The sequence below is a fragment of the Gammaproteobacteria bacterium genome, from assembly GCA_016712635.1.
Classification (GTDB): domain Bacteria; phylum Pseudomonadota; class Gammaproteobacteria; order SZUA-140; family SZUA-140; genus JADJWH01.
Genome location: JADJQS010000015.1, coordinates 286,222 through 343,892, shown reverse-complemented (window position 1 = coordinate 343,892; position 57,671 = coordinate 286,222). Strand labels below are relative to the sequence as shown.

Here is a 57,671-nt window from a genome sequence, read left to right as displayed (position 1 = left end):
TTTGAAAATCCGTCCCCGTTTGCGGCGGTTATACTTTCCCGGGGACAGATTGAGAAATCTGTCCCCTCTTACCGCGGTTCCGCCGGAGGCAGGTAGCGCGACCAGTCGTGGGCGGGATCGCCGGAGACAAAGAAGTCGGGGTTGAGCAGCGATTCCTTGGTGTTATAGCGCAGCGGGCGCATGGCGGTGTCGGTGACACGGCCGCCGGCCTCCTCGACGATGCAGTGCGCGGCCGCGGTGTCCCATTCGGAGGTCGGACCCAGGCGCGGGTACACGTCGGCGCGGCCTTCGGCCACCAGGCAGGACTTGAGCGAGCTGCCCATGCTGATCAGTTCGTGGCTGCCGATGTTCGCCAGGAAGCCGGCCAGCGTGCCGCCGGCGTGCGAGCGGCTGCCCGCGACGATGACATGGGCCAGGTCGAGCAGGCGCACGCGGATCGCGGCCGCCTGGTCCCCTGGCCGCTGGAGAAAGGCGCCGCCGCCGCGCGCTGCGTAGTAGCACAGGCCGGTGACCGGTACCAGGATCACGCCGAGCACCGGCTCATGGTTCTCGATCAGCGCGATGTTGACGGTGAACTCGCCGTTGCGCTTGACGAACTCGCGCGTGCCGTCGAGCGGATCCACCAGCCAGTAACGGCGCCATGCGGCGCGCTCGGCGAAGGGCAGCGCGGCCGATTCCTCCGACAGCACCGGCAGCTCCGGCGTCAGCGCGGAGAGTCCCGCGACGATGGCGTGGTGCGCGGCCATGTCCGCCTCCGTGAGCGGGGACTTGTCCTCCTTGTGCTCGACGCTGAACCCGCGGTTGTAGATCTCGACGATCTTCGCCCCCGCCGTCCGCGCGATCTCCACCACCGGCGCGATCAGCTTCCGCAGATCGGCGCTCGTCATCTTGTCCGTGTTCGTCATTGCCCGTTAACCCTTCGCTTCCTCAGTTAAAAGTTCCCGCGCCATGAACAGCGCGGCGATGCTGCGCGCCTCGGTGCAGTCCTCGCGGGCGATCAGCTCGTTGAGCCGGCTCAGTTGCCATGGCACCACCTCGATCTCCTCGGGCTCGTCGCCCGCGATGCGCTGCTCGTAGAGGTCCTGCGCCAGCACCAGGTGGGTGACGTGGCCGATATAGCCCGGCGCGATCGTCACCGAGGAGATATGCCGCAGCCGGCGCGCCCCCTGCCCGACCTCCTCCATCAGCTCGCGGTTGGCCGCCTCGAGCAGGTCCTCGCCCTCCTCGATCCGTCCCTTGGGCAGGGCCAGCTCGTAGCGGTGCATGCCGGCGGCGTACTCCCGGATCAGCAGCACGGTATCGTTATCGACCATCGGGATCACGAGCACAGCCCCGCCCGAGCCGCTCTGCAGCCGCTCGTAACTGACGCACACGCCGTTCGAAAACCTCAGGTCGAGCTGTTCGATGCGGAAGATCCGCGTGGTGGCGACGGTCTCGCTGCTTATGATCCGGGGTTTCTCGCGCATGGTAGACTGCCGATTATACCGCCGCAGGAGCAAAACCCCACGCGCGCGTGCATATAATCACCCATGGCCGCGAAACCTATGATCGACTGGGAAAAAGTCCGTACCGTGCTGCTCGACATGGACGGCACATTGCTGGATCTCTATTACGACAACCATTTCTGGCAGGAGCACCTGCCGCGACGCTACGCTGAAAAACACGGCCTCGATCTCGACTCGGCCAAGGCCCTGCTGCATGCGCGGTTCACATCGGCGCAGGGCACGCTGGACTGGTACTGCGTGGACTTCTGGAGCCGGGAGCTCGACCTGGACATCACCCTGCTCAAGCTCGAGGTCGCGCACCTGATCGCGGTCCATCCCCATGTCACGGACTTCATCGACGCCGTGCGCGCGAGCGGCCGGCGCGCCGTGCTGGTCACCAACGCCCATCACAAGAGCCTCGAGCTCAAGATGCAGCGCACCCGGCTCGGCGGCCACCTGGACGCGGTGATCAGCGCCCACACCATCGGCATCCCGAAGGAAAACCACGCATTCTGGGGGCATCTGCAGCGTATCGAGGCATTCGAGGCGGCGCATGCCCTGCTGATCGACGACAACCTGTCGGTGCTGAAATCTGCGCGCGCCTACGGCATCGCGCAGCTGCTCGCCGTGCGCACGCCCGATTCGCGCGGCGGGCCGAAGCTGACGGAGGACTTTCCCGCGCTGCGCAGCTTTCGCGACATCCTGCCTCCCCGGCATGCGGCGGCACGCGATCGCGTGTGAGGGGGAAAACGGCGCCCCGGCCCCTCAGCTCTTCGCCCTGCGGTCCCAGTTCTTGAAACGCTTGCGGCAGTATTTCAGCAGCGCGGCATAGCCGTCGAAGAACAGCTCGAAGCCTTCCTCGGCCGACGAATCGAATTCGCAGTAGTCGTTGGAGTATTCGCGGCAGACCTGCGGGCGGGTCTCGTAGATGCCGCAGCGCCCCCCCGGCTGCAGGTGCAGGCACTTGTTGTTGACCAGGAGGTACCAGCCGTCCTCGTCCTTGTAGACCTGCACGTTCTGATGCGATATCTGCCACAGCAAATGGTCGAAATCACTCTTGGAGCGCGGCGTGGGGACCTGCTGGGTCAGATACGTGCAGCACTTGGAGTTGGTGCAGAAGCCGCACTTGTTCTCGGGCGTGATCTTATGTGCCGGAACGATCGGGATTATCTTGGTCATGAGGCAGAACCCGGGCGGCGTCCAGGGTTACAGGGCCGTGGCGCCGCGCATAGCGTGTCCATATCGAAGGCGCATAGTGTACCAGTATTCCGTGGTGAAGGAGGCATACCGGCGGGCGACACGGGGTGGAGGACCCGGGAACGGATTCGGGTCGTCCACGGGAAGGTTATAATAGGCAATTATAAATGTAGGGTATAGGGACAGATTTGAAATCTGTCCCTATGCTCTTAGAAACCCAGGTTGAGGCGGAGGGTGTAGCTGCTGACCGCCGAGGTGAAGTCCGCCTGGGCGGTCAGGTTCATGAAAGGCAGGAAACCGACGCGCATGCCCAGATACCCGCGCGTCTCCGAGGTGTCGCGCGGATCGAGCGAGAGTCCGGCGTGCTCGGTGCCCTCATACCACACCTGCCCGATGCCGCCGTAGGGGGTGAACATGGCGAAACCCTTGCTGATGCCGAGATCGATGCCGTAGGTGGAAAGATCCAGGTCGTCCACCCCGCTCAGATTGCTGAAATGTCCCAGCACGGATACCGCCGGCACCGCGGTGGTCCCCTCGATGAGGGATTTGCGCAGCTCGCCGCCGACGATGGTGACGTTGCTGTCCGGCACGCTGGTGTAGCTGGCGCCGATGTCGATGCCCAGCGGCAGGCCCTTGCGCACCATCAGGCGCGGCACCGGCAGCAGCGACGGGGCATCGGCATCGCTCAAGGCCTCGTTCCACACCGAATCGTCGATCTTGACCATGGTGACCGACGCACCCAGCTCGAACCCGGTCACGCCGAGGGTCTCGGCGGGCGAGAACGGCGCATAGGCCGCCGCCATGCCGAGCTCGTCCACCAGCGTGTTGAAGGTGCCCTGTGACATGGGCTGCAATACGAGATCATTGTCGGCGGCCACGGCGGCGCCGGTGCCGGACAGCAGCGTCACGGCGGCCAGCGCGATGCGGTGCATGGATTTGAGCATGGGCAGTTCTCCTCAGCGGCTGCGCGCCAGCATAGCGGGCGCCGGCTTCCGCATGTTGTGAAGCCGATCGGGCTTCCCGCCTTTATAATAGCGCCGGTCCGTGTCTACCTTAGCCTGCGCGCGCGCGCGACGCAAGGTCGGGTACAGGGTATACCGACATCGCCGCGCGCATCTCATGATGACACGGACGGCACGCCCCGCGGGTTCCCCCGCCGGCCGTCCCGAACGCCGTTTTGACAGACTGCCGGACTGAAACATGACTGAACGCGACTGGCTGCAGCTTGAATTGACCGCGAACGCCGCGACGGCGGAACAGCTCGCCGAGCACCTCACCGCCGCCGGCGCGCTCGCGGTGACGCTCGAAGACGAGGCCGACGATCCGGTGTTCGAACCCGCCCCGGGCGCCACCACGCTGTGGCCGCGGACCGCGGTGGTGGGATTATTCGCGCCGGAGACCGACATCCCCGCGGTGCTGCGCGCGCTGCAGCAGTCGCTTGCGCTGCCTGAAGCGCCTGCCTGCCGCGTGAGGCGCCTGCAGGAGCGCGACTGGGTGCGGGTCTGGCTGGATCGGTTCCATCCGATGCGCTTCGGCGGCCGCCTGTGGATCTGTCCTACCAGCCAGTCCCCGGCCGATCCCGCGGCGGATGCGGTCATCGTCACGCTCGATCCCGGTCTCGCCTTCGGGACCGGGACCCACGAGACCACCGCGCTGTGCCTGGAATGGCTCGACCGGCACCTTCGCCCCGGCTGGGAGATGATCGATTACGGCTGCGGATCCGGCATCCTCGCGGTGGCGGCGGCCAGGCTCGGCGCCGGACATGTCTGGGCCGTCGACATCGATCCCCAGGCGCTGTACGCGACGGGGGAGAACGCTGGCAAGAACGAAGTCGCCGATCGCGTGAGCGGGGTTGAGCCGGCGCGCCTGCCTGACCGTCCCGTCGACTGCATCGTGGCGAACATCCTGGCCGGACCCCTGATCACACTCGCGCCGCGCTTCGCCGCGCTGCTGCGAACGGGAGGCCGCCTCGTGCTGTCCGGCATCCTGCACAGCCAGGCGGCGGAGGTCGGCGCCGCCTACGAGGGAGCCTTCGCCATGGAACCGGTGGAACGGCGCGGCGACTGGACGCGCCTCGCCGGGACACGGCGCTGAGCCATGCCGGAGGGGGACGGTGTAAATAAATCTGTCCCCGCGACGCGCGCCGCCGCAGCGTGGTCACGGCGCCATCGGATTTCACCCACCCTTCCCGTATAATGCAGCCTCAGCTCGAGGCCGTACGCGGAAAACCGACCGATGCTCGCAACCTGCCCCCATTGCCATAACGCCGTCGATGTCGGCGACGGCAGCGCCGTCATGCTGTGCGAATACTGCGGGCGCGAATTCCACCCCGCGGCAACGCCGGTGATCGCCGCCATGCCCGAGTCGGCCCTGCCTGAACCCGCTCCGGCTGAATACGCCCCGCCCGAATCCGCGCCGCGGCCGCAGTACCGCCTGCAGATCAGCCCCGAGGAGCGTGCCACCCTCGGACCGCGCGCACATGTCGCCACGGCCGCGGCATCCGCAACACACAGTCCCTTCGCGACCCTGACATGGTCCGTGGGCATCCTCGTGCTCGTCGGCGCGCTCCTCGTCCAGTACGCCTATTTCATGCGCGAGGATCTCGCCCGCCACAGCGCGCTGCGCCCGTGGCTGGAGACGCTATGTACCTACGCGCAGTGCGAAATCCCGCTGCTGCGCGACCCCGCACGCGTGCGCATCGCGGGGCGCGACATCCGCCGGCATCCGGAGACGGAAGGGGCGCTCAGGGTGATGCTGACTCTGGAAAACGAGGCGGCCCACGTGCAGGCCTACCCGATCATCCAGCTCAGCTTTTTCGACGTCCGCGACCGGCTCCTGGCACGGCGCCGTTTCACGCCGCAGGAATACCTGTCAGTCACCGTCAACCCGGCCCTGGGCATGCCGGTACGTCAGCCGGTGCAGACGATGATCGATATCGTGGATCCCGGTCCGGACGCGGTCAACTTCGAATTCCTGTTGCGCTGATTATTTTTTCACGCGCGTCTTTATCCGCGCCTGCCGAGCAAGTATCATGGTCGGTCTCGTTTTACCGGCTGCCGCGCGCATACCGCAGTTCTGCGGTGTTTCTCAAGAAAATGAATTAGTTAACTTATGCAAATCGGTCCGTACAGGCTGAACAACAACCTGATCCTCGCGCCCATGGCCGGGGTGACCGACCGGCCCTTCCGCCAGTTATGCAAGCGCCTCGGCGCCGGCATGGCCGTCTCCGAGATGGTGTCGTGCAATTCCCTGCTGTGGGGCAGCGCGAAGACGCTCCGCCGCGCCGACCATGCCGGCGAGGTCGATCCCCGTTCCGTGCAGATCGCCGGCGCCGACCCGCAGATGATGGCGGACGCGGCGCGCTACAATGTCGACAACGGCGCCCAGATCATCGACGTCAACATGGGCTGCCCGGCGAAAAAGGTCTGCAACGTGATGGCGGGCTCCGCCCTGCTGCGCGACGAAACCCTGGTCGGCCGCATCCTCGACGCCGTGGTCGGCGCGGTCGACGTGCCGGTCACGCTGAAGATCCGCACCGGCTGGGACAGCCAGCACCGCAACGGCGTCGCCGTCGCACGCATCGCCGAGTCAGCCGGCATCCGCGCGCTCGCGGTGCACGGCCGTACGCGCGCCTGCGGCTACAGCGGCGAGGCCGAGTACGACACCATCGCCGCGATCAAGGCCGCGATCAGCATCCCGGTCATCGCCAACGGCGACATCCGCACGCCGCAGCAGGCGCGCCATGTGCTCGAATACACGCACGCCGACGCCGTCATGATCGGTCGCGCCGCCCAGGGCCGGCCGTGGATCTTCCGCACCATCGAGCATTACCTGCGCACCGGCGAGCATCTGCCGGAGCCGCCGGTGCAGTGGATCCGCGACGTCATGCTCGAACACCTCGAACAGCTCTACGCCTTCTACGGCGAGCACGTCGGCACGCGCGTCGCGCGCAAGCACATCGGCTGGTACAGTAAGGGCCAGGTCGGCGGCGCGGTGTTCCGCCAGAGCGTGAACCTGGAGGAATCCGCCGCGGAGCAGCTCGCGCTCACGCGCGAATTCTTCGACGGTCTGGCCGCGACCGCCGGACTCGCGGCATGAACACGGCGCCGCAAAAGACAGGCGCCGCCGGCGCCATCGACGAGCGTCGCAAGCAGCCGCTCGCCAGCGCCGTCGAAACCGCATTGACGCGCTACCTGAAGGATCTCGACGGCGACATGCCGGCCAATCTGTATGAAATGGTGCTGTGCGAGGTGGAACAGCCCCTGCTGCGCAGCGTCATGCAGTTCACGCGCGGCAACCAGAGCCTGGCCGCGCAGATCCTCGGCCTCAACCGCAGCACGCTGCGCAAGAAGCTCGCCAAATACGGTCTCGGCCGGTGAGCGGCGGCCTGCGAAGCGTCAAGCGCGCGCTGATCAGCGTCTCCGACAAGGACGGACTGGTGGATTTCGCGCGCGGCCTGCGCGAAATCGGTGTCGAGATCCTCTCGACCGGCGGCACGGCGCGCCTGCTCGCGGACAACGGCATCCCGGTTGTGGAAGTCTCGCAATACACCGGCTTCCCCGAGATGATGGACGGGCGCCTGAAGACGCTGCACCCGAAGATCCACGGCGGCCTGCTCGGACGGCGCGGCACCGACGATGCGGCGATGATGCAGCACGGCATCAAACCGATCGACCTGCTGGTGCTTAACCTGTATCCGTTCGGGAAGGTCGCCGCCGACCGTCACGCGAAATTCGACGACATCATCGAGAACATCGACATCGGCGGCCCGGCAATGCTGCGCGCAGCGGCGAAGAACTTCGCCCACGTTGCGGTCGCCACCGACCCGACGCAGTATGCCGGCGTGCTCGCCGAACTCAACGCCAACGACGGCAGTCTATCGGCGAAGACCCGCTATTCCCTGGCCGTCGCCGCCTTCAATCGCGTCGCCCAGTACGACGCGCGTATCAGCGACGTACTGTCGTCCATCGGCGAACCGAGCGACGAAGGCGCGCAGCGTCGCGCGCAGTTCCCGGCTCAGGCCAACGGCAACTTCGTCAAGATCATGGATCTGCGCTACGGCGAAAACCCGCACCAGCAGGCCGCATTCTACCGCGACCTGTACCCGGCGCCGGGTTCGCTGGCAACTTTCGCCCAGCTGCAGGGCAAGGAGCTGAGCTACAACAACATCGCCGACGCGGACGCGGCGTGGGAGTGCGTGCGCCAGTTCGATGCACCGGCCTGCGTCATCGTCAAGCACGCCAATCCCTGCGGCGTCGCCGTCGGCAGAGCGCCGGGCGATTCCTACGAAGCGGCCTACGCCACCGATCCGGTCAGTGCCTTCGGCGGCATCATCGCGTTCAATACGAAGCTGGACGCAGCGACTGCGAAGGCCGTCCTCGACCGCCAGTTCGTCGAGGTGTTGATCGCGCCGGACTATGAGGAAGGCGCGCTCGATTACGCGAAGAAGAAAGCCAACGTGCGCGTGCTGCGCATACCCGCGGCACCGGCATCGACAGGTTTCATCGATACCAAGCGCGTCGGCTCCGGCCTGCTGATGCAGACCGCCGATGACCGTGTGGTGACCCGCGGCGAGCTGAAGGTGGTGACGAAGCTGGCACCGACCGAAGCGCAGTTCGCCGACCTGCTGTTCGCGTGGAAAGTGGCGAAGTTCGTCAAGTCGAACGCGATCGTCTACGCGAAGGACCAGCGCACCATCGGTGTCGGCGCCGGGCAGATGAGCCGCGTCTACAGCGCGCGCATCGCCGGGATCAAGGCCCACGACGCCGGGCTGGCAGTGGCAGGCTCAGTGATGGCGTCGGATGCCTTTTTTCCGTTCCGCGACGGCATTGACGCCGCAGCGGAAACCGGGATCATGGCAGTGATCCAGCCCGGTGGCTCGATGCGTGACAACGAGGTCATCGCCGCGGCCGACGAGCACGGCATCGCGATGGTGTTCACCGGCGTGCGGCACTTCCGCCATTAGGAGCAGGTGAGGTGTCAGGCGTGAGGGGTGAGGCGGAAAAGAATGAAAAGGCTTTACTCCTAACACCTATCACCTCACGCCTTACATCTCACTCCTAACGCTTAACACCTCACGCCTCACCGTACGACGCAGCAGCCCTCCCAGGCCCAGCAGCGCCAGCATCAGGAGATCAAGCCCGCCCACGCTGTTGCGGTCGGCGCCGGTATCCGAGGTAAAGGAATAGATCCCGGCGATACCGCTGCTCCGGTTGCCGGCGGTGTCGAGGGCAAGCACGCGCAGGACCGAGCCCGCGGCGATCGTGACCGGATCCGTGTAGCGCGCGGTCTGCGGGATGACGTTGCCCGACTCGTCGGTGATGGTGCCGTCGGATGGCGTGGAATCGTCCAGCGTATAGTACATGTCGGTGCATCCTGAACCCGTGCCGTCGTTGCAGGCCAGCGTCACCGCGATCGGTCCGGCGTAATTTCCGGCGGGGTGCGACACATCCACGCGCGGGCCGGACAGATCGACCTGATAGAGCACGGTCTGCACCGTCTCCTCGTTGCCGGCATCGTCCCGGGAGAAATATTTCAGCGTGACGGTGCCGGCAAGGTGCAGCAGCGGGTCGACTTCGTCCGGTTCGATATCCGCCGGCGGGAACAGGCCGGCGAGCGAGATCGCCCCTGCATAGGCGGTCGAGGCGGCGGTCGGCGCGGTGCCGTCGAGGGTGTAATAGGTGGTGCAGCCGAGCGCGAGGTGGTCATCGCTGCAGGCCAGCTCGACGTCCTCCACGTCGGCGCTGCCGTACAATCCGCCCGGCAGTGAATTGGCGGTGACCGGCGCGGCGGTGTCGACGGCGTACACCGCGGTGTTCATCCCCTCGCGGTTTCCATCCGCGTCCACGGAGAAATACTTGAGCGTGGTATCGACGCCGATCGCCACGTCCACCGGCGCCGTATAGCTGACCGGCGTGGCAGGATCGCTGCCGTCGGTGGTGTAGTAGATCCCTGCGCACCCCGCGCCCGAACGGTCGGTGCAGGTGAGCGTGACCTGGGAGAGCGCCTGGTAGCCGCCGCCCTCCGGATCAACCGCCGTCTGCGGCGCGGCGATCCCGAAGGCCGCGATGCCGGTGAGGTTGGTCGCGCCGATGCGGGTGAAGTCACCGCCGGCGTACAGGGTGTCTCCGTCCGCGGCCGTCATCAGGAAATCGATCGAGGTGATCGCGCTGTCGAGGCCCGGATCCCAGGCGATGGCGTCGGCACCGTCGATGTCGGCGCGGAATCCGGCGATGCGGCTCCGCGCGGCAGTCCCGTTGACCGCGGCGAATACGCCGCCGGCGTACAGGCGCGCACCGTCGCCGGACAGCGCGAGCGCATGCACCGCGCCGTCGACATCCGGATTCCAGTCCGTGGCCATGTCCGCATCGATCGTGGTATCGAGCGCAGCGAGGTTGCCGCGCGCCGCGCCGCCGATCTGGCTGAAGCTGCCGCCCGCGTACAGCGTGTCGTCCGCAAGCACCAGGTCGAATACCGCGCCGCCCGTCAGCGCGGGATCCCACTCCGTTGCCTTGCCGTTCACGGTCTGCAGCGCGGCGAGGCCCTGCCGCGGCTGGCCCCCGGCCGTGGTGAAATCGCCGCCGGCGTACAGCGTGGCGCCGTCGGCGGACAGGGCCAGCGCGCGCACCGTGCCGTCGGCGCCGGGATCCCATGGCAGCACGGCGCCGGTGGCGGCGTTCACGCTCGCGAGATGGTTGCGCGCGACGCCGCCGACCGCGGTGAAATCGCCGCCGAGGTACAGCGTACGCCCGTCGGGCGAGAGCGCCAGGGCGCGAACGCTGCCGTTCGCGTCGCCTTCCCCGTTCGCGCTCCAGGTCGATACAACCCCGCCGTCCGCGGCGTTCAGCGCCGCGAGCCGGCCGCGCGCGACCGCGCCGATCTGGGTAAAGTCGCCGCCGATGTACACGCTGCTGCCGTTCGCGGAGATCACCAGCGCGCGCACGACGTCATCCATCTGCGGCGCCCAGGTGGCGACCGACTGATTCTGCGCCAGAGTGATCTTGGCGATGCGCGGAAACGACGAACCCTCGACGGTGGTGAATGTCCCGCCGAGGTAGAGAAAACCGCTGCGGATCGCGCCGGTCAGGGCCGCGGCGTTGACCTCGACGAAGGCGGTATCGGGTGAGTCGGAGGCGCGGCCCGCCAGCGGCACGGACAAGGCCGCGAACAGCAGGGCGGCCGCCGCGCGGCGGCCCTGCCGGTGTTCAGCGCGCAACACCGGACGGCCTCCTGCATCCGGCCCGCAGCAGCAGGGAGGCCGCGAGCGCCAGCATTGCGTACAGGTCGAACGCCCCGACCTCGCCGCGTGTCCTGGCATATTCCTCACGCTTGGCACCCTCGGTGTTACCGGCCGCATCGACCGAAAAGAACTTCAGCACCACCGTATCGTCGATGGTGATCGGGCCGGTATAAAGCGTGGAGGCGGTGGTCGGCGGACTCCCGTCGAGTGTGTAGTACGTGGCCGCGCAGCCGCTGCCCGCGTCGGAGCAGCTCAGCGTCACCCGGATGAAATTGGCATCGAAGACGCGCGTCACGGGGCTGGCGGTGGTCAGCGGCGGGCCGAGCTCGACGCTGTAGGTCTCGGTCACCACCGCGCCGGCATTGCCCGCATTATCGATCGAAAAGAATTTCACCACCAGGTCGGCATCCAGGGGGATCTCGTCGGCATACACCTCCGACGCGGTGGTCGGCTCCGAGCCGTCCGTTGTGTAATAGGTCGTGGCGCAGCCGGAGCCGCCGCCGTCGTCGCAGACGAGTGCGATGGGTGCCGCCGTCACGCTGTTGTACAGGCCGCCGGACGGCAGCGCCGTCGTCACGGGCGGCGCCTGCTCAGGCGGCAGGGCCGCGAGCGCGGCCAAGCCCTGGCGCGCACCGCCGTCAATCGTGGTGAACGCGCCGCCCGCGTACAGGGTGTGATCGCCTGCCGTCGCGCCGCTGACCGCAGCAAACGTATGCACTGTCGCGTCGGCCGCGACGATCCAGTCCGCGTCCACTGTCGCGTCCGCGACGCTGAGCGCGGCGAGCCGATTGCGCGCCACGCCTGCGGCCGTCGTGAATTCGCCGCCCATGTAGAGCAGCGTGCGGTCGAAGGAGCGGGACAATGCGCGCACACCGCCGTCGAGCCGGGGATTCCAGGCCAGCGCAGCGTCCGCCGCGGGATCCAGCGCCACCACCCCGACCTGCGGCGCCCCGCCGACCGAGGTGAAATCGCCGCCCGCGTACAGCACATCGCTGTCTGCGATGTATGCCAGCGTACGCACGGCGCCGTCGTCGATCTGCGGCGACCAGTCGAGGATCTCCTGCACGCTCATATCGAATGCCGCGATGCGATCGCGCGCGATGCCGTCGATCTCCCCGAAGTCTCCCGCGACATACAGCCTGAATCCGTTGACCGCCAGGGCATATACGCCCGTGCCGGCCGCGGGCGACGGGTTCCACGCCGTCGCGATCCCGTTGGAGATCGACACCTCACCCAGCCAGTCGCGCGCGAGCCCGCCCACGGCGGTGAATGTCCCGCCCGCGTACATCGTGCCCCCGCCGTTCGCCAGCGCAAGGGCGTACACCGCGCCGTCGGCACCGGGATTCCAGACCGTGGCGGCACCGGTGGCGGCATTCAGTCCCGCCAGCCGGTTACGGGGCTGTCCCGCAATCGCACTGAACTCACCCCCGACGTAAAGCACGCTTCCATTCGCCCCGAACTGCAGGGCGCGCACCGCGCCGTCCGCGTCCGGATCCCACGCGGTCGCCGTGCCGGTGGCGAGGTCGAGCGCCGCAATATTGCGCCGGGTCACCCCGTTCACGGAAGAGAAGTCGCCGCCGGCATACAGGACACCGCCGTTGAGGGCGAGCGCCTCGACCGTTCCGCCCGCGCCCGGGTCCCAGGCGGAATCGGTGATCGCGCTGGTGACGGCGGTATCGAGCGCCGCCAGCCGGTTGCGTGCGAGCCCCCCCATCGCGGTGAAGTCGCCGCCGGCATACAGCCTCGTCCCGGAGAGCGCCAGCGCGCGCACCGCGCCGTTCGCAGCCGGGTCCCAGACCGCGGCGGTTCCGCCCGTCGTATCGAGCGCCGCGATGCGGTTGCGCGCCGCGCCGCCGATCTGCGTGAAGTCCCCGCCCGCGTACAGCGTCGTACCGGAGAGCGTCAGCGCGCGCACCGCAGCGTTCGCATCCGGGTCCCAGGCCGTGGCGGTTCCGCCCGTCGTATCGAGCGCCGCGATGCGGTTGCGCGCCGCGCCGCCGATCTGCGTGAAGTCCCCGCCCGCGTACAGCGTCGTGCCGGAGAGCGTCAGCGCGCGCACCGCAGCGTTCGCATCCGGGTCCCAGGCCGTGGCGGCTCCGCTCGTCGTGTCGAGCGCCGCGATGCGGCCACGCGCCGCGCCACCGATCTGGGTGAATTCGCCGCCCGCATACACGGCGGCGCCGTCGATCAGCAGCGCCAGCACCGCAGCATCGGCGCCGGGATCCCACGTGCTCACGTTACCTGCCGCCGCATCAAGCGCCGCGATGCGGTCGCGGCCGGCGCCGTCAACCTGGGTGAATTCGCCTCCGACATACAGCACCCCGCCCGCGAGCGCGAGCGCACGCACCGCGCCATCGGCCACAGGCGCCCACGCCGTCACCGTCCTGGCCGCATCGATGTGCGCGAGATTGGCGCGCGCCTGCCCGCCCGCTGCGCTGAACTCGCCGCCGATGAACCAGCCCCCGCTGCCGTCGGCCGCCACCGCGTGCACCGGGCCGTTGACGCGCGGAAAGGTGAAATCGGCAGCGCCCGTGCCGGCCGGGTCGATTCCCGCACCGGCGCCGGTGACCGGACCGACATAAGAGAAATCGCCCCCCAGATACAGAGTGGCAAGGGATGCGTCCGCGGTGCTCACATAGATCGGGCCATTGGCGACCCAGGCCTCATCGCGGACATCGACGGCGGCCGCCGGAAGTCCATACAACAGGACGGTGAACGCGCACAGGAGATATCTGACCATCTCCGCTCCATGGGTACCGGCGCGGCGCAGGACGGGATTATGATAGAGCGGTTCCGGCATGCGACATCATTGCCGTAGGGTGAGCGTGGAATCCGGAAAGACGCCTCCATGATACGCCGATTTCACTGCTGCCTCAACGAATTAAGGGGCTATAAGGGTTGCGGTAAATGTGCGGCGGGGACAGATTTACAATCTGTCCTCATCTGATGAGGACGGATTGATAAATCCGTCCCCGGGATGACCCGCCCGCGCCGGATACGGTATCCTTTACGCCCTGTCATCCGCGTAAACGACCAACAGACCGGTACATCCGATGAATATCCTGATCATAGGCGGCGGCGGCCGGGAACATGCGCTGGCCTGGAAGGCCGTGCAATCGCCGCTCGCCGACACCGTCTTCGTCGCCCCCGGGAATGCCGGCACCGCGCTGGAACCCGATGTCGAGAACATTGACATCGACGTTGTCGACATCCCCCGCCTGGTGGAATTCGCGCGCGCGAACGAGGTCGGGCTTACCATCGTCGGGCCGGAGCAGCCGCTGGTCGCCGGCATCGTCGACGCCTTCCGCGCCGCCGGGCTGCGCTGCTTCGGCCCGAGCCAGGCGGCGGCGCAACTGGAAGGCTCCAAGGCCTTCAGCAAGGATTTCCTCGCCCGCCACCGCATCCCCACCGCGGCCTACGGCGTATTCAGCGAGGTAAAGGCGGCGACCGACTACATCCGCCGCGCCGGCGTGCCGATCGTGATCAAGGCCGACGGGCTGGCCGCCGGCAAGGGCGTGATCATCGCCGCCACCGTGCCGGAGGCGATCGCCGCCGTGACCGGCATGCTCGAAGGCAATGCCTTCGGCGACGCCGGGCACCGCGTGGTGGTGGAGGAATTCCTGCGCGGCGAGGAGGCGAGCTTCATCGTCATGTGCGACGGCGGCCACGTGCTGCCGATGGCCACGTCGCAGGACCACAAGGCGCGCGACAACGGCGACACCGGCCCGAACACCGGCGGCATGGGCGCCTATTCGCCGGCGCCGGTGGTCACGTCCGCGATCCACGACCGCGTGATGAACGAGGTGATCCTGCCGACGGTGCACGGCATGGCGCAGGATGGCATCGTCTACACCGGCTTCCTCTACGCCGGCCTGATGATCGCCGCCGACGGCACGCCCAGGGTGCTCGAATTCAACTGCCGCTTCGGCGACCCGGAGACGCAGCCGATCATGCTGCGCCTGAAGTCCGACCTGGTTGCGCTGTGCCTCGCCGCGGTGGAAGGACGGCTCGACTCCGAGCCCGTCGAATGGGACCCGCGGCCCGCGCTCGGCGTGGTCCTTGCCGCCGGCGGCTATCCCGATGCCTGCGCAAAGGGCGAGGTGATCCGCGGCCTGCCGGCGCGGGAATCCGCCGACGCCAAGGTGTTTCACGCCGGCACCCGCCGCCAGGGCGACGACATCGTCACCAGCGGCGGCCGCGTGCTGTGCGCCTGCGCACTGGGCGAGACCGTCGCCGCGGCGCAGGCCCGCGCCTACGCGCTCGTGCGCCAGATCGACTGGCGCGACGTCTATTACCGTACCGACATCGGCTACCGCGCCATTGCGCGCGAGTCCGGCGCGCACCGCTGAATCCGCACAGAAGGAGAACACCACCATGAGCAAGACCTTTGTCGCCGTACTGATGGGTTCCGACAGCGATCTGCCCGTGATGCAGAATACGCTGGACACCCTGAAAAAACTGCAGGTCCCCTTCGAGGTGCGCGTCACCTCCGCCCACCGCACGCCCAAGGAGACGCACGAGTACGTCGCCGACGCCGACCGCCGCGGCTGTGCGGTCTTCATCGCCGCCGCCGGGCTCGCCGCGCACCTGGCCGGCGCGGTCTCGGCCATCACGGTCAAGCCGGTGATCGGCGTTCCGCTCGATGCCGGCCCGCTGAAAGGCATGGACTCGCTGCTCTCCACGGTGCAGATGCCGGGCGGCATCCCGGTCGCCTGCGTCGCGATCGGCTCGGCCGGCGCGAAGAACGCCGCCTACCTCGCCGCGCAGATGATCGCGCTGTCCGACGCCGCGCTCGCCGCACGACTGAAACAGGAACGCGCCGACAACGCCAGGTCGATAATCGCGAAGAACGCCGCCCTGCAGGAACAGCTGCAGGCGAAATGATCCCCGGGCTGGAACCGACGCGATGAGCGGCAATTGGCAACTGCGCATGGCCGCGCGCAGCGTGCGGGCGGGCGGCGTCATCGCCTATCCCACCGAAGCAGTGTACGGCCTCGGCTGCGACCCGCTGGACGGCGATGCGGTGTCCCGCCTGCTCGACATCAAGCAGCGGCCACTTGCGCAGGGGCTCATCCTGATCGGTGCGAAGTTTTCACAGCTCGCGCCCTACATCGGTCCTGTGTCCAAATCTGTCATCCGGCACGTGCGCGACTCGTGGCCCGGCCCTGTCACCTGGCTGCTGCCGGCCGCGCCCGGCGTCCCCTACTGGTTGAGCGGCGCGCACAAGACCATCGCCATACGTGTCACCGCGCATCCGGTTGCCGCCGCGCTGTGCCGCGCCGCCGGCTATGCGCTGGTCTCCACCAGCGCCAACCGCCATCGCCGGCCGGCGGCCCGCACCGCGCTGCAGGTCGAACGCCACTTCGGCGCCGAACTCGATTACGTGCTGACCGGCAAGGTAGGGCCCCGAAAACGCCCGAGCGAGATCCGCGACGCGCTGACCGGCCATGTCGTCCGGCCGGGCTGAGCATTCGCCCGGGGACAGATTTCAAATCTGTCCCCTCCGCGATCTGCGCTAGAATCCTGACATTCTGTTCACGAACCCGACGGTATCCCATGAGCCAGCCCGACATCGCCGCCGTAAAAACTTACCTGCTCGGCCTGCAGGCGCGCATCTGCTCCGAACTCGAGACCGAAGACGGGTCCGCGCGCTTCGTCGAGGACGCGTGGGAACGACCGGAGGGCGGCGGCGGGCGCAGCCGGGTGCTGGCGAACGGGGCGGTGTTCGAGCAGGCGGGCGTGAACTTCTCGCACGTCATGGGCGCGGGCATGCCGGCCTCCGCCACGGCGCACCGGCCGGAGCTTGCCGGGCGCCGCTTCGAGGCGCTCGGCGTGTCGCTGGTGATCCATCCGAGGAATCCCTACGCGCCGACCTCTCACGCCAACGTGCGCTTCTTCATCGCCGAGAAAGGAGGCGCGGCGCCGATCTGGTGGTTCGGCGGCGGCTTCGACCTGACTCCTTATTATGGATACGAGGAGGACGCGGTGCACTGGCACCGCATCTCGCGCGCCGCCTGTGTTTCCTTCGGCGAGGACGTCTATCCGCGCTACAAGAAATGGTGCGACGAGTATTTCTTCCTGAAGCACCGCAATGAGCCGCGCGGCATCGGCGGGCTGTTTTTCGACGATCTGAACGAATGGGGTTTCGCGCGCTGCTTCGGCTACATGCAGAGCGTCGGTGACCACTACCTGGCGGCCTACCGCCCGATCGTCGCGCGCCGCAAGCAGACGACACCCTACGGCGAGCGCGAGCGCGACTTCCAGCTCTACCGGCGCGGGCGCTACGTGGAGTTCAACCTGATCTACGATCGCGGTACGCTGTTCGGCCTGCAGTCGGGCGGCCGCACCGAGTCGATCCTGATGTCGCTGCCACCGCTGGTGAAGTGGCGTTACAACTGGCATCCCGAGCCGGGTACCGAGGAGGCGCGGCTGTACAGCGATTTCCTGCGGCCGCGCGACTGGCTCACCGAATTTAAATAACACGTGCGGCTGGAAACCCGCCAGGAGCCGGGCAGGCCTCCGACATTCCCGCGGAAGCGGGAAACCAGCCTCCTGAGCTAAACCCTGGATCCGGAGTCTCCGCTGCGCCACGCACGGGATGACCAGGCTTTGTTGCGGCTTATTCCTCCCCCGGCCGGCAGTAGCCGGCGCAGGGCAGGCTGATCCACTGCGGCTCGCCGTCGAGGCGCAGCGCGGTCAGCGCGCCGCCCCAGACGCAGCCTGAGTCGAGCGCGCAGACGCCGGGGGCGTGATAGCGGCCGAGGGTCGACCAGTGGCCAAACACGAGATTGAGATCCGCGCTGGCGCGACCGGGGATATCGAACCACGGTTTCAGGCCGTCATCGCGTCCGAACGGCGAACCCTTCTCCTTCAGGTGGATGCGCCCTTGCACATCGCAGAAGCGCAGGCGCGTGTAGCAGTTGAGGATGAAGCGCAGGCGGTCGGTGCCGCGCAGGTCCTCCGACCACCGATCCGGCTTGCCGCCGTACATGTCGCGCAGGAACGCGACGTAATCATCGGAAGACAGCACGGCCTCGACCTCGGCGGCGCGGGCCGCGGCCTGCGCGAGGTCCCACTGCGGCGGCAGACCGGCGTGGATCATGGTATAGCCGAGCGCGGCATCCTGATGCAGCAGCGGAAGGCGCCGGAGCCAGTCGATCAGTTCGGCGCGGTCCGGCGCGGCGAGGATGTCACCGAAGGTATCACCCGGACCCGGCTCGCGCGTGCCGGTCGCAATCGCCAGCAGGTGCAGGTCATGGTTGCCGAGCACGGTGACCGCGCGATCGCCCAGGCTCTTGACGAAGCGCAGCACCTCGAGCGAATCGGGCCCGCGATTAACCAGATCACCGACGAACCACAGCCGGTCGGTGTCAGGATTGAATTCAAGCAGCGACAGCAGCGTCATCAGTTCGCGCTGACAGCCCTGCACATCGCCGATGGCATAGACAGCCATGGAGCCTCCCTGGGGACAGATTTATTTTTCGCTGTTCATCGGGGACAGATTTATTTTTTGGAATAAATTAATCTGTCCCCGTCGTCAATTATACGACGCGATTCGCGGTACTGATTTAGTTTGGTGCTGACAGCGTGAGGCCAACCTCAATAAATAAATCTGTCCCCGACGTCAGTTATCTGGCGCGACGCGCAGGGAGAAGGTGACCGGGCCGTCGTTGACCAGCGCGACCTGCATGTCGGCGCCGAATTCGCCGGTCGCGACGCGCAGCGGATGGGTGCGCGCGCGCCCGAGGGCGTAGTCGAACAGGCGCCGGGCCTCCGCCGGTTCCGCCGCCGGGGTGAAGCTCGGGCGCAGGCCGGAGCGGGTGTCCGCCGCGAGCGTGAACTGCGACACCAGCAGCGCCTCGCCTCCCGTGTCGAGCACGCTGCGGTTCATGCGCCCTTCGTCGTCGGCAAACACGCGGTAGTTCAGCGCGCGCTCGATCAGGCGGTCCGCCTGCGCCTCGGTGTCGCCGCGCTCCACCGCGAGGAACACCAGCAGGCCGCGGCCGATTTCACCGACGGTGCGAGCGTCCACCTGCACCCGCGCCGAGGCGACGCGCTGCAGCAGCGCGATCATGCCAGGCGCCTGGACAGGTCGACGGTCGCGCGCACCAGCGCGTCGACGATACCGGGTTCGAGCGCGGAGTGGCCGGCGTCGGGGATCACGCGCAGCTCGGCGCGCGGCCAGGCCTGGTGCAGGTCCCATGCATTCTTCAGCGGGCACACCGCGTCGTAGCGCCCGTGCACGATGACACCGGGGATGTCCGCCAGCCGGTGCGCATCGCGCAGGATCTGGTCCGGCTCGAGATAGGACGCGTTCATGAAATAGTGGCATTCGATGCGGGCGAGGCTGAGCGCGGTGTAGGGCTCGGAAAAGTGGTCGACCACCTCCTTGCGCGGCAGCAGGTTCGAGGTCTTGCCCTCCCAGCGCGACCACGCCTTGGCGGCGGCCATGCGCGCGATCTCGTCCTCGCCGGTCAGGCGGCGGTAATAGGCGGGGACGAGGTCGCCGCGCTCGTCCTCCGGGATCGGGCGCAGGTATTCCTCCCAGTAATCCGGGAACAGCCAGCTCGCGCCCTCCTGGTAGAACCAGCGGATCTCCTCCGGCCGGCACAGGAAGATGCCGCGCAGGATCAGGCCGGTCACGCGCTCCGGATGCGTCTCCGCATAGACCAGCCCTAGGGTCGAACCCCACGAGCCGCCGAACACCGCCCAGCGCTCGATGCCGAGGTGCGCGCGGATGCGCTCGATGTCGGCCACCAGGTCCTGGGTCGTGTTGTCGCGCAGTTCGGCGTGCGGCGTCGAGCGGCCGCATCCGCGCTGGTCGAACAGCACGATGCGCCAGACCTCCGGGTCGAAGAAGCGGCGGTGCCACGGCTCGCAGCCGGCGCCAGGGCCGCCGTGCACGAACAGCACGGGAAGCCCGTCCGGATTGCCGCACTCCTCCACGTACAGCGTGTGCAGCGTATCCACCGCCAGACTGTGCGTGACGTACGGTTTGATTGCCGGATACTGCCCGATCATCCCCTCTCCTCGCCGACGCCGGCAACGCCTACGCCAGCGCGGCGCCGAGCCAGTGCCCGATGGCGTAGGTCGCCACACCGGCCCCGCCTCCGATCAGTGCCATGCGCAATCCGCCCCACCACGCGCTTTTGCCGGTGAACAGGCTCAGCGCGGCACCTACCGTGAAGAGCGCGGCCAGGCTGATTGCGACCATCCAGGCGACCGGGCGGCCATCGATCCCTAACAGAAACGGCGCCAATGGTAGCAGCGCCCCGGCGCCGAAGGAAACAAAAGAGGAGGCCGCGGCGCCGAGCGGCGAGCCGAGCGAGCCGGGATCGAGACCGAGTTCCTCGCGCGCGAGCGCATCGAGCGCCGCCGCCGGATTCTCAAGCAGGCCGGTGGCGAACGCGCGCGCCTGCGTCAGGTCGAGGCCGCGTGCGTGGTATATGAGCGCGAGCTCCTCCGCCTCCTCCTGCGGATATTCGGCGAGCTCGTCGCGCTCGAGGCCGATCTGGTATTCGTACAGTTCGCGCTGCGAGCGCACCGAGACGTATTCGCCGGCCGCCATCGAAGCCGCGCCGGCGAGCAGGCCGGCGATGCCGGTCAGCAGGACGATGCCGCTGTCCTGCGCGGCGCCGACCACCCCCATAAGCAGGCAGGTGTTGGAGACGAGGCCATCGTTGACGCCGAACACGGCGGCGCGCAGGTTGCCGCCGCGGCCGAGGCTGGAATGGCGGTAGCCGACCTCCTCCACCGAGGTCGGCATGGCATGTCCGGGGCTGGGCGCCGGGTGCGTGTAGACCGACAGGCCGCGAATCTTCATCGCGGCCAGAGCGGGCCGGATCGCGCGCGGGCCGATGCGCCGGATCAGCCAGGCGATGATGCGCACCCGCCCGGTCGGTCGCGGTCGTTGCGGCACAGCCTCGCCGGCGGCGCGCATCTTGTCTTCCCACAGGCCCGCCTGGGTCTCGGCGGCGTGGGCGAGGGCATTGAACAGGGTGATCTTGGCGGGATCGTCCTCGACCTCCGCCATGACGCGGTAAAGTGAGGCCGAGCGCATCTCCTCTACCCAGCTTTCACTGTTGGACATCGCAACCGCTCCTCAATACCGATTCTGGCGGCCACACGGAGCCGCGGCCGGGCCGGCTAGCGCGCGCCCTGCTTCGCTTCCATGATGGTGTTCATCAGCTTGAGCCCGCCGAAGGCGTCCTTGGCGTAGTGCACCTTGTCCGGCGCGGTGTAGGCCGCGCGGCAATCACCCTCGACATAGCGGCGCGTCAATGCGGCGCCGCCCAGCAGTACCGGGATGTCCACGCCCTGGCGCTTCATCTCCTCGAGGTTTTCCTTCATGATCACCGTCGACTTCACCAGCAGGCCGGACATGCCGACGGCATCGGCGCGGTGTTCAAACGCGGCCTCGAGGATGTTCGTCAGCGGCTGCTTGATGCCGAGGTTGATCACCCGGTAGCCGTTGTTGGTCAGGATGATGTCGACCAGGTTCTTGCCGATGTCGTGCACGTCGCCCTTCACCGTCGCGAGCACCAGCGTGCCCTTCTGCTGGCCGTCGATGCGTTCCATCAGCGGTTCGAGGAACGCCACCGCGGCCTTCATTGTCTCGGCCGACTGCAGCACGAAGGGCAGCTGCATCTGGCCGGAGCCGAACAGCTCGCCGACCACCCGCATGCCGTCGAGCAGCAGTTCGTTGATGATGTCGAGCGGCCGGTATTTCTTCAGGGCCTCGCGCAGGTCGTCCTCCAGCCCCTTCTTGTCGCCGTCGATGATGCGCTGCTTGAGCGCCTCTTCGACCGTCTCGGCCTTCACCTTCACCGTCGCCGCCAACTTGGCGTCCTTGAACAGATCGACGAAGTAGAGCAGCGGGTCGCGGCCGTCGCGCCGTACGTTGAAGATCAGGTCCTCGGCCGCCTGGCGGTGGGCCTCGTCGATCTTGTGCAGCGGCACGATCTTGGACACGTGGATGATCGCCGCAGTCATGCCGCGCCGCTGGGCGTGATGGAGGAATACCGAGTTCAGCACGTGGCGCGCCGCGGCGTTCAGCCCGAACGAGATGTTGGACAGGCCGAGCAGGATCTGGCACTCGGGGAACTCGCGCGCGATGCGCTCGATGGCGTCGAGGGTGTTCTTGCCGTGGTCGCGGTCCTCTTCCACACCCGTGCAGATGGTGAAGGTGAGCGGATCGAACAGCAGGTCGGATGCCGGCAGGCCATGGCGCCCGACCGCAAACTCGTACAGCCGGGCGGCGATGGCGAGCTTGTGATCGACCTCCTTGGCCATACCACCCTCGTCGATGGTGAGGGCGACCACGCCGGTGCCGAATTTCTTCGCGTAACCGAGCACCTTCTCCGCCTTTTCCTCGCCGTCCTCGAAGTTGATCGAGTTGATGATGCTCTTGCCGCCGATCAGCTTCAGCGCGGTCTCCAGCACCGGCGTCTCGGTCGAATCGATCACCAGCGGCACGGTGATCTGGCCGCGGTAGCGCGTGACCACCTGGATCATGTCGGAGGCCTCGGGGCGGCCGACGTAGGCCACGCACACATCGAGCGCATGCGAGCCTTCCTTGACCTGTTCGCGCCCGATGCCGACCAGGGCGTCCCAGTCCTCCGCGCCGAGCAGGTCGCGGAATTTCTTCGAGCCGTTGGCATTGGAGCGCTCGCCGACCGCGAACACCGCGTTCTCCTGCCGCAGCGGCACGCTGGTGTACAGCGAGCTGACCGCCGGCGTCAGCACGATCTGGCGCTTGCGCGGCGCCGGATCGGCGCGCCCGGAGAGCATCGCACGCAGGCGCGCGATGTGCGCCGGGGTGGTGCCGCAGCAGCCGCCGATCAGGTTGACGCCGTCCTCCTCGACGAAGCGCTGCTGCCAGCCGGCCAGCTCCTCGGGCGACAGCGGATATTCCGTCTTGCCCTCCACCAGCATGGGCAGGCCGGCATTGGGCATGATCGAGATCAGACCGGGCCAGTTCTCGCCGAGGTACTGCACGTGCTCGGCCATCTCGGTCGGGCCGGTGGCGCAGTTCAGGCCGATCGCATCCACGTCCATCGCCGCCAGCGCGGTCACCGCGCAGCCGATGTCGGAACCGACCAGCATGGTGCCGGTGGTCTCGATGGTCACCTGGGCGAAGATCGGGGTGTCCGCGCGACTCATGCCCTTCTCCGCGCGCGCGCGCTTGATGGCGTTGATGCCGGCCTTCATCGTCAGCAGGTCCTGGTGCGTCTCGAGCAGGAAGGCGTCGACGCCGCCGTCGAGCAGGCCGCGCGCCTGTTCGTAATAGGAATCCTCCAGCGTGTCGTAGCCGATGTGGCCCAGGCTGGGCAGCTTGGTGCCGGGCCCCATCGAGCCGAGCACGTAGCGCGGCCATTCCGGGGTGGTGAATTCGTCCGCCACCTCGCGCGCCAGTTCCGCCGCCAGGCGGTTCAGCTCATAGGTCTGCGCGACCAGGTCGAATTCGGCGAACACCACCTTGTTGGCGCCGAAGGTGTTGGTCTCGACGCAGTCCGCGCCCGCCTCATAGTAGACGCGGTGCAGCTTGCGCACGAAATCGGGCCGCGTCCGGCACAGGATCTCCGAACAGTTCTCCAGCCCGAGGAAATCCTTGTCGACGTCCCACTCCTCCGCCTGGATCAGGGTCCCGGTACCGCCGTCGCACAGCAGCACGCGTTGGCGCAAACGCTCGATGAATTTTTCTCTCATGACAAATCCGATTACCTTGATTTAGACTGGCCGTCTGATGCAGACAACGCCCCGCGGGCGTCCGGCCGCCGCCGGGGAGCGCGGGCACGCGTAATGCCCGCGCTATTCTAACATTGTCATGAACCGATACGGCCGATGCGGGCCCTCCTGATCAAATTTTTCCTGCGTCTGAGCGCGGCCATGCCCTTGCGAGCCGTCCATGTATTGGGGGCTGCGGGTGGCTGGGCGCTCGCCCGCCTCCCCAGCGAGGCGCGGCGCGTCTCCCGCATCAACATCGCGCGCTGCCTGCCGCAACTGGACGCGGCGGGCCGGGAGCACCTGGTGCGACGCAGCCTGATCGAGACCGGCAGGACGGCGGCGGAGACCGGGCCGCTGTGGCGCTGGGACCGGAGGCGCATCGACAGCCTGGTCCGCGGCGTCGAGGGCGAGGCCGTGCTCGATGCGGCACTGGGCGCGGGGCGCGGCGCGATCCTCGCCATGCCGCACCTGGGCGCGTGGGAACTGACCGCGCTCTACAGCTCCCTGCACCACCGCATGACCAGCCTCTACCGGCCACCGCGCCTGCACGGTCTCGACACCCTAATGACGGCCGCGCGCGAACGCTTCGGCGCCGCACTCGTGCCGGCCGATACCGCCGGGGTGCGCGCCCTGCTCAAGGCGCTGCGGCGGGGCGAACTCCTCGGCATCCTCCCCGACCAGGAGCCGGGTTTCGGCAGTGGCGTGTTCAGCCCGTTTTTCGGCCGTCCCGCCTATACGATGACGCTGCTGGCGCGCCTCGCGCAGCAGACCGGCGCACCGGTGTTCATCGCCTACGCCGAGCGCATCGCGGCCGGCGCCGGCTTCCACCTGCATTTCCTGCCGCTCACACCGGTGTCCGGGGCCTCGGTCGAGGAGATCACCGCGGCCGTCAATGCCGGCATCGAGGCCTGCGTCCGCGCCCTCCCGCAGCAGTACCAGTGGAGCTACAAGCGCTTCAAGACGCGGCCCCCGGGTGAGACGCGCTTCTATACGCGGCGCGCCTCATAGCTTCTGGGCGACGATCATCGCCTCGTCGCGCAGGCCCTGGTCGAGCGCGCCGACACGGCCCTCCTCGCGGTACACCAGCACCCTGAGCGGGGAGAACAGCGCGAGCAATTCATTGTCCGCGAGGCGGTACTCCGGATTCCCGGGGCCGGCCTCCGTCACGCGCGTGCGTGTGAACGTCTGATAAAACAGCAGGCCGCCCCGACGCAGCGCGGCGATGAGATCCGGAGCCAGTCCGCGGTCGAGGTAATGGGCGACCACGAGCACGTCGCAGGAGGCGGGGGCCGGCGGCTGCTCAGTCATGTCGCGCGCCTCCCCGGTGAGCGGAAGCCCGCGCGCCCGCGCGTAGTCGTTGATCTGCCGGATCGCAACCGCGGAGATGTCCCAGGCCCGCGTGACCAGCCCGCGCTCCGCCAGCAGGACGGCGTTGCCGGCACGGCCGCAGGCGATCTCGAGCGCGTCGCCCGCACGCGGCAGCAGGTGCGCGTTCTCCGCCAGCACGCGGGTCGGTGCGCCGGGGAACCCGGTCTTCTGGCTGTAGATGGCATCCCATTTGTCACGGCTTTCGCTCATCTCTTCCCTCCGTATAGTCCTCGTATGGCCCCGCGGGCAGGCGAATCATTTGCGCCAGAAGCCCGGCATGAACAGCACCAGCAGGGTGAACATCTCGAGCCGGCCCAGCAGCATCGCGACGCACAGCACCCACTTCGAGGCCGGGTTCAGATCGGCGAATCCCGACCCCACGCCGCCAAGGCCGACACCCATGTTGTTGATGCAGGCGGCGACCGCGGAAAATGCGGTCACCAGGTCGAGGCCGGTGGCCGCCAGCAGCAGGGTCATGGTACAGAAGCAGACCACATACAGGGAAAAGAATCCCCAGATCGAATCGATCACCTCTCCCGACAGGGCCTTGTTTCCGATCTTGACCAGGTAATGCGCGCTGGGATGGACCAGGCGCTTGATCTCCCTCGTGCCCTGGCGCATCAGCAGCAGGACGCGGATCACCTTGAGCCCGCCGCCGGCGGAACCCGCGCAGCCGCCGATGAAGCTGCTCATCAGCAGCAGTACCGGCAGGAAGGGCGGCCATTGCTGGTATTCAGCCGTGGTGAAACCGGCGGTCGTCGCGATGGCGACGGCCTGGAACAAGCCGCGCTGCAGCGCCTCGCCGGGCGTGTCGAAGATGCCGCTCGCGTAAAGATACACGCCGCTGACCGCCGCCAGGCACCCGAGCACGGTGAGGTAGGTCCTGAACTCCGGATCCCTGAGGTAGGGCGCGACGCTGGCGCCGCGCCAGGCGAGGAAATGCAGGGCGAAATTCGCGCCCGATATGGCCATGAAGAACGTGGCCACGATCTCGACCATCGGGTTGTCAAAGTGCCCGAGGCTGGCGTCATGGGTGGAAAAACCGCCGATCGAAACCGTGGAAAAACTGTGCCCGACCGCGTCGAACAGCGTCATCCCCGCGATCCAGTAGGCGCTCGCGCAGAGCAGCGTCAGCCCGAGGTACAGGTACCACAAGGCCTTCGCGGTCTCGGTGATGCGCGGGGTGAGCCGGTTGTCCTTCATCGGGCCGGGCGTCTCGGCGCGGAACAACTGCATGCCGCCGATGCCGAGCATGGGCAGGATCGCCACCGCCAGCACGATGATCCCCATGCCACCGAGCCACTGCAGCTGCTGGCGGTAGTACAGCACGGAGCGCGGCAGCGCGTCGAGGTCGTTCATTACGGTCGCCCCCGTGGTGGTCAGCCCGGAAAACGATTCGAACACCGCGTCCGTGTATGCAAGCCCCGGCGTGAACACGAAGGGGAGCGCCCCGAACAGCGCTAGCATCACCCACGACAGAACCACCACCAGAAAGCCGTCGCGCAGGCGCAGCTCGACGCTCATGGTGCGTACCGGCAGCCACAGCGCCAGGCCGCAGACCAGGGCGACGGCGAACGACAGCGCGAAGCCCGGCAGGGCGCCGTCGGCGTCGTGCCATGCGAACAGCAGCGGCGGCAGCATGGCCAGGCTGAACAGAGTCAGCAGCAGACCGACTATGCGCTGGATGATGCGGAGCTGCATCGGAGGGTCGTCGGCGCGCGCGCGCGGCGCTTGCAGGGAGAAACGGGCGAAGGGGTCATGCGGGCCTGTCTAGAAGAACGTGACGCCGACCTGGAACAGCCGCTCCACCTCGGCGACCCGCTTCTTGTCGACCAGGAACAGGATGACATGGTCGTCCGCCTCGATCACCGAGTCGTGGTGCGCCATCAGCACCTCCTCCCCGCGCACGATGGCCCCGATGGTCGTGCCCGGCGGCAGCTTGATGTCCCCCACGGCGCGGCCGACCACGTTGGAGGATTTGGTATCGCCGTGGGCCACCGCCTCGATCGCCTCGGCGGCGCCGCGCCGCAGCGAATGCACCACCACCACGTCGCCGCGGCGCACGTGGGCGAGCAGGCCGCCGATGGTGGCGAGGTGGGGCGATATGGCAATGTCGATGGTGCCGCTCTCGACCAGGTCGACATAGGCCGAGCGGTTGATCAGGGAGATCACCTTGCGCGCGCCGAGCCGCTTGGCGAGCATGGCGGACAGGATGTTCGCCTCGTCGTCGTTGGTGACGGCGCAGAACACGTCGGTGTTCTCGATGTTCTCCTCGATCAGCAGATCCTCGTCGGCGGCGTCGCCCTGCAGCACCAGGGTGCGCTCGAGTTCGTTGGACACCTCCTGCACGCGCACCGTGTCATTTTCGATCAGCTTGACCTGGTAGCGATTCTCCAGCGCGCGGGCCAGGCCCTTGCCGATGTTGCCGCCGCCGACCAGGGTCACGCGCCGGATCGGCTTGTCGAGCTTGCGCAGCTCGCCCATCACCGCGCGGATGTCCTCCGTCGCCGCGATGAAGAACACCTCATCGTCGACCTCGATCACCGTGTCGCCCTGGGGGATGATCGGCGCACCGCGGCGGAAGATCGCGGCGACGCGGGTCTTGATGCCGGGCATGTGTTCGCGCAGCTCACGCAGCTCGTGGCCGACCAGGGGCCCGCCGTAATAGGCCTTGACCGCCACCAGGCGCACGCGTCCGCCGGCGAAATCGAGCACCTGCAGGGCACCCGGATACTCGATCAGTCGCTGCACCTGGTCAATGACCACCTGCTCGGGGCTGATCAGCATGTCGATCGGCAGCGCCTCCTGGGTAAACAGCTGCGAGTAGGCGAGATAGTCGCGCGCGCGCACGCGCGCGATCTTGGTCGGGGTATGGAACAGGGTGTAGGCGACCTGGCAGGCCACCATGTTGGTCTCGTCGCTGCTGGTGACGGCGATGATCATGTCGGCATCCTCCGCCCCGGCGCGGCGCAGCACCTCGGGATGGGAGGCCTGCCCGAGGACGGTACGCAGGTCGAGCCGGTCCTGCAGGTCCTGCAGGCGCTTTGCGTCGTGGTCGACCACCGTGATGTCGTTGGCCTCGCGCGCCAGGTTCTCCGCCACCGAGCCGCCGACCTGCCCGGCCCCCAAGATGATTATTTTCATGTGTCGATCGCTTCCCGTACCTGGAATCGTGGATGAGTCACGCCGGTGCCATTCTAATCCTGCTTCGCCTTGATACCGAGCATGCGCAGCTTGCGGTACAGATGCGTGCGCTCTATCCCGGCGCGCTGCGCCACCTCGGCCATGTTGCCGCCGACGACGCCGAGCTGGTATTCGAAATAGGCCCGCTCGAATTCAAGGCGCGCGGTGCGCAGCTCGGAATCGAAGGCGACCGGAATCTCAGCGGTATGGCGCGAACGCACGCCCAGCGCCGTCTCCACGTCGTCCAGGGTGATCTCGTCGCCGGCGGCCAGGATCAGCAGGCGCTGCACCAGATTCTTCAGCTCGCGTACGTTGCCCGGCCAGTGATGGCCGCTGAGGCGCTTGCGCGCCGGGTCGGAGAAACGCAGCCGCGGGAGGTTGTCCTGCCTGACGAAGACGTCGACGTAGTAATCGATCAGCTGCGGCACGTCCTCGCCGTGCTCGCGCAGCGGCGGTATGCGCAGCGGTACCACATTGAGCTGGTAATAGAGGTCCTCCCGGAAGCTACCCGCCTTGATGTCCGCCTCGAGGTCGCGATGGGTCGCGGCCACCACGCGTACGTCGAAAGGCACCGGATCCTTGCCGCCGACGCGCACGAAATGCTTGTCCTCCAGCGCGCCGATCAGCTTGGCCTGCACCGGGAGGCTCATCTCCCCGATCTCGCCCAGCAGCAGGGTGCCGCCGTTAGCCTTTTCGAAAAATCCGTAGCGGATGCCGGCGCCCTGTTCCGCGCCGAACAGTTCGACCGCCGCGTTGTCGCCCGCGATGGCGGCGATGCCCGCCTCGACGAACGGTCCCGCGCTGCGCGCGCTGCAGTGATGCAGGTAGCGCGCGAACAGTTCCTTGCCGCTGCCCGGTTCGCCGCTGATCAGCACCCAGGCATTGTGCCGCGCGACGCGCTGCACCTGTGCGCGGAGGTCCTTCATCACCGCGCTGCCGCCGATCGGCTCGAGCAGCGCCTGTGCCTGTTCACGCAGGCCGACGTTTTCACGCTGCAGCCGGTCGGCCTCCAGCGCACGCTGCACCACCAGCAGCAGCTTCGACAGGGAGAGCGGTTTCTCGACGAAATCGTAGGCACCGAGCTTGGTCGCCTCGACCGCGGTTTCCACCGTTCCGTGGCCGGAGATCATGATCACCGGTGCGTCCACGCCGCCCTGTTGCGACCACTCGCGCAGCAGGCTCAGGCCGTCGGTATCCGGCAACCACACGTCCATCAGAATGAGGTCGGGGCGTCGCTGGCGCCGCGCCTGCCGCGCCTGCGCAGCGTCCTCGGCCACGCTGACCTCGTAACCTTCGTCCTCCAGGATCTCCCGCACCAGCTCGCGGATGTCCCGTTCGTCATCGATCACCAGTATATGGGCGTTCATGATTCAACCTGCCTTGCCTCAGCCTTGTGTTTCCGTTCACCGGGTGCGGTCCGCGCCGTCGCGCTGCCGCCCTGCCTTTCCGCCGCGCCATCCTCCGCAGCCGAGGTTGTCTCAGTCGGGAAGCGAACCACGATGAGCGCACCGCCCTCGCGGGCATTCTCTGCCCACACCATGCCGCCGTGTTCCTCAACGATCTTCTTCACCACCGCGAGCCCGAGGCCGCTGCCCTTGTGCTTGGTGGTGAAATACGGCTCGAAGTAGCGGCCCACCATCTCCGCGGGAAGCCCCGGACCGTTGTCCTGCACGCGCAGCTCGACGCTCTCCGCCCCCGCCTCCAGAACGACTGCGGTGCGCAGGGTGACATGGCATTCACGACCCGCCTCCGCCGCCTCGATCGAGTTCTTGATCAGGTTGTGCAGCAGCTGGCGCATCCGGCCCGAGTCGAGGCGCAATTCCGGCAGCGCGGGATCGAGTTCCGTCTCGAAGCGCGCGCCGCTGTCGCCGCGGTACAGGTCCAGCACCTCGCCGATGATGGTGTTGAGATCGAGCGGCCGCAGCTTGAGCTGGGGTGTGCGCGCATAATCGGAGAAGGCCTTGACCATCTCCTGCATCACCTCAACCTGCTGCACGATGGTGTGTGTGGAGCGATCGAGCACCTCGGCATCCTGCGGGCTCATCTCCTTCAGGTATTTCCGGCGCAGGCGTTCCGCCGACAGGCGGATCGGTGTGAGCGGGTTCCTGATCTCGTGCGCGAGCCGGCGCGCCACCTCCCCCCACGCGGCATCGCGCTGGGCCTGCACCAGCGCGGTCACATCCTCGACCACCAGCACGTTACCGGTCCAGCGGTGCCCCTGGCCGGGCAGCGACGCACCGCCGCACATCAGCACCTGCCGCCCGGACGGTCCGTACACGATGACCTCCCTGCGCCAGTCAGAATCGCCCGCAGCGAGATGCGGCCGGATCGCATCGATGAACGGCCGCAGGTGCTCGTGGTCCCGCGCCAGCGCGACCAGCGGGCTGGAGATGTAGTCCTTGGGCTCGACGCCGAGGATATGGCCGGCGGCGGCATTGGCAGTGCGTATGATGCGCTGCTTGTCCAGCGTCAGTACACCGGAAGACAGGCGTCCCAGCACCGCGCGCAGGTAGGCGCGTTCGCTCTCGGCCTGTTGCTGGCTCTGGCGCGCCTCGTCGCGCGCCTGCGCCAGTCGGCGTGTCATGTCGTTGAACGACTTTACCAGAAAACCGAGCTCGTCACTCGAATGCTGCGGCAGCTGACGGTCGTAGTCGCCGGCGGCCACGGCGCGCGTGCCGATGGCGAGCACGCGCACCGGCGCCACCAGCCGGCGCGCCGAGAAGAACGCCGCCCACACCGCCGAGAGCAGGCTGAGCAGCAGCACCAGCGACAGTGTCAGCATGAAGCTGTACTTGAGCGGTTTGCGCAGATAGGCGAGCTGCTTGTAGCGCGATGAGGCATCCTCAACGCTGGCGGTGAGCTCGTTTACGCGGCCGGAAACGGGATACATTGCCTGCAGCAGGCGTGTCTCCAGCACCGGCCGCATACCGGGAAGTTCGATCAGGATGCGCACGTAAAGCTCGTCGTCTCCGACCGGGTCCAGGCTGATATAGGTATCGCCGCGCCGGGCCTGGCGCAGCACCGCGTCAGGGGGAAGATTCGGCATGATCGCGAGCGGGTTGAGGCTGCTGAAACCGATGATGCTGCCGGCCGCCGTCATCACGGTCAGCTCGTAGACGTCGTTCTGCACCCGCAGGTCGTTCAGCACGAGCGGCAACTGCTCGTCCGGCACCAGAGTCAGGTCCGTGCCGATCTGCTTGGTACGGCGCAGATATTCTCGCTTGCGCTCGTCGAGGGAGAGGCGGCTGAGCTCGAGGGCGTCGTCGAAGGCCTCCTCGATCTGCACGTCGAACCAGCTGTCGATCCCGCGCTCGATGAAACCGAGCGAGAAGTAATAGACCAGGGATACCGGCACCAGGGCGAGGATCACAAACATCACCACCAGCCGGACAGTAAGACGGGAACCGGCCGCCCCCTTGCGGTACTGGCGCACCAGCCGCGCCAGGTTGGTGCCGATGAGGATGACCAGGGCCACCAGCCCCAGGATGTTGATCAGCAGGAGGCTGAAGTAGAGCCGGCCGAATTCCTCGGAATTCTGCGTCGCGGCACTCATCATGTAAAGCGAGACCAGCAGCAGGGCGAACAGCGCCAGGATCGGCACTGTGCCCCCGCTCAGCTGACGCAGCCTCAGAGCGGCCATGTGTACCACTCGCTGTTCAATTGCCAGTCCTTCGACACCAGCGCGAGCAGACGCAGCGGCACCGGCAGCTGGTCGACGTCGAGCTCCGCCATCAGGCGCCCGCTGTAGGTCCCGCCCTCCTCGAGCAGGTATCCGTCGATGACGGGCAGGTCGACGACGGTGCCGAGCACGGTCCGTGCGGCGTCGAACGACGGGAATATGTACTGCGAACCGCTGTTGAGATTGCGCAGCATGTACTGCTGGCTGAGCGCATGAAAACTGAGCTGATAACGCTGCTCCAGGCTGGCAACCTTCCGGCTCCACAGATAACTGCGTTCTTGCAGTATCTCTATCCTCATCACCACTGTGAGAGATACGCCTTTCTCCAGGGCCTCGAGTGCCGGCTGGCTGAAATGGTAGTCGATGTTCGCGTGGAGATAATAGACGTCATCCCTGAGCTCGGTGTGCGCCTCGCGCACGACCACTCCGGGCGCGGCGTCCACGTCCGCAGTTGTCGCGTCATCCGCCGCCGCCACACCGGCGCACAGCGACAGCAGCGCGGCCACGACCCAGTGACGATGCACGCTCATGGCGCCGCGGCAGCTTCAGGCATGGGGGAGCTTGTCCAGACACGCATAATAGAAACCATCCATACCATCCTCGCCGGGGAGGATCTGCCTCCCGGCGGACAAAGCCCTCCCCCATTGCGCTTCCAGCCGTCGCACGGCCGCGTCAGGATGCCGCGCCAGAAATCGGGCAATCTGTCCGTCATTTTCCTCGGGAATGATAGAACAAGTCGAATACAAGAGCATACCGCCCGGCTTGAGCACGGACCACGCGGCCTCGAGCAGGCGCTCCTGCTGCGCGACCAGCGGCGTGATGTCCGCTTCCCGGCGCAGGCGTTTGATGTCCGGGTGGCGTCGTATCACCCCGGTTCCCGAGCAGGGGGCGTCGAGCAGGATGCGATCGAACGGGATTCCGTCCCACCAGTCCTCCGGCGTACCGGCATCGGCGCACATCAGGGTCGCGGCCAGGCCGAGGCGGTCGAGATTCTCCTGCACCCGCTGCAACCTCACTGCGTCCAGGTCCAGGGCGAGCAGCGACTCGAGCCCGGGCTGCAACTCGAGGATATGCGCCGTCTTGCCTCCCGGCGCCGCACAGACGTCCAGCACGCGCTCACCGGGCCGGGCCGCGAGCAGCACGGCGGCCAGTTGGGCCGCGGCGTCCTGCACCGACACTCGACCGGCGGCGAAACCGGGCAGGCAGTCCACATCAAAAGCGTGCTCGAGCACCAGCGCCTCCGCACCATGCGGATGAGGGGAGGCGGCGATGCCGGCGGCGGCGAGCTCGCGCAGGTACTCATCCCGTCCACAGCGGCGTCGGTTTACGCGCAGATGCATGGGTGGGCGCTCGTTGCCGGCCAGCGCGATGCGCCTCCAGTCGTCCGGCCACGCCATCTGCAAGAGGTCAAGCATCCAGCGCGGATGCGCCAGCGCCGCCGCCTCGTCACGGTCCGCCCGCTCCAGAACCTCCGCACGCTCGCGCTGAAAACGGCGCAGCACGGCATTGATCACCGAACGCGCCCACGGCTTGCCCAGGGCGGCGGCGAGGTTCACCGCCTCGTCCACCGCCGCATGAGGAGGAATCCGTGTGTATAGTAACTGATAGAGGGCGGCGAGTATGGTGCAGTGGACATCGGTATCGCGTTCCTTCAGCGGCTTGCGCATGAGAACAGCGGCAACGGCCTCAAGCCGCGGCCACCAGCGCAGCACCCCGTAACACAGATCCTGAACCAGTGCGCGCTCGCGCGGGTCCTCCACCTTGCGGACCACGGGGGGCAGACTGGCGCTCAGCGAGCGGCCGGCGCCGAACACCTCCACCAGCACTGTGACTGCCGCGCGGCGTGCGTCCATGCCTCACATGCGCCCTCTGGTTATGACGGCGACCCGCCACGCGGCATACATTCAATCCGCCGGCGTCGCATTGCCACCAAGAATGACGCCGTCCGATAGGGCATGGGCATTGATGAAATCCCCCGTGGAGACTGGACGGCCGCCCGCGAGCTGCACCTCGAGCAACCGCAGTACTCCGCACCCGGTCGCCACGTCAATGCCGTCACGGCCGGCATGCAGCAGGGTGCCCGCCGCCGCCACGGCACCGGCGGAGGCGAGCACCTGCGTCCGCCAGACACGCAGCCGCCCATATGGCGGCAACGTTGTCGAGGTCACCGGCCAGGGATTGAAGGCACGCACCCGGCGCTCCAGCTCTTCGGCCGGCCGCGACCAGTCCAGCTCCGCCTCCGCCTTGTCGATCTTTGCGGCATAGCTGGCCTGGCTGCTGTCCTGGGGTATGCCTGATACAGTGCCGTCCTCGATGCGGCCGATCACCTCGAGAACGGCATGTGCTCCGAGCACGGCCAGTTTGTCATGCAGGCTTCCCGCAGTCTCTGCGGGCGCGATCGGACACACGGCGCGATGCAGCATCGCTCCGGTATCGAGACCGCGATCCATCTGGATGATGGTAATGCCAGTCTCTACATCCCCCGCCAGCAGGGCGCGCTGGATCGGCGCAGCCCCGCGCCAGCGCGGCAGCAGCGAGGCATGGATGTTGATGCAGCCGAAGCGCGGAATCTCCAGCACTGCCGCCGGCAGGATCAGACCGTATGCCACAACGACCATGAGATCGGGCGCGAGCGCACGGAGGATCCGCTGAATCTCCGGATCCTTCAAGCTCTCGGGTTGATGGACGGGCAGGCCGCGCTGGCTGGCCAGTTGCTTGACCGGACCGGGTTGCAGCTTGCGGCCGCGCCCGGCGGGACGATCCGGCTGCGTCAATACAGAGTGGACCGCATACCCTGCGTCCAGCAGGGCCGCCAGCGGTATAGCGGCGAACTCCGGCGTGCCGGCGAAGACTATGTGCAAGCCGTGCTTCATGGGATCCGAGACAATGTCAGCGAGCGCCGCGCTTACAGGGTGCGGCGGCGGTATTTTTCCAGCTTTTTCTTGATCCGCTGCCGTTTCATCTCGGTCAGGTAATCCACGAACAGCTTCCCTTCGAGATGGTCCATTTCATGCTGGATGCAGACGGCGAGCAATCCGTCCGCCTCCATTTCATACGACGCGCCGTCCCGCCCGACGGCCTGCACCCGAATGGCGGCCGCCCGCTCCACGGTGTCGTAGATACCGGGGACGGACAGGCATCCCTCCTCCATGACCTCGCTCCCCTCGCGCGCCAGGATGACCGGATTGATCAGGCATACCGGCGCATCGCGCGTCTCACTGATATCAATCACGATCAAGCGCTTGCTAACGCTGACCTGGGGCGCCGCGAGCCCGATGCCGGGCGCGTCGTACATAGTCTCCAGCATATCGTCGACCATTTGACGCACTTCGTCGTCCACCTGTTCGACAGGTTCGGCCTTGATGCGCAGGCGCGGGTCTGGATAGTGCAAAATGTGAAGTATTGCCATGCTGTATTACCCGGAACCGCTGGGAAATCCATAGTTTTCCGGCATGCGGCATCTTAATATCCGCCCACCCACGCCGATAACTACGGTACTTGGTGTAATATGCCCGCTGCTTCCACAACCCTGTGATGATTTAACAAGGCAAGTCAGATGTCAAACAAACACCTGTTTTTGCGATTGATACTCCCGTTTGCGCTGGTCTTCAGCGCAAATCTGCCGGCCGATACCGTCAAGCTGGCGCCCGATCATCCGGATGAATACGTGGTCGCGAAAGGCGACACCTTGTGGGACATCTCCTCCCGTTTCCTGCAGGACCCCTGGCTCTGGCCGGAACTCTGGCAGATCAATCCGGCGATCGAGAATCCCCACCTGATTTATCCAGGGGACATCATACAGTTGGAATATATCGATGGGAAACCAGTACTTACCGTGCGACGCGGCGATGATCGAAGCGGGCTGCCGACGGTCAAGCTGACTCCCGGCGCCCGGTATTCCTCCCTGGAAACCGCCATACCCACGATCCCGATCGACGCCATAAAGCAGTTTCTGCTTCATCCGCGCATCGTCAGCGACGAGGAACTGGAGGCAAGTCCCTACATCGTCGCGACCTCGGAAGGTCATCTGATCAGCGGGACCGGCGACAAGGTCTATGCACGCGGCCTGGAGCAGGACACCGATATTCACTCCTATAATATTGTGCGGCGTGGCCAGGTATACCGCGATCCGGCAAACCCCAAGCAGATCCTGGGGTACGAGGCCATCGACGTCGCCGGCGCGGACCTCACCGCGACCGGTGACCCCAGCACGCTGCTGATCACCCGTGCCAATCGCGAGGTCCTGAAAGGGGATCGCCTGCTCGCCCCCCTGGATGAGGAACTGGACCAGTACTTCACTCCGCGCGCACCGCAGTCCGATGTGGACGGCCAGATCATATCGGTGCTCGACGGCGTCTCCCGAATCGGCCGCCTGCAGACCGTGGTCATCAACCGCGGCAGGGTGGATGGCCTGGAGAAAGGCCATGTGCTGGCGGTCTACCGGACCGGTGAGGTGGTGCGGGACACGGTCGGCGCCGCGAACGGCGGCGACCGTATGGTGAAACTGCCCAATGAACGCGCCGGTACGTTGATGATCGTACGGCTGTTCGATAATATCAGTTACGCGCTCGTCATGGAGGCGACGCGTGATCTGCGCATACTCGACACCGTAGACAACCCCTGACGGGCAACCGCCGGGACACAGGGATGGACTTCGGCGCCACGGCGCCGCCGACATGGATGAGATCGCCTACTGGCTCGCCTTGCTGCGCGCGCCGGGCATTGGCCCGGTGCGTTTTCGCGAGCTGCTCCAGCGTCTTGGCTCCCCCCGCGCGGTCTTTCAGTTACCGCCCCGCGAACTTGCCTCAACCGTGCAGTTGCCAACCGAGTCGGTACGATACTTTGAAAGGCCGGCGTGGTCCGATGTCGAAAATGATCTGCGCTGGATCGCCCAGCCAGGACACCATGCGCTGACCCTGCATGCGCCAGGGTATCCACCCTGGTTGAGGGAGGTCCATGATCCGCCGCCGGTACTGTTCATACAGGGTGATCCCGTCTGCCTGTCATTGCCGCAGGTCGCCGTGGTGGGCAGCCGAAATCCGACGCCGGCGGGTCTCGATCTGGCGCACGAGTTCGCCCTCGAGCTCGCCCGCCACGGCCTTGCGGTGACCAGCGGACTGGCGGCCGGCATTGACGCCGCCGCCCATCGCGGCGCGCTGGCGGCGGGTGGCATCACCATCGCCGTTGCCGGGACGGGCCTGGACCGGGTATACCCGGTCCGGCATGAGAAGCTGGCTGCGGAGATCCGTCGCACCGGCGCCCTCGTCTCGGAATTTCCTCTCGGCAGTCCGCCGCTGCCGGATTCATTTCCGCGCAGAAACCGTATCATCAGCGGTCTGAGCCGCGGGGTACTCGTCGTCGAGGCCGCCCTGCGGAGCGGCTCGCTCATCACTGCGCGGTACGCACTGGAACAGGGACGGGAGGTCTTCGCCATCCCGGGCTCCATCCACAATCCCTGCGCACGCGGGTGCCACGCGCTCATCCGCGCCGGGGCCAAGCTGGTCGAGAGTATTCATGATATTCTGGAGGAGCTGCACCCGGCCGCCATCGGATTCCAGCCTTCAATGCCGGATGATGCGCGGTGTGGCGCGGCGATAAATTCATCTTTGGATGAAACAATGGCCGCCGTTCTGCGTCAAATCGATTATGCCCCTACGACAGTCGATTGCCTGATCGAACGCACCCGTCTGCCGAGCGAGCGCCTGTGCCCCATATTGCTGGAGCTGGAAATGACCGGCCACATCAGCGCCGCGCCGGGCGGGATCTATGCGCGCCGGAACGAAAGGAAATGACGTGAAAGAAAACACTCTCGATGTCCTCATGTACCTGTTCGAGCATTGTCTCGACGAGGATCGTTCCGTCGAACAGGATGAATCCGCGCTGAAGGGGATGCTGCGCAGCGCGGGATTCGCACAGATGGAAATCAACAAGGCCTTCCTCTGGCTGGAGAATCTGGCACAGCGGCATGTCGCCCCGGATTCAGGCGGGATTGCATCGAGCGGATCCCAGCGCGTCTACTCGGCGCCCGAGCTGGCGAAGCTGGACCGCCACTGCCGCGGCTTCCTGCTCGCGCTCGAGCTGCACAAGGCCATCGATGCGGCCACGCGTGAAATCATCATCGAGCGCGCCATGGCGCTCGAGCTGGATGAGTTCACCCTTGAGCGCTTCAAATGGATCGTCATGATGGTGCTCGCGAATCAGCCGGAGAGCGACCAGGCGCATGCCTGGCTCGAAGCCGTCATCTTCGACAGAAACAGTGGCCACATGCACTGACGCCGGCGCCTTGCCTACGCAACAAAGCGACCGGTCGTCCTACCGCGCCGGTTCGCAGCCAATTCATCAATCCAATCAAGGAACAACCCGTCCTTGCCGATCCCGTCACGGCCGGTGATTTGAACCATTGCACCACTTGCGCAGTCTTATCGGATACGAACGGGCAAGCTGCCGGCACGCGTGCACGGAGGGTGCGGTGGACTTAAGATTTTCAACGCGATACCGAAACAGCTTTGACAGTCGGTGGATCGCACCTCTAATATAGGCGCGTTTTTCTCGCCGCACCGCTCGAACACGATGTTTCGCTTAAGAAACCCCGTGGATTGGCGGATCAACAGCCACTGATGAATCACAGGCAATCGGAGTATCGTACTCGTCGATGAGCAAGCATCTCGTCATCGTGGAATCGCCCGCCAAGGCGAAGACGCTGAAGAAATATCTGGGCAAGGACTTCAATGTCTTCGCCTCCTATGGTCATGTGCGCGACCTGCTTCCCAAGGAAGGCGCGGTCGATCCCGAGCATGACTTCTCGATGAAGTACCAGCTCATCGAGAAAAACCAGAAACACATCGACGTCATCCGCAAGAACCTGAAGGGCGTGGAAACCCTCTACCTCGCCACCGACCCGGACCGCGAAGGCGAGGCGATCTCATGGCACCTGTATGAGATCCTGCGGCAGGATGCGGCGCTGCGCGACATGGCGGTGCACCGCATCGTCTTTCACGAGATCACCAAGAACGCGGTGCAGGAGGCGATCCAGCATCCGCGCGATATTTCCATGAACCTCGTGAACGCGCAGCAGGCGCGCCGCGCGCTCGACTATCTGGTCGGCTTCAACCTTTCGCCACTGCTGTGGAAAAAGATCCGGCGCGGACTCTCCGCCGGACGCGTACAGAGCCCTGCCCTGCGCATGATCGTCGAGCGTGAGCAGGAAATAGAGGCCTTCGAGCCGCGCGAATACTGGACCCTCGAGGCCGAGTCTTCCAAAGGCAAGGAACGCTTCAGGTCCAGGCTCACACACTACCGGGACAAGAAACTCAATCAGTTCAGCATCACCGACGAGGCGGATGCAAGGGAGACCGAACGCGCGCTGCTGAAGGCGGCGAACGGCAAACTCACGGTCATCCAGGTCGAGAAGAAGCAGCGCAAACGCAACGCCGCGGCCCCGTTCATCACCTCGACTCTGCAGCAGGAGGCGGCGCGCAAGCTCGGCTTCACCGCGCAGCGCACGATGCGCACCGCGCAGCAGCTCTATGAAGGTATCGATACCGGACAGGGCGCCACGGGCCTGATCAGTTACATGCGCACCGACTCGGTCAATCTCGCCAATGAGGCAGTCGAGGAAATACGCCGACTCATCGCGGAGCGTTTCGGCAAGGACGCGCTGCCGGCCCAGCCCCAGGTCTACAAGACCAAGGCGAAGAATGCGCAGGAGGCCCACGAGGCGATCCGGCCGACATCCGTCTACACCGACCCGGACTCGATCAAGGAGCACCTGAGCGCTGACCAGTTCAAGCTGTACCGCCTCATCTGGCAGCGCACGGTGGCCTGCCAGATGGTCCACGCGACCATCAACACTGTCGGCGTGGATCTCGATGCCGGCAAGGGCAATGTGTTCCGTGCCACGGGATCAACCATCGTCGACCCGGGGTTCATGAGCGTTTATCAGGAGGACACTGATGACGGCAAGGACGGCGAGGAACAGAACCTGCTGCCCGAGCTTACCATGGGCGAGACGGTCACCCTTGACACCATCCATACCGATCAGCACTTCACCGAACCGCCGCCGCGCTATACCGAGGCGAGCCTGATCAAGGCGCTGGAGGAATACGGCATCGGGCGCCCGTCCACCTACGCGGCGATCATCGCGACACTGCAGCAGCGCGAATACGTGGTGCTCGACAAGAAGCGCTTCAAGCCGACCGACGTCGGCCGGATCGTCAACAAGTTCCTTACCGAGCACTTCTCACGCTACGTCGATTACGAGTTCACTGCCAAGCTCGAGGATGAACTCGACGCGGTGTCACGCGGCGAGGAGGAGTGGATTCCGCTGATGCGCTCCTTCTGGCAGCCGTTCAAGCACCTGGTCGACGACAAGGAGAAATCGGTGCAGCGCAAGGACGTGACCCAGGAGGCGCTTGACGAGCAATGCCCCAAGTGCGGCAAGCCCCTTTCGATCCGACTGGGCAAACGCGGGCGCTTCATCGGCTGCACCGGTTTTCCCGACTGCGATTACACGCGCAACCTCGGCGACAGCGACGAGGACAGCGGCTCCGAACTGGTGGAGGGGCGCGCGTGCCCGGCCTGCAGCGGCGCCCTGGTCGTGCGCACCGGCCCCTACGGCAAATTCATCGGCTGCAGCACCTATCCGAAGTGCAAATATATAGAACCGCTGGTCAAGCCCTCGGACACCCAGGTGATCTGCCCCAAGTGCCAGCAGGGTAACATGCTGCAGCGGCGCTCCCGGCGCGGCAAGACCTTCTATTCCTGCTCCCGCTATCCCGCCTGCGATTACGCCGTGTGGAACGAACCGGTGGCGAACCCCTGCCCGAACTGCCAATGGCCCATCCTGACCATCAAAACCACCAAGAAGGCCGGCGCCGAACTCGTCTGCCCGCAGAAGGACTGCGGCCACAGCGAGCCGTACGACGAGCAGCCGGAACAGCCGCCGCGCCGCGCCGCTCAGGGCTGAACCACATCGCGCGACCGCGACGGCTGCCCCGCCATCGCCCTGTCGACCGTGCGCCGGTCGAGCTGCGGCGCGAACATCTCGACAAATGCATACATGTAGCCGCGCAGATGGCTTCCGCGCCGAACCCCGAGTCGGGTGGTGCACGGCTCGAACAGGTGGCTCGCCTCGAGCATGCGCAGATTGGTGTCACGTTCCGGATCGAACGCCATCTGGGCCATCAGGCCGATACCGAGACCGATCTCGACATAGGTCTTGATCACATCGGAGTCGATGGCCGAAAACACCACATTGGGACGCAGCCCCGCCCGCTCGAACGCCTCGTTGATCTTTACCCGCCCGGCAAACGAGAAATCGTAGGTCACGATCGGATATTCGGCGATCTTCGCCAGCGTCAGCGGGTGATCGCGCAGGATAGGGAGGCCCGGCGGCGCGATCACGCAGTGGTGCCACTCATAACAGGACATCACCACCAGATCCTCGTACATGTCCATGCCCTCGGTCGCGATGGCGATATCGGCGACGCCGGAGGCGGCGAGCTGGGCAATCTGCGTGGGGTTGCCCTGGTGCAGGTGCAGGCGGACGTCGGGGTAGCGTTCGGTGAAGGTCTTGATGACCGGCGGCAAGGCGTAGCGCGCCTGGGTGTGGGTGGTCGCGATGGACAGACTGCCGGTCGCGTCGCTGGTGTATTCATAGCTGACCTGCTTGATATGCTCGAGGTCGCGCAGCACACGCTCCGCCATCGCCAGCACCGCCCGCCCCGGCTGGGTGATGCCCACCAGACGCTTGCCGTTGCGCTCGAATATCTGGACCTTCAGCTCCTCCTCCAACTGGCGGATCTGATTACTGATCCCGGGTTGCGCCGTGTGCAGGACATTGGCGGCTGCAGAGATATTCAGGCCACAGCGCGCCACTTCACGCAAATATCGTAACTGCTGAATGTTCATCGCCCGGATCCTATATACAAAATTCTTATATAAATATAATACATTATTATTTTTTGGAATATAGTTTGAATGCTATAGTTTTTTCCACCCTATTATCACTCCGGTTCCGCAACGGCACCATTGGCCGCCGTCGCGTTTCCAGGGTAACTGTCTGAGTTCACATGATAAAGCGCCGGAGCCCGGCGCTTCGCATCGGCCGACGAGAGGTGCAACAATGGATACACTGGCCTTTATCCTGGCCGGGTTCGGCGTCGGCACCCTGGTCGGCCTGACCGGGGTGGGAGGCGGTTCACTGATGACGCCTCTGCTTATATTCCTCTTCGGCATCGCACCGGTGACGGCCGTGGGGACGGACCTGCTGTTCGCCGCCATCACCAAGGCCACGGGAATCTGGCACCATCAACGCCGGGAGAATATCCGCTGGAACATCGCCGGACTGATGCTCGTGGGCAGCCTGCCTACCTCGGTAACCGTGGTGTATTATATGGACCGGTACAAGCTTGCTGGGGAGGAGCTTAACCTGGTGATCCATACCGGGCTCGGCGTCGCCCTGATCCTGACCGCGCTCTCGTTGCTGTTCAAATCCCGCGTACAGGGCCTGGGCCGCAGAATCAGGGTCTGGCTCCCCAACTGGCAGTCGTTGCGCCCCGCCGCGACGATCGGCGCAGGGGTGGTGCTGGGGATCCTGGTGCCAATATCTTCGATTGGCGCCGGCGCGCTGGGGGCGGCGATGCTGATCTTCCTGTATCCCAGCCTGCCGACGCGCCTCATCGTGGGGACGGACATCGCCCACGCGGTACCCCTGACGCTGGTAGCGGGCCTCGGGCATGTGCACATGGGTACCGTCGATTTCGCGATGCTGTCTATCCTGCTGGTCGGATCACTGCCGGGCATTTATCTCGGCAGCCACCTGACTTCGATAGTTCCCGAACGCGTGATACGGCCGCTGCTGGCCAGTACGCTGATCCTGATCGGGGTGAAATTCATGTTCGCCGCCTGATGAACAGGAACAGCTTGGATAACAGAACAACCAACGATACAGCGCAGGAGATGTACCTATGAACAAGGCGCAGACACTGGTCAATTTCGAGGAACTGGATCGTTTCGAGGAAAGCGTGCACGCCTTCCTGAGCGACGAGATCGACGCCGACCGCTTCCAGTCCATCCGCCTGCAGCAGGGCGTCTACGGCCAGCGCCAGGAAGGCGTCAACATGATCCGCGTCAAGATCCCGGGCGGACGCATGACCCCGGCGCAGCTGGACAAGATGGCGGACATCCTGGAAGGTTACGCGCAGCATGACGTCGCGCATATCACCACGCGGCAGGACATCCAGATCCATTACGTCCCGCTGGAAAAATCGCCGCGCGCACTGAAGGATCTGGCCCAGGCCGGCCTCACCACGCGCGAGGCCTGCAATAACACGGTACGCAACGTCACCTGCTGCCCGCTGGCGAGCGTGTGTCCGCGCGAACGCGTGGACATCGCGGAATACCAGGACGACGCGGTGCAATATTTCCTGCGCCATCCGCTGACGCAGCACCTGCCGCGCAAGTTCAAGATCAGCTTCTCCGGTTGCGAGGCCGACTGCGCCCAGGGCCTGCTGCACGACCTCGCCGTGGTCGCGGTCAAGCAGGACGGCCGCTTCGGCTTCAAGATCCTGGCGGGCGGCGGCCTCGGCCACAAACCGCGCCACGCCGTCACGGTGGAGGAGTTCGTCCCCGAGGCAGACCTGATCCCGTGCATGGAGGCGGTGATCTCCCTGCACAACCGCTATTCCGACCGCAAGAAGCGGGCGAAGTCCCGCATCAAGTTCCTGGTCGACCGCTTCGGCGCCGCGGGCTTCGTGGAAAAGTACCGCGAGGAACTGGCCCGCACCAAGACCGCGCTTGCCGGCAGATCGCACATCAAAGGCAACTGGCGCGACGGCGCTGCGGTCGACGGCTGCACCAATCCCGGCGCGCCGCGCAAGGTGCTGCCGCAGAAGCAGCCGGGGCTGAACATCTTCCCGATCAGCGTGCCGATCGGCGACCTCACCGGCCCGCAGATGCACGGTATCGCCGCGCTGATGCGCAAACTGGGGCTGTCCGACGTGCGCACCACCCAGGACCAGAACCTGATCCTGGCCGGCGTGCCCGACGGGCGCATCGCCGACGTCCGTGCGGGCATCGCCGCGCTCGGCCTCGGTGAACCGAAGACCGGCGACGACGTCGTCGCCTGCCCCGGCACCTCGACCTGCCGCCTCGGCATCACCGCCTCCAAGAAGATCGGCACCAAGATCTCGGGCGGCGATCACGACCTGCGCATCCGCGCCAGCGGCTGCCACAACGGCTGCGCGCAACCCGAGACCGGCGACATCGGCATCTACGGTGAAGGCCGGCGTCTGCACGGCAAGCTGGTGCCACATTACCAGATGTACCTGGGCGGCGACGGCCGCAACGGCGGTGGCCTCGCCCGCAAGGGACCCTCGGTCCCCGCCGCGCGCATCCAGCAGGCGATTGCGCTGATCCAGCAGACCTACGCCCGTGAGCGCGTCAACGGGGAATCCTTCTTCGCCTGGACGCACAGGCAGGCTGCGGATTATTTCGACCGCCTGCTCGCCGGCATCCTCGCCGTCGCGCCGGAGGAGCTCGCCGCCGTTCTGCAGGACCATGGCGATGAAGAGGCCTTCAAGGTAGTGCAGTTCGGCGGCGGCGAATGCGCCGGTGCGGCGCAGGAGACGGTCGCGGCGAACTTCGCCGAGGCGGCGAACGAGCGCAATTACCGCGGCGGCTTCCTGCAGAAGCGCAAATACGATGAATCGATCGAATGCGCGCAGGTCATAGGCCGCCTGGTCGGACATTCGCTGCTGTTCCTAGCGGGCCAGCCCGCCGCCAACGATCTGCCGGAGATCGGCCGCCAGTTGTCCGCGGCGCTGCCGGCCAGTCCGACGATGGGCCAGCGCCTGAGCGATTTCGCCGCGCGGCTGGAACAGCTCAAGGACGATTTCGATGACGCCGCCTACCAGACGCTCATGCAGGAACTGGATCAGTGGACCGCCGAGGCGGCCGTGCTTTGCCAGAACATCGATCGTCAGCTCGACCTGAGCGCCTCCATGCCGGCCATCGCCACGGCTGAAAAAAAAACGCTGAGAGCATCGATCTGACCGCCTACGGCTGCCCGCTGCATTACGTCAAGGCGCGCAACGAACTGCGGCGCGTCGCGGCGGGCGGGCCGGCGGGATTCCTGTTCGGCACCGAGGAACTCGCGCAGCAGGCGGCAGCCAGCCTGCGCAAGGACGGGCATGAGATCCTGCGCATCGAAACACAAGGCAACGCAGTGCGCGTGATCGTGCGCAAAGAGGGAATCACACCGGCTCACTGAGATCCCGGTCCGGAGGCAGGCAGCCGCATCCGCCCATGAACATCGACGCGTCGCTCGAACGGAAGCTCGCCGAGGCCGCGCATCTGCTGCGCGGGATCGCCGACGCAGGCGCACCGGCCACCTTCGCCAACAGCTTCGGCGCCGAGGACATGCTGCTGACCGACCTGATCTGCCGGCACGCGCCCGGCATCGAGATCTTCAGCCTCGACACCGGCCGCCTCCCGGCCGAGACCTACCGCCTGATGCAGCACACCATGCGGCATTACGGCATCTCCATCCGCATCTATTTCCCGGATTTCCGCGCGGTGGAGGAATATGTGCGCGCCCACGGCCCCGACGCGTTTTACGACAGCGTCGAGCTGCGCAAGCGCTGCTGCCACATCCGCAAGGTCGAACCGCTCCGGCGCGCCCTGCACGGCAAGCACGCCTGGATCACCGGGCTCAGGCGCGAACAGTCGCCTTCACGCAAGGATCTGCAGGTCGAGGAATGGGACGCCGAACACGGCCTGCGCAAGTTCAATCCGCTGCTCGACTGGTCGCAGGATGAGGTGTGGACCTGCATCCGCCACTTCGCCATTCCTTACAACGAGCTGCACGACAAACACTATCCGAGCATCGGCTGCGCGCCCTGCACGCGCGCGATCGCCGTCGGCGAGGACCTCCGCGCCGGGCGCTGGTGGTGGGAGGACCCGCAGGGCAAGGAGTACGGGATCCACGTCAGGGAGACCGTCGCCCCGAAATAAGGTCAGGCGCTGTCGACCGGGCGCGGTTTGCGGTCCTGATCCACGGCCACGTAGGTCAGCGTGGCCTCCGTTACCCTGATGGCCTCCTCGATCCCGCGGCTGCGCTCCGCGTAGACTTCGACATGCGCCGTCAGCGAGGTGCGTCCGACGCGCACCACCTCGGCATAACAGCTGATCAGGTCGCCGACGAAGACCGGTTTGTGGAACTGGAAGGAATTGACCGCCACCGTCACGACGCGGCCGCCGGCGCGGCGGTAGGCGGCGATGCTGCCGGCGATGTCGACCTGCGCCATGATCCAGCCGCCGAAGATGTCGCCCGCCGCGTTGGTATCGGTCGGCATGGCCAGCACCCGGGTCGTGGGCTGGCGTCCCGCGGGCAACCGGTCCACTGCGTCCTCCTGCGTCATATCAATGTCCTGCATACATCCGTTCGATTACCGCGCGGGCCTGCTCGGTGATGCGCTGGCGGCGCAGCTTGAGCGTCGGGGTCTGCATGCCGTTCTCCACCGTCCACGGATCGAGCGTAAGGCTGAAGCGCCGGATGCGGGCGTAGCCGGGAAATTGCCGCGTCAGACCCTCGATCCGGCGCCCCGCCTCATCCAGCACGACCGGCGCCTGCAGCGCGCGCGGGTCATCCGGCTCAACACCCAGCTGCTGCGCGAGCACCGGCCAGCGCTCGGGATTCAACACCACCAGAGCGGTCAGATACGGCCTGCCCTCGCCCACCACCAGAACCTGTTCGAACAGAGGATCGGAGGCGAGCGCCAGCTCCATATCCGCCGGAGATACCTTCTCGCCGTTGGACAACACGATGATGTCCTTGAGTCGGCCCGTGATATAGATGTAGCCGTTCTCGATCTCCGCCTTGTCGCCGGTGTGCAGCCAGCCCTCGGCGTCGATCGCAGCCGCGGTCGCCCCCGCATCGTTCAGGTAGCCCAGCATCACTCCGGGGCTCTTCACCAGCAGCTCGCCCTGCTCCGTGACCTTGAACTGCACATCGCGCAGCGGCCGTCCCACGCTCGCCGGATCGTTGTCTTCCAGCCGGTTGCCGCTCAGCACGGGACTGGCCTCCGTCATGCCGTAACCCTGGATCAGGGGCAGCCCCAGGCCGATGAAGGTGCGCGCCACCTCGGCAGGGATGGGCGCGCCGCCGCACACCGCGATGCGAATCCTCCCGCCGAGCCGTTCCAGGACCTTGCCCGCGACCAGGCGCTGCAGCAGCGGCCATAACAGGAGCGCGGGACGCCATCCTGCCCGCCCCTGCTGATACTGAAAACGCGCCCAGCCGGTATCGACCGCCTGGCGGAACAGCCAGCGCGCCAGGGCGGGACGTCCTTCCATCTGCACCTGGATGCGGCCGTAAACCCGCTCGTAGATCCGCGGCACGGAAATCAGCGCCGTGGGACGCACCGCGAGCAGATCATCACCGAGCTGCGCGACCGAGCGGGCGAAGGCCACGCTGGCGTTCGCCATCATGGGCAGGTAATAACCCACGGTACGCTCCAGCGTGTGCGACAGCGGCAGGAAGGAGAGGAAGTTGTCGCCGGAGTCCACAGGGTTGCTGCAATAACTGGCGTAGGCATTCCACAGGATGTTGCCGTGCGACAACATCACCCCCTTGGGACGGCCCGCGGTGCCGGAGGTGAACACGATCGCTGCGAGATGGTCGCCGCGCCCCTGATGGATCTCCTCCTCGCGGCCGCCCTCACCACCGGTGCCCAGCCACCTTCGGAGCGATGTCACGCGGGCATCGTTACCTGGTACGTCCGCGCGCACGACGATTCGCGCCAGATGATCCAGTCCGGCTACTGCCGGGCGCAGTGTTTCCCACTGGTCCGCGTCGTCGACCAGCAGCAGCCGGGCGCCGGTCTCCCGCAGGATATAGGCGACGCTGTCCGGCCTGTCGTTCACGAACAGCGGGACGACCACCAGACCGAGGCTGAGCGCCGCCTGGTCTGCGCACACCCATTCGACGCCGTTCGGCAGCATGACGGCAATACGCTCGCCGGGGACGAACCCCTCGCGGCGCAGGCCCGCCCGCCAGCGCCCCACTTCCGCCGCCACCTGTTCCCAGGAAAGCTCCCGCCACTGTCCGTCCGCCGGATCAAAATGGCGGTATGCAGGGGATTGGGGACTGCGGCGTACGCGCTCGTAAAACAGATCTGACAGCGTGCTTACCTGATCAGGCGGTATCAGCGCCGAATTATCCAGGGCCATGCGTTCTCCCGTAGCGGAGGGTCCGCCTGATTATAGCTCCGTCCAGCCGGGATCGGGCGTGAAGCGTTCGCCGTGGGTGCGTGCGAGGCTTTCCAGCCGCTCTTTCAGGTTGGAGACGCCGCGTTCCCGGATGTAATGAATCGGACCGCCGCGGAACGGCGCGAAACCGGTACCGAATATGATGCCGGCGTCGAGCGCGTCGTCGTCCTCCACAATGCCGGCGCGCCGGCAGGCCACCACCTCGTTGAGCAGGCTGAGGATCAGGCGGTCGGCCAGATCGGGGGGCGCGAAGACCGTCCGGTCCAGCTTGCCCCTGACGAGCTCTCCTTTCTCGTAGCTGTAGAAACCGCGCCCGCTCTTGCGGCCGAGCTGTCCCGCCTCGACCATGCGGCGCAGGCGTTCCGGCACCTTCATCCTGCTATGCTCGGACAGGATGTCGGCCACCGAGAGACAGATGTCGAGCCCCACCGCGTCGGCGAGTTCGATCGGACCCATCGGCATGCCGAACTCCAGCGCCGACCTGTCCACCAGCTCCGGTCGTATGCCCTCGCCCACCGCGTTGACTGCCTCGAGCAGGTACGGCATCAGCGCGCGGTTCACCAGGAATCCCGGGCTGCTCATGACAGGCAGGGGCAGCCGGTCGATCCGGTGCACGAAGCCGCCGGCCTGCGCGAGGACGCCGGCATCGGTGTGCCGGGTGTGCACCACCTCGATCAGCTGCATCTTCGCCACCGGATTGAAGAAGTGCAGTCCGACCAGGCGCTCGGGGCGCAGCAGGGCGCGCCCGAGCATCTCGAGCGGAATGCTCGATGTGTTGGTCGCGAGCAACGCCCCTTGCCGCATGCGCGGCTCAAGTTCGCGATAGAGCGCCTGCTTGGCCTCGGCGTTCTCGAAGATGGCCTCGATCACCACATCTGCGCGAGCCACGCCCATGCCGTGAATATCCGGCATCAGCCGGTCGAGCGCCTCCTGCACGAGGCGCGGCTGCTTGAGTTCGCGGCGGAACAGCTCCGCCGCGCGCCGCATCGCCGGGGCGATGAGCTGCGCCGACTGGTCCTGCAGCGTGACCCGGAGGCCGCGCAGGGCGCACCACGCCGCGATATCCCCGCCCATTATTCCCGCGCCGATGACGTGCACGCGCCGCGCCTGGACCGGAGCGGCGCGGCCGCGCGCCTTGAGCTTTTCCTGCAGAAAGAACACGCGGATGAGATTTTGCGCGGTATCGCCGATCACCAGGTTCGCGACCGAGCCGGCCTCCTCGGCCTGCATGCGCTTCGGATCGTCGGCATGCCTGACCCACAGGTCGATCAAGGCGTATGGCGCGGGATAGTGCTGCTCCGGGATGCGCCGCGCGACCTTGCGGCGCAGGAACTTGGCGATGACCGGTCGCGCCACGCGCATGCCGGCAAGCCGGTGCAGCAGCGCCGGGCGGTGCGGCGGAGGCGCTTCCAGCAACATCGTGCGCGCGGCGCGCACGAGTTGCCGCTCCGGCAGCGCATAGTCCACCAGCCCGGCCTTTTGCGCAGCGCGCGCGCTCAGGCTGCGGCCACTCAGCATAAGATCGAGCGCGGGAATGTGTCCGATCAGGCGCGGCGCGCGCATCGTGCCGCCAAAGCCGGGATGGATGCCGAGCCGCACCTCTGGCAGACCCAGACGGGTGCGCGGGTCATCGAGTGCAATCCGATAACGCGTCGCCAGCGCCAGTTCCAGCCCGCCACCCAGACAGTAGCCTTCGATCAGGCTGAGCGTCGGACACGGGAGCGCTTCGAGTCGGTCGAATACAGTGTGGCAACCCCGGATCAGTTCGGCCGCGTCTTCGCGCGTGCGGGCGCGCAGGAATTCCTTGATGTCGGCCCCCGCGATGAAGCCGCCCGGCTTGCCCGAACGGATGACCACGCCACGCGGTGGTAATTTCTCCAGCGCCACGAGCTGCACGTCGAGTTCGGCAATGACGTCGACCGCCAGCGTGTTGACCGCGGACCCGGTCTGGTCGAGCGTCAGCCAGACGATCGCATCATCGTCGCGCTCCTGACGCCAGTGCCCGATTTCGCCCCCGTCCTTCATCGCTCGCCGTCCCGCTCAAGCAGCATCGCTCCGCCCTGTCCGCCGCCGATGCACAGGCTCGCGATGCCGCGCCGGGCGCCGTGGCGCCCGAGTACATGCAACAGGTGCAGCACGATGCGCGCGCCGCTAGCGCCGACCGGATGCCCGAGGCTGACGCCCCCGCCGTCGACGTTGAGGCGGGCATGCGGGATTTCTCCCGGCGGCGCGTCCAGGCCGAGCTCATCGCGGCAGTAGGCGGGATCGCGCCAGGCCGTGACGACCGCCAGCACCTGGGCGGCGAAGGCCTCGTTGATCTCCCAGAAATCCACGTCGCCGACCTTCAGGTCGTGCCCCTGCATCAACGCTGCCATGGCGTGCGCCGGGCCCAGGCCCATCTGCGCCGGATCGACGCCCGCCCAGGCGCAGTCGACGATACGCCCCAGCACGGGCAGGTCGTGTGCCTCAACCGCGCGCCGGCTGGCGAGGATCAGCAGCGCCGCGCCGTCGGTGACCTGCGCGCTGTTACCCGCCGTGACCATGCCGAAGGGGCGGTCGAATACCGGCTTGAGCTTCGCGAGCCGGTCCAGTGTCGTATCGCGGCGCAGCCCGTCGTCCTGCTCGTAATAACCGCCGGCGCTGTCATAGATCGGTTCGACCTCCTCCAGCCAGCCCGCGTCCTGCGCCTGCGCGAGACGCCGGTGGCTCTCCAGCGCGAAGGCATCCATGGGCACGCGGTCGATCCGGAAGCGGTAGGCGAGATTCTCCGCCGTCTGCCCCATGGACAGGCCGACGACGGGATCGGTGAGGCCGCGCAACAGGCCAACCACCGGCGCCAGGTATGCGGGACGCAGCCGGCCCAGCACGGCGATACGGGCGCCGAGGCCCTTGGCGCCGTTCCAATCGGCGAGCCAATGGACCATCTCGTCCCTGAGCAGCACCGGCGCGCGGCTCATGGCTTCGGTGCCGCCGGCCAGCACCAGATCGGAACGTCCCTCGGCGATGGCGGTGCAGGCACTGTCGAGCGCCTGCATGCCCGAGGCGCAGTTGCGCTGCACGGTCCACGCCGGCACCTTGTGGCCGCAGCCGAGGCGCAGCGCGACCACGCGGGCGATGTTGGCCTCGTCGGGCCCCGGCATCACGCAGCCGAGGATCACCTCGTCGATCGCGTCCGCCTCGAAGCGCTGACGCGCGAGCAGCGGACGCGCCGCCGCGACGGCGAGGTCCGCCGCCGCGAACGGCCCCGGCCGGCCCTTCGCCTTGAGAAAGGGCGTGCGGCCGCCGTCTACGACGTATACCGGCGCGCGGCGCCCGAGCTGTCTCATCATATCCGTCATGACCGATCGGACCCCCAGTATCCCTGCGGAAACTCATCCACCGCCACGACCTCGCGACGCGCCGCCACCGCATTACGATACCGCCCGGCCTCGCCCTCGTCGACCACTCCGCGAAGTAGTCCTTCCTGCAGCATCGCCTCCTCGCCGCCGTTGCCGATGCGCCCGGCGCGCACCGCAGTCCTCAGCTTCTTCTCCACCGCCTCGGCCGCGACTGCCGCTTCGAGGGCGGCCTCGATCCGCCCGATCACCTCGCCGGCCTCCCGCGGTATAAAGGCGCCGGCGGTCAGACGGTCGCGTACGGCGCCGGGCGACAGGATCACCGCCGCCGCCGCCTGACCCATGCGGTCGTCCGGGCCGCCGTAGCGCCGTCCCAGCGGAAATACCAGCAGGCGCAGTATGCGGGCAAGGGCGCGAACGGGGAAATTCCTCAGCAGGCCATCGAGGCGGCCCTGCATCTCGTACAGGGCGTCCTCGCATGCCCAGCGCAGCAGGGGAAGATCCTCCGGCGGGCGGCCCTGCTCCTCGTGGTGCTTGAGCATGCAGGACACGAGATAGAGATGGCCGAACACGTCCGCCAGCCGTCCCGACAGCGATTCGCGCCGCTTCAGTTCGCCGCCGAGCGCGAGCATCGCCGCGTCGGATACCAGCGCGAGCGCGGCGCTCATGCGCGCCGCCTGCCGGTAGTAGCGCCGCGTCTGCGGTGCGCCCGGTGCGATGATCAGCCGCGCGCCGGTGAGGCCGAGCCACACGGCGCGCACGGCGTTGCCGAGCATGAAGCCGGCGTGGCCGAACACGGCGCGGTCGAATTCGCGCAGGGCGCGCGTCGCGTCGGCATCGGCGGCCGCGCGCATCTCCCGCAGCACGAACGGGTGGCAGCGTATCGCCCCCTGTCCGAAGATGATCAGGCTGCGCGTCAGGATGTTCGCGCCCTCCACCGTGATACTGATCGGCACCGCCTGGTACACGCGCCCGAGCAGGTTGCGCGGTCCCATGCAGATCCCGCTTCCGCCCTGCACATCCATGGCATCGTTGACCACGCGGCGCATGCGCTCGGTGAGCTGGTATTTTACGATGGCGGAGATAACGGCGGGCTTCTCGCCGCGGTCGATCGCCGCCGCGGTAACGACGCGCGCCGCGTCCATCAGGTAGGTATTGGCGGCGATGCGCGCCAGCACTTCCGCCACCCCCTCGAAACGCCCGATCGGCTGCTTGAACTGGCGGCGGATGCGCGCGTAGGCGCCGGTCGCGCGGCTCGCCAGCTTGCCCGCCCCGGTGCTGAGCGCCGGCAGCGAGATCGAGCGTCCTGCGGCCAGGGATTCCATCAGCATGCGCCAGCCCTGGCCGAACCCGCTGCTCCCTCCGATCACCCAGTCGAGCGGAATGAAGACGTCCCTGCCGCGGTTGGGCCCGTTCTGGAACGCGATATTGAGCGGTGCGTGCCGGCTGCCGATGTCGACGCCCGGCGTGCCGGTCGGTATCAGCGCCAGCGTGATGCCGATCGACGCGCGCTCGCCGCACAGATGTTCGGGATCGTACAGCTTGAAGGCCAGCCCCAGCACGGTGGAAACCGGACCCAGCGTGATGTAACGCTTGTCCCAGTTCAGCCGGATGCCGACGATCTCGCGCCCCTGAAATACGCCGCGACAGACCACCCCGGTGTCGGGGATGGCGCTCGCGTCGCTGCCCGCCTCGGGACCGGTGAGGGCGAAACAAGGCACTTCCTCGCCGCGCGCGAGGCGCGGGAGGTAGTAATCCTTCTGCTCCTGCGTACCGTAGTGGAGCAGCAGCTCGGCGGGGCCGAGCGAATTCGGCACCATCACCGTCACCGCGGCACTGATGCTGCGCGTGGCGATCTTCATCACCACGCCCGAATGCGCCAGCGCGGAAAATCCAAGGCCGCCGTAATCCCGCGGGATGATGATGCCGAAGAAGCCGCGCGTCTTGAGGAAACCCCATACCTCGGGCGGCAGATCATGCCGGCGTTCGGTGATGTCCCAGTCGTCGAGCATGCGGCAGAGTTCTTCCACCGGTCCGTCCAGAAAGGCCTGCTCCTTGGCCGAGAGCCGCGCCGCCGGGAGGCTGAGGAAGCGGCGCCAGTCGGGACGGCCGCCGAAGAGCTCCCCGTCCCATCCGACCGTGCCCGCCTCGAGCGCCTCGCGTTCGGTCGAGGACATCTCCGGCATCGCCCGCCGGAAGGACTGCAGCAGCGGTGCGCTGAACCAGCGCCGGCGCAGCGCGGGCACGTTGAGGGGAACCGCGCACGACAGGAAGATCGTCCACAGCACGACGGTCGTGACAACCGAATCCTGTGCCAGTGACACTCCCGCGGGAATGAGGGCGAGCAGGGTGGTGGAGGCCGTCAGCGGGAGACGCAGGAATGCGGCGGCGGCGATGCCGAGGAGGAGCGCGAGAACACCGAGCAGGACATCCATATCACGATCCCTCGCGGTCCCGTCGGCCGCCGGACCGCACGACGTAATGAGACGTGCAGTGGATCTTCCCGAGTATCCGCCGTAAGTATACGCTTGTCATCCGGCGCGCCTGTGTCAGGTGTTTGAGTTTGCCAGCCGGCCGCGCTAGGCTGCGGGATGTTCGCGGTCAGGATGGATCCCATAGTCTGTATCGGCGGTCCGGGGGCTTTCCGCAGGTTGTTTCCCATTCCTGACAAGGAGTTAACACGACAATTCACCCCTGATCCGTAGCCATGCCCCGATGAAGATCGCAAGCTGGAACGTCAACTCATTGCGGGTCCGCCTGCCGCAGGTGCTCGACTGGCTCGCCTCCGTCCGGCCCGACATCCTGGCGCTGCAGGAGACCAAGCTGCAGGACGAGCAGTTTCCGCGCGAGGAACTGCTCGCCGCCGGCTATCATGCGGAATTCTCCGGACAGAAGACCTACAACGGCGTGGCCGTCCTGACGCGGGAGCCGGCGCACGACATGATCCGGGACATCCCCGGGCTCGATGACCCGCAGCGGCGCATCCTCGGGCTCACCTGCGGATCCGTGCGCGTGCTCAACCTCTACGTCCCCAACGGTGAGAGCGTGGACTCGGACAAATACCGTTACAAACTGCAGTGGCTCGAACAGGTGACGCGCTTCATCCACGACGAACTGACGCGCCATGCCGAGGTGGTGGTGCTGGGCGATTTCAACATCGCACCCGCGCCGCTCGACGTGCACGACCCGGCGGCCTGGGAGGGCCGGGTGCTGTTCAGCGCGGCGGAGCGCGAGGCCTTCGCCCGCCTGCTGTCCACCGGTCTGTGCGATACGCTGCGCCTCAGGCATCCCGACGAACCGGTCTACAGCTGGTGGGATTACCGCATGGCGGCGTTCCGGCGCAATCTCGGCCTGCGCATCGATCACATCCTGGCCAGCGCGGCGCTGTGCGCACGCTGCAGTGATTGCCGCGTCGACAGGACGCCGCGCGCCGCGGAACGTCCGTCGGACCACGCACCGGTGATCGCGGAATTCGCCCCGTAACCGCCGCGGCAAGCCAGGCACCGACGGGCAACGTATAATGGGCCGATAACCGCCGCCCGCGGCCTGCAACCATCAACGTACGAACAGCGATTCACACCATGAAATACCGCGACCTGCGCGACTTCATTGCAGCGCTGGAACAGAAGGGCGACCTGGTCCGCGTGCGGACCGCGGTCGACCCGTACCTCGAGATGACCGAGATCTGCGACCGCACCCTGCGCAAGGGCGGTCCGGCGCTGCTGTTCGAACAACCCAAGGGCCATGCCATCCCCGTACTCGCCAATCTGTTCGGAACGCCCGAGCGCGTCGCGCTCGGCATGGGCGCCGACTCGGTCGCGGCGCTGCGCGAGATCGGCCAGTTGCTCGCCTGCCTGAAGGAGCCGGAACCGCCGGCCGGCCTGCGCGACGCCTGGGACAAATGGCCGGTGCTCAAACAGGCGCTCAACATGAACCCGAAGACGGTCGGCGGCGCGCCCTGCCAGCAGAACGTAATCGAAGGGGACGCGGTGGATCTCGCGCGGCTGCCGATCCAGACCTGCTGGCCGGGAGATGTCGCGCCGCTCATCACCTGGGCGCTGGTCGTCACGCGCGGGCCGCACAAACCGCGGCAGAACCTCGGCATCTACCGCCAGCAGGTGATCGACCGCAACCGCGTCATCATGCGCTGGCTGCCGCACCGCGGCGGCGCGCTCGACTATCGCGACTGGCTGGCGGCGAGCCCGGGCGAGCCGTTCCCGGTCGCCGTGGCGCTGGGCGCCGACCCGGCCACCATCCTCGGCGCGGTCACGCCGGTGCCGGACACGCTGTCGGAATACGCCTTCGCCGGCCTGCTGCGCGGCGGGCGCACAGAGGTCGTGAAATGCATCGGCAGCGACCTTTCCGTGCCGGCCAGCGCCGAATTCGTGCTCGAGGGCCACATTCATCCTGGCGACGAAGCGCCCGAAGGGCCGTTCGGCGACCACACCGGCTATTACAACGAGGTCGAGCGCTTCCCGGTGTTCACCATCGACCGCATCACCCACCGCGACGACCCGATCTACCACAGCACCTACACCGGTCGTCCGCCCGACGAGCCCGCGGTGCTCGGGATGGCGCTGAATGAGGTGTTCGTGCCGATCCTGCAGAAGCAGTTCCCCGAGATCATCGACTTCTACCTGCCGCCCGAGGGCTGTTCCTACCGCCTCGCCTGCGTCAGCCTGCGCAAGCAGTATCCCGGTCATGCCAAGCGCGTGATGTTCGGTGTCTGGTCGTTCCTGCGCCAGTTCATGTACACCAAGTTCGTCATCGTCACCGACGACGACATCAACGTGCGCGACTGGAAGGACGTGGTATGGGCCATGACCACGCGCATGGACCCGGCGCGCGATACCGTCATCATCGAGAACACGCCGATCGACTACCTGGACTTCGCCTCGCCGGTGTCGGGGCTGGGCTCCAAGATCGGCTTCGACGCCACCGGCAAGTGGCCGGGCGAGACGCAGCGCGCCTGGGGCACGCCGATCCGCATGTCCGACGAGGTGCGCCGGCGCGTGGACACCATCTGGGACGAGCTGGGCATCCGGTTGCCGCCTTAACGCGGCGAGAGGGTACCGATTCCACGATCTGTCCCCGGCGGTATCGCACAGCGACCGGGACGGGCACGTGGTCCGTGCCCGCGCCTGGTGACGGCGGCGCAGTTGCATAAATCTTCCCGTCGGGCCGATATAATCAGGAGGGCGGCTACACGGCAGGAAGGCCGCGGACGCCCCGTTCATGCCGTCTCCCGGACAAACGCGATGCCTACGCAACCGCCATCCGCGAAACCGAAGATCGGGCTCGTCCTCCCAGGCGGCGGCGCGCGCGCCGCCTACCAGGTGGGAGTTCTGCGCGCCATCGCGCGCCTTGTACCCAAGGACTCGCCCTCGCCCTTCCAGGTCATCACCGGCACCTCGGCCGGCTCCATCAATGCCGCGGCGCTCGCCATCCACGCCGACCATTTCCGCCGCGCCGTGCTGCGCATCAGCCGGGTGTGGAAGGACTTCCACGTGCACCAGGTGTTCCGCGCCGACGTGCCCGGCCTCGCCAGGACCGGTGCGCACTGGCTGGCGGCGATGATTCTGGGCGGCCTCGGCCGCTACAACCCCCATTCGCTGCTCGACCGCGCGCCGCTCCACGGACTGCTCCGGGAATCCCTGCCGTGCGGGCAGATCCAGCGCTCCATCGATGCGGGCCTGCTGCACGCGGTCGGCATCACCGCCTCGAGTTACCGCCTGGGGCATTCCATCACCTTCTTCCAGGCGCATCCGTCGGTGCAGGACTGGAACCGCGAGCGGCGCCTCGGCCATGCGGAAGCCATCACGATCGAACACCTGATGGCTTCCTCCGCCATACCGCTGGTGTTTTCCGCCATCAGGGTCGGGAACGATTACTTCGGTGACGGTTCGATACGCCAGATCGCGCCGCTGAGCCCCGCGCTGCACCTCGGCGCAGACCGCATCCTGGTGGTCGGGATACGCAAGAGGCAGAACAGCGGGACGAGCCCGTCCGCCATGGAGAACACGTACCCGACCGTCGCCGAGGTTGCGGGACACATCCTCAACAGCATCTTCCTCGACAGCCTCGACACGGACCTGGAACGCCTCGAGCGCATCAACCGGACCATCAGCCTGATCCCCGATCATCATCTGGTACAGGGCGGCATCGCGCTGCGACCGGTAGAGGTGCTGAGC

General features: G+C 66.7%; 48 protein-coding genes (1 of these 48 running past the window's edge). 22 read left to right on the top strand and 26 right to left on the bottom strand.

Annotated features, from left to right (window positions below):
- Positions 1-68: 68 nt before the first annotated feature.
- Complete coding sequence (cysQ, locus tag IPK65_14465; GenBank protein ID MBK8164290.1) at positions 69-887, bottom strand: 3'(2'),5'-bisphosphate nucleotidase CysQ; 819 nt, start codon at positions 885-887, stop codon at positions 69-71.
- 24 nt (positions 888-911) lie between these two features.
- Positions 912-1,466: an ADP compounds hydrolase NudE gene (gene nudE / locus IPK65_14460; protein MBK8164289.1), complete on the bottom strand. Its 555-nt coding sequence runs from the start codon at positions 1,464-1,466 to the stop codon at positions 912-914.
- 78 nt (positions 1,467-1,544) lie between these two features.
- Here nudE and yrfG point away from each other — a divergent pair, with 78 nt between their 5' ends.
- Complete coding sequence (gene yrfG, locus IPK65_14455) at positions 1,545-2,225, top strand: GMP/IMP nucleotidase (GenBank protein MBK8164288.1); 681 nt, start codon at positions 1,545-1,547, stop codon at positions 2,223-2,225.
- Between the two features lie 24 nt (positions 2,226-2,249).
- Here yrfG and IPK65_14450 read toward each other — a convergent pair whose 3' ends face one another.
- Together IPK65_14450 and IPK65_14445 are read right to left on the bottom strand one after the other, a co-directional pair.
- The gene (locus tag IPK65_14450; protein MBK8164287.1) at positions 2,250-2,663 is read right to left on the bottom strand and encodes a YkgJ family cysteine cluster protein; all 414 of its coding nucleotides are present in this window, start codon (positions 2,661-2,663) and stop codon (positions 2,250-2,252) included.
- A 227-nt stretch (positions 2,664-2,890) separates the two neighbouring features.
- Complete coding sequence (locus tag IPK65_14445) at positions 2,891-3,625, bottom strand: hypothetical protein (GenBank protein MBK8164286.1); 735 nt, start codon at positions 3,623-3,625, stop codon at positions 2,891-2,893.
- A gap of 256 nt (positions 3,626-3,881) precedes the next feature.
- Between IPK65_14445 and prmA the strand changes: the two genes are divergently transcribed.
- From prmA to purH, 5 genes are all read left to right on the top strand, one after another.
- Positions 3,882-4,775 carry a 50S ribosomal protein L11 methyltransferase gene (gene prmA / locus IPK65_14440; GenBank protein MBK8164285.1) on the top strand — a complete coding sequence of 298 codons (894 nt, stop codon included), beginning with the start codon at positions 3,882-3,884 and terminating at the stop codon, positions 4,773-4,775.
- Positions 4,776-4,916: 141 nt separating this feature from the next.
- Positions 4,917-5,666, top strand: a complete 750-nt coding sequence (locus tag IPK65_14435) for a DUF3426 domain-containing protein (protein MBK8164284.1) — start codon at positions 4,917-4,919, stop codon at positions 5,664-5,666.
- 126 nt (positions 5,667-5,792) lie between these two features.
- Entirely contained in the window at positions 5,793-6,779 is a 987-nt protein-coding gene (gene dusB, locus IPK65_14430; protein MBK8164283.1) for a tRNA dihydrouridine synthase DusB, read from the top strand.
- A complete protein-coding gene (gene fis / locus IPK65_14425) occupies positions 6,776-7,060 on the top strand; it encodes a DNA-binding transcriptional regulator Fis (protein ID MBK8164282.1) in 285 nt (94 codons plus the stop codon). The genes dusB and fis overlap by 4 nt, the downstream gene beginning before the upstream one ends.
- Positions 7,057-8,646, top strand: coding sequence for a bifunctional phosphoribosylaminoimidazolecarboxamide formyltransferase/IMP cyclohydrolase (purH, locus tag IPK65_14420; GenBank protein MBK8164281.1), 1,590 nt, complete (start codon positions 7,057-7,059; stop codon positions 8,644-8,646). The genes fis and purH overlap by 4 nt, the downstream gene beginning before the upstream one ends.
- Before the next feature lie 81 nt (positions 8,647-8,727).
- Here purH and IPK65_14415 read toward each other — a convergent pair whose 3' ends face one another.
- Positions 8,728-10,899 carry a chitobiase/beta-hexosaminidase C-terminal domain-containing protein gene (locus IPK65_14415; GenBank protein MBK8164280.1) on the bottom strand — a complete coding sequence of 724 codons (2,172 nt, stop codon included), beginning with the start codon at positions 10,897-10,899 and terminating at the stop codon, positions 8,728-8,730.
- A complete protein-coding gene (locus IPK65_14410; GenBank protein ID MBK8164279.1) occupies positions 10,886-13,720 on the bottom strand; it encodes a chitobiase/beta-hexosaminidase C-terminal domain-containing protein in 2,835 nt (944 codons plus the stop codon). Before IPK65_14410 ends, IPK65_14415 begins: the two co-directional genes overlap by 14 nt.
- Positions 13,721-13,973: 253 nt before the next feature.
- On the opposite strand from IPK65_14410, the gene purD reads away from it, so the two are divergent.
- The 4 genes from purD (at position 13,974) to hemF (ending at position 17,400) form a co-directional block, all read left to right on the top strand.
- Positions 13,974-15,269 (top strand): phosphoribosylamine--glycine ligase, encoded by a 1,296-nt coding sequence (purD, locus tag IPK65_14405; GenBank protein MBK8164278.1) that lies wholly within the window; start codon positions 13,974-13,976, stop codon positions 15,267-15,269.
- Between the two features lie 25 nt (positions 15,270-15,294).
- Positions 15,295-15,804 carry a 5-(carboxyamino)imidazole ribonucleotide mutase gene (purE, locus tag IPK65_14400; GenBank protein ID MBK8164277.1) on the top strand — a complete coding sequence of 170 codons (510 nt, stop codon included), beginning with the start codon at positions 15,295-15,297 and terminating at the stop codon, positions 15,802-15,804.
- A 22-nt stretch (positions 15,805-15,826) separates the two neighbouring features.
- Positions 15,827-16,387, top strand: a complete 561-nt coding sequence (locus tag IPK65_14395) for a Sua5/YciO/YrdC/YwlC family protein (protein ID MBK8164276.1) — start codon at positions 15,827-15,829, stop codon at positions 16,385-16,387.
- A gap of 89 nt (positions 16,388-16,476) precedes the next feature.
- Positions 16,477-17,400, top strand: coding sequence for an oxygen-dependent coproporphyrinogen oxidase (gene hemF / locus IPK65_14390; protein MBK8164275.1), 924 nt, complete (start codon positions 16,477-16,479; stop codon positions 17,398-17,400).
- A gap of 139 nt (positions 17,401-17,539) precedes the next feature.
- Here the strand turns inward: hemF and IPK65_14385 are convergent, their stop codons facing one another.
- The 5 genes from IPK65_14385 to metH form a co-directional block, all read right to left on the bottom strand.
- Positions 17,540-18,373, bottom strand: a complete 834-nt coding sequence (locus tag IPK65_14385; GenBank protein MBK8164274.1) for a symmetrical bis(5'-nucleosyl)-tetraphosphatase — start codon at positions 18,371-18,373, stop codon at positions 17,540-17,542.
- A gap of 171 nt (positions 18,374-18,544) precedes the next feature.
- Positions 18,545-18,994, bottom strand: a complete 450-nt coding sequence (locus IPK65_14380; protein MBK8164273.1) for a D-tyrosyl-tRNA(Tyr) deacylase — start codon at positions 18,992-18,994, stop codon at positions 18,545-18,547.
- Complete coding sequence (pip, locus tag IPK65_14375; GenBank protein ID MBK8164272.1) at positions 18,991-19,941, bottom strand: prolyl aminopeptidase; 951 nt, start codon at positions 19,939-19,941, stop codon at positions 18,991-18,993. Before pip ends, IPK65_14380 begins: the two co-directional genes overlap by 4 nt.
- A 28-nt stretch (positions 19,942-19,969) precedes the next feature.
- Positions 19,970-21,010, bottom strand: coding sequence for a VIT1/CCC1 transporter family protein (locus tag IPK65_14370; GenBank protein ID MBK8164271.1), 1,041 nt, complete (start codon positions 21,008-21,010; stop codon positions 19,970-19,972).
- Between the two features lie 56 nt (positions 21,011-21,066).
- A complete protein-coding gene (metH, locus tag IPK65_14365; protein ID MBK8164270.1) occupies positions 21,067-23,628 on the bottom strand; it encodes a methionine synthase in 2,562 nt (853 codons plus the stop codon).
- Between the two features lie 180 nt (positions 23,629-23,808).
- Between metH and IPK65_14360 the strand changes: the two genes are divergently transcribed.
- On the top strand, positions 23,809-24,654 hold the full coding sequence (locus IPK65_14360; protein ID MBK8164269.1) for a lysophospholipid acyltransferase family protein: 846 nt from the start codon (positions 23,809-23,811) through the stop codon (positions 24,652-24,654).
- Here IPK65_14360 and IPK65_14355 read toward each other — a convergent pair.
- The 9 genes from IPK65_14355 to IPK65_14315 all read right to left on the bottom strand — a co-directional run bounded on the left by IPK65_14355 (position 24,649) and on the right by IPK65_14315 (position 35,285).
- The gene (locus IPK65_14355; protein MBK8164268.1) at positions 24,649-25,224 is read right to left on the bottom strand and encodes a class I SAM-dependent methyltransferase; all 576 of its coding nucleotides are present in this window, start codon (positions 25,222-25,224) and stop codon (positions 24,649-24,651) included. The genes IPK65_14360 and IPK65_14355 overlap by 6 nt on opposite strands.
- Positions 25,225-25,269: 45 nt before the next feature.
- The gene (locus IPK65_14350) at positions 25,270-26,715 is read right to left on the bottom strand and encodes a potassium transporter (protein MBK8164267.1); all 1,446 of its coding nucleotides are present in this window, start codon (positions 26,713-26,715) and stop codon (positions 25,270-25,272) included.
- Positions 26,716-26,784: 69 nt separating this feature from the next.
- Positions 26,785-28,158, bottom strand: coding sequence for a Trk system potassium transporter TrkA (trkA, locus tag IPK65_14345; protein ID MBK8164266.1), 1,374 nt, complete (start codon positions 28,156-28,158; stop codon positions 26,785-26,787).
- A gap of 53 nt (positions 28,159-28,211) precedes the next feature.
- Positions 28,212-29,564 (bottom strand): sigma-54-dependent Fis family transcriptional regulator, encoded by a 1,353-nt coding sequence (locus IPK65_14340; protein ID MBK8164265.1) that lies wholly within the window; start codon positions 29,562-29,564, stop codon positions 28,212-28,214.
- Positions 29,561-31,837 carry a HAMP domain-containing protein gene (locus IPK65_14335; protein ID MBK8164264.1) on the bottom strand — a complete coding sequence of 759 codons (2,277 nt, stop codon included), beginning with the start codon at positions 31,835-31,837 and terminating at the stop codon, positions 29,561-29,563. The genes IPK65_14340 and IPK65_14335 overlap by 4 nt, the downstream gene beginning before the upstream one ends.
- A complete protein-coding gene (locus IPK65_14330) occupies positions 31,825-32,406 on the bottom strand; it encodes a DUF4390 domain-containing protein (GenBank protein ID MBK8164263.1) in 582 nt (193 codons plus the stop codon). Before IPK65_14330 ends, IPK65_14335 begins: the two co-directional genes overlap by 13 nt.
- A 15-nt stretch (positions 32,407-32,421) precedes the next feature.
- Positions 32,422-33,729: a 16S rRNA (cytosine(967)-C(5))-methyltransferase RsmB gene (gene rsmB / locus IPK65_14325; GenBank protein MBK8164262.1), complete on the bottom strand. Its 1,308-nt coding sequence runs from the start codon at positions 33,727-33,729 to the stop codon at positions 32,422-32,424.
- A gap of 51 nt (positions 33,730-33,780) precedes the next feature.
- Positions 33,781-34,749 carry a methionyl-tRNA formyltransferase gene (locus tag IPK65_14320; GenBank protein ID MBK8164261.1) on the bottom strand — a complete coding sequence of 323 codons (969 nt, stop codon included), beginning with the start codon at positions 34,747-34,749 and terminating at the stop codon, positions 33,781-33,783.
- A 32-nt stretch (positions 34,750-34,781) separates the two neighbouring features.
- Entirely contained in the window at positions 34,782-35,285 is a 504-nt protein-coding gene (locus IPK65_14315; protein ID MBK8164260.1) for a peptide deformylase, read from the bottom strand.
- 147 nt (positions 35,286-35,432) lie between these two features.
- Here IPK65_14315 and IPK65_14310 point away from each other — a divergent pair, with 147 nt between their 5' ends.
- The 4 genes from IPK65_14310 to topA all read left to right on the top strand — a co-directional run bounded on the left by IPK65_14310 (position 35,433) and on the right by topA (position 40,841).
- Positions 35,433-36,500: a LysM peptidoglycan-binding domain-containing protein gene (locus tag IPK65_14310; protein MBK8164259.1), complete on the top strand. Its 1,068-nt coding sequence runs from the start codon at positions 35,433-35,435 to the stop codon at positions 36,498-36,500.
- 52 nt (positions 36,501-36,552) lie between these two features.
- Positions 36,553-37,668 carry a DNA-protecting protein DprA gene (dprA, locus tag IPK65_14305; protein ID MBK8164258.1) on the top strand — a complete coding sequence of 372 codons (1,116 nt, stop codon included), beginning with the start codon at positions 36,553-36,555 and terminating at the stop codon, positions 37,666-37,668.
- A gap of 1 nt (position 37,669) precedes the next feature.
- Entirely contained in the window at positions 37,670-38,149 is a 480-nt protein-coding gene (locus IPK65_14300) for a DUF494 domain-containing protein (GenBank protein MBK8164257.1), read from the top strand.
- Between the two features lie 379 nt (positions 38,150-38,528).
- Positions 38,529-40,841 (top strand): type I DNA topoisomerase, encoded by a 2,313-nt coding sequence (gene topA / locus IPK65_14295; GenBank protein MBK8164256.1) that lies wholly within the window; start codon positions 38,529-38,531, stop codon positions 40,839-40,841.
- Here the strand turns inward: topA and IPK65_14290 are convergent.
- Entirely contained in the window at positions 40,832-41,785 is a 954-nt protein-coding gene (locus IPK65_14290; protein ID MBK8164255.1) for a CysB family HTH-type transcriptional regulator, read from the bottom strand. The two genes, topA and IPK65_14290, sit on opposite strands and share 10 nt — an antisense overlap.
- Before the next feature lie 214 nt (positions 41,786-41,999).
- Between IPK65_14290 and IPK65_14285 the strand changes: the two genes are divergently transcribed.
- From IPK65_14285 to IPK65_14270, 4 genes are read left to right on the top strand one after another with little or no spacing between them, the layout of a single operon-like run.
- Positions 42,000-42,785, top strand: a complete 786-nt coding sequence (locus IPK65_14285; protein ID MBK8164254.1) for a sulfite exporter TauE/SafE family protein — start codon at positions 42,000-42,002, stop codon at positions 42,783-42,785.
- A gap of 58 nt (positions 42,786-42,843) precedes the next feature.
- Positions 42,844-44,928, top strand: coding sequence for a nitrite/sulfite reductase (locus tag IPK65_14280; GenBank protein ID MBK8164253.1), 2,085 nt, complete (start codon positions 42,844-42,846; stop codon positions 44,926-44,928).
- On the top strand, positions 44,919-45,146 hold the full coding sequence (locus tag IPK65_14275; protein MBK8164252.1) for a hypothetical protein: 228 nt from the start codon (positions 44,919-44,921) through the stop codon (positions 45,144-45,146). The genes IPK65_14280 and IPK65_14275 overlap by 10 nt, the downstream gene beginning before the upstream one ends.
- A 35-nt stretch (positions 45,147-45,181) precedes the next feature.
- Positions 45,182-45,889: a phosphoadenylyl-sulfate reductase gene (locus IPK65_14270; protein ID MBK8164251.1), complete on the top strand. Its 708-nt coding sequence runs from the start codon at positions 45,182-45,184 to the stop codon at positions 45,887-45,889.
- Between the two features lie 2 nt (positions 45,890-45,891).
- On the opposite strand, the gene IPK65_14265 is transcribed toward IPK65_14270, so the two are convergent.
- The 5 genes from IPK65_14265 to IPK65_14245 are packed head-to-tail and all read right to left on the bottom strand — an operon-like array spanning position 45,892 to position 53,915.
- A complete protein-coding gene (locus tag IPK65_14265) occupies positions 45,892-46,296 on the bottom strand; it encodes an acyl-CoA thioesterase (GenBank protein ID MBK8164250.1) in 405 nt (134 codons plus the stop codon).
- Position 46,297: 1 nt separating this feature from the next.
- Positions 46,298-48,106: a long-chain fatty acid--CoA ligase gene (locus tag IPK65_14260; protein ID MBK8164249.1), complete on the bottom strand. Its 1,809-nt coding sequence runs from the start codon at positions 48,104-48,106 to the stop codon at positions 46,298-46,300.
- Between the two features lie 30 nt (positions 48,107-48,136).
- On the bottom strand, positions 48,137-50,170 hold the full coding sequence (locus IPK65_14255; protein ID MBK8164248.1) for an enoyl-CoA hydratase/isomerase family protein: 2,034 nt from the start codon (positions 50,168-50,170) through the stop codon (positions 48,137-48,139).
- Positions 50,167-51,471: an acetyl-CoA C-acetyltransferase gene (locus IPK65_14250; protein ID MBK8164247.1), complete on the bottom strand. Its 1,305-nt coding sequence runs from the start codon at positions 51,469-51,471 to the stop codon at positions 50,167-50,169. The genes IPK65_14255 and IPK65_14250 overlap by 4 nt, the downstream gene beginning before the upstream one ends.
- Before the next feature lie 8 nt (positions 51,472-51,479).
- Entirely contained in the window at positions 51,480-53,915 is a 2,436-nt protein-coding gene (locus IPK65_14245) for an acyl-CoA dehydrogenase (GenBank protein ID MBK8164246.1), read from the bottom strand.
- A 280-nt stretch (positions 53,916-54,195) separates the two neighbouring features.
- Here IPK65_14245 and xth point away from each other — a divergent pair, with 280 nt between their 5' ends.
- The 3 genes from xth to IPK65_14230 form a co-directional block, all read left to right on the top strand.
- Complete coding sequence (xth, locus tag IPK65_14240; protein MBK8164245.1) at positions 54,196-54,963, top strand: exodeoxyribonuclease III; 768 nt, start codon at positions 54,196-54,198, stop codon at positions 54,961-54,963.
- Positions 54,964-55,061: 98 nt separating this feature from the next.
- Positions 55,062-56,537, top strand: coding sequence for a 4-hydroxy-3-polyprenylbenzoate decarboxylase (ubiD, locus tag IPK65_14235; protein MBK8164244.1), 1,476 nt, complete (start codon positions 55,062-55,064; stop codon positions 56,535-56,537).
- Between the two features lie 201 nt (positions 56,538-56,738).
- Positions 56,739-57,671: the 5' portion of a patatin-like phospholipase family protein gene (locus IPK65_14230; protein ID MBK8164243.1), read on the top strand. 276 nt of this gene lie beyond the right edge of the window; the window shows 933 of its 1,209 coding nt (coding positions 1-933); its start codon is at positions 56,739-56,741; its stop codon lies beyond the right edge, outside the window.

Excerpts from the sequence above, each read along its gene's own strand:
- IPK65_14395 (MBK8164276.1), top strand. The coding sequence starts at position 15,827 with ATGAGCGGCAATTGGCAACTGCGCATGGCCGCGCGCAGCGTGCGGGCG.
- rsmB (MBK8164262.1), bottom strand. The coding sequence starts at position 33,729 with ATGGACGCACGCCGCGCGGCAGTCACAGTGCTGGTGGAGGTGTTCGGC.
- dprA (MBK8164258.1), top strand. The coding sequence starts at position 36,553 with ATGGATGAGATCGCCTACTGGCTCGCCTTGCTGCGCGCGCCGGGCATT.
- pip (MBK8164272.1), bottom strand. The coding sequence starts at position 19,941 with ATGATCGGGCAGTATCCGGCAATCAAACCGTACGTCACGCACAGTCTG.
- IPK65_14360 (MBK8164269.1), top strand. The coding sequence starts at position 23,809 with ATGCCCTTGCGAGCCGTCCATGTATTGGGGGCTGCGGGTGGCTGGGCG.
- IPK65_14260 (MBK8164249.1), bottom strand. The coding sequence starts at position 48,106 with ATGGCCCTGGATAATTCGGCGCTGATACCGCCTGATCAGGTAAGCACG.
- IPK65_14410 (MBK8164279.1), bottom strand. The coding sequence starts at position 13,720 with ATGCCGGAACCGCTCTATCATAATCCCGTCCTGCGCCGCGCCGGTACC.
- IPK65_14350 (MBK8164267.1), bottom strand. The coding sequence starts at position 26,715 with ATGCAGCTCCGCATCATCCAGCGCATAGTCGGTCTGCTGCTGACTCTG.
- IPK65_14355 (MBK8164268.1), bottom strand. The coding sequence starts at position 25,224 with ATGAGCGAAAGCCGTGACAAATGGGATGCCATCTACAGCCAGAAGACC.
- IPK65_14290 (MBK8164255.1), bottom strand. The coding sequence starts at position 41,785 with ATGAACATTCAGCAGTTACGATATTTGCGTGAAGTGGCGCGCTGTGGC.
- yrfG (MBK8164288.1), top strand. The coding sequence starts at position 1,545 with ATGATCGACTGGGAAAAAGTCCGTACCGTGCTGCTCGACATGGACGGC.
- IPK65_14340 (MBK8164265.1), bottom strand. The coding sequence starts at position 29,564 with ATGAACGCCCATATACTGGTGATCGATGACGAACGGGACATCCGCGAG.
- fis (MBK8164282.1), top strand. The coding sequence starts at position 6,776 with ATGAACACGGCGCCGCAAAAGACAGGCGCCGCCGGCGCCATCGACGAG.
- IPK65_14445 (MBK8164286.1), bottom strand. The coding sequence starts at position 3,625 with ATGCTCAAATCCATGCACCGCATCGCGCTGGCCGCCGTGACGCTGCTG.
- IPK65_14265 (MBK8164250.1), bottom strand. The coding sequence starts at position 46,296 with ATGACGCAGGAGGACGCAGTGGACCGGTTGCCCGCGGGACGCCAGCCC.
- IPK65_14245 (MBK8164246.1), bottom strand. The coding sequence starts at position 53,915 with ATGGATGTCCTGCTCGGTGTTCTCGCGCTCCTCCTCGGCATCGCCGCC.
- IPK65_14280 (MBK8164253.1), top strand. The coding sequence starts at position 42,844 with ATGAACAAGGCGCAGACACTGGTCAATTTCGAGGAACTGGATCGTTTC.
- IPK65_14320 (MBK8164261.1), bottom strand. The coding sequence starts at position 34,749 with ATGAAGCACGGCTTGCACATAGTCTTCGCCGGCACGCCGGAGTTCGCC.
- IPK65_14380 (MBK8164273.1), bottom strand. The coding sequence starts at position 18,994 with ATGATCGCGCTGCTGCAGCGCGTCGCCTCGGCGCGGGTGCAGGTGGAC.
- IPK65_14335 (MBK8164264.1), bottom strand. The coding sequence starts at position 31,837 with ATGGCCGCTCTGAGGCTGCGTCAGCTGAGCGGGGGCACAGTGCCGATC.
- IPK65_14255 (MBK8164248.1), bottom strand. The coding sequence starts at position 50,170 with ATGAAGGACGGGGGCGAAATCGGGCACTGGCGTCAGGAGCGCGACGAT.
- IPK65_14385 (MBK8164274.1), bottom strand. The coding sequence starts at position 18,373 with ATGGCTGTCTATGCCATCGGCGATGTGCAGGGCTGTCAGCGCGAACTG.
- metH (MBK8164270.1), bottom strand. The coding sequence starts at position 23,628 with ATGAGAGAAAAATTCATCGAGCGTTTGCGCCAACGCGTGCTGCTGTGC.
- ubiD (MBK8164244.1), top strand. The coding sequence starts at position 55,062 with ATGAAATACCGCGACCTGCGCGACTTCATTGCAGCGCTGGAACAGAAG.
- topA (MBK8164256.1), top strand. The coding sequence starts at position 38,529 with ATGAGCAAGCATCTCGTCATCGTGGAATCGCCCGCCAAGGCGAAGACG.
- IPK65_14370 (MBK8164271.1), bottom strand. The coding sequence starts at position 21,010 with ATGTCCAACAGTGAAAGCTGGGTAGAGGAGATGCGCTCGGCCTCACTT.
- hemF (MBK8164275.1), top strand. The coding sequence starts at position 16,477 with ATGAGCCAGCCCGACATCGCCGCCGTAAAAACTTACCTGCTCGGCCTG.
- nudE (MBK8164289.1), bottom strand. The coding sequence starts at position 1,466 with ATGCGCGAGAAACCCCGGATCATAAGCAGCGAGACCGTCGCCACCACG.
- purE (MBK8164277.1), top strand. The coding sequence starts at position 15,295 with ATGAGCAAGACCTTTGTCGCCGTACTGATGGGTTCCGACAGCGATCTG.
- IPK65_14285 (MBK8164254.1), top strand. The coding sequence starts at position 42,000 with ATGGATACACTGGCCTTTATCCTGGCCGGGTTCGGCGTCGGCACCCTG.
- IPK65_14435 (MBK8164284.1), top strand. The coding sequence starts at position 4,917 with ATGCTCGCAACCTGCCCCCATTGCCATAACGCCGTCGATGTCGGCGAC.
- dusB (MBK8164283.1), top strand. The coding sequence starts at position 5,793 with ATGCAAATCGGTCCGTACAGGCTGAACAACAACCTGATCCTCGCGCCC.
- cysQ (MBK8164290.1), bottom strand. The coding sequence starts at position 887 with ATGACGAGCGCCGATCTGCGGAAGCTGATCGCGCCGGTGGTGGAGATC.
- xth (MBK8164245.1), top strand. The coding sequence starts at position 54,196 with ATGAAGATCGCAAGCTGGAACGTCAACTCATTGCGGGTCCGCCTGCCG.
- IPK65_14250 (MBK8164247.1), bottom strand. The coding sequence starts at position 51,471 with ATGAGACAGCTCGGGCGCCGCGCGCCGGTATACGTCGTAGACGGCGGC.
- trkA (MBK8164266.1), bottom strand. The coding sequence starts at position 28,158 with ATGAAAATAATCATCTTGGGGGCCGGGCAGGTCGGCGGCTCGGTGGCG.
- IPK65_14315 (MBK8164260.1), bottom strand. The coding sequence starts at position 35,285 with ATGGCAATACTTCACATTTTGCACTATCCAGACCCGCGCCTGCGCATC.
- IPK65_14270 (MBK8164251.1), top strand. The coding sequence starts at position 45,182 with ATGAACATCGACGCGTCGCTCGAACGGAAGCTCGCCGAGGCCGCGCAT.
- IPK65_14310 (MBK8164259.1), top strand. The coding sequence starts at position 35,433 with ATGTCAAACAAACACCTGTTTTTGCGATTGATACTCCCGTTTGCGCTG.
- IPK65_14330 (MBK8164263.1), bottom strand. The coding sequence starts at position 32,406 with ATGAGCGTGCATCGTCACTGGGTCGTGGCCGCGCTGCTGTCGCTGTGC.
- prmA (MBK8164285.1), top strand. The coding sequence starts at position 3,882 with ATGACTGAACGCGACTGGCTGCAGCTTGAATTGACCGCGAACGCCGCG.
- IPK65_14450 (MBK8164287.1), bottom strand. The coding sequence starts at position 2,663 with ATGACCAAGATAATCCCGATCGTTCCGGCACATAAGATCACGCCCGAG.
- purD (MBK8164278.1), top strand. The coding sequence starts at position 13,974 with ATGAATATCCTGATCATAGGCGGCGGCGGCCGGGAACATGCGCTGGCC.